General features: G+C 41.0%; 53 protein-coding genes and 2 pseudogenes (1 of these 55 running past the window's edge). 13 read left to right on the top strand and 42 right to left on the bottom strand.

Annotated elements, in window-relative coordinates:
* Positions 1-23 precede the first annotated feature (23 nt).
* Positions 24-149 (top strand): IS3 family transposase, encoded by a 126-nt coding sequence (locus tag L1611_RS17740; protein WP_486659994.1) that lies wholly within the window; start codon positions 24-26, stop codon positions 147-149.
* A gap of 80 nt (positions 150-229) precedes the next feature.
* Here L1611_RS17740 and L1611_RS17745 read toward each other — a convergent pair whose 3' ends face one another.
* From L1611_RS17745 to L1611_RS17845, 21 genes are all read right to left on the bottom strand, one after another.
* Positions 230-3,268 (bottom strand): S8 family serine peptidase, encoded by a 3,039-nt coding sequence (locus L1611_RS17745; RefSeq protein WP_236315054.1) that lies wholly within the window; start codon positions 3,266-3,268, stop codon positions 230-232.
* Positions 3,269-3,637: 369 nt separating this feature from the next.
* Complete coding sequence (locus L1611_RS17750) at positions 3,638-5,212, bottom strand: FAD-dependent oxidoreductase (RefSeq protein WP_236315055.1); 1,575 nt, start codon at positions 5,210-5,212, stop codon at positions 3,638-3,640.
* Positions 5,213-5,638: 426 nt separating this feature from the next.
* A complete protein-coding gene (locus L1611_RS17755) occupies positions 5,639-7,306 on the bottom strand; it encodes an alpha amylase family protein (protein ID WP_236315056.1) in 1,668 nt (555 codons plus the stop codon).
* Positions 7,307-7,409: 103 nt separating this feature from the next.
* On the bottom strand, positions 7,410-8,933 hold the full coding sequence (locus tag L1611_RS17760; RefSeq protein WP_236315057.1) for a DUF4127 family protein: 1,524 nt from the start codon (positions 8,931-8,933) through the stop codon (positions 7,410-7,412).
* A gap of 41 nt (positions 8,934-8,974) precedes the next feature.
* On the bottom strand, positions 8,975-9,871 hold the full coding sequence (locus tag L1611_RS17765; protein ID WP_236315058.1) for a carbohydrate ABC transporter permease: 897 nt from the start codon (positions 9,869-9,871) through the stop codon (positions 8,975-8,977).
* Between the two features lie 13 nt (positions 9,872-9,884).
* Positions 9,885-10,754 (bottom strand): carbohydrate ABC transporter permease, encoded by an 870-nt coding sequence (locus L1611_RS17770; protein WP_236315059.1) that lies wholly within the window; start codon positions 10,752-10,754, stop codon positions 9,885-9,887.
* Positions 10,751-11,656, bottom strand: a complete 906-nt coding sequence (locus L1611_RS17775) for an ROK family protein (protein ID WP_236315060.1) — start codon at positions 11,654-11,656, stop codon at positions 10,751-10,753. Before L1611_RS17775 ends, L1611_RS17770 begins: the two co-directional genes overlap by 4 nt.
* A 12-nt stretch (positions 11,657-11,668) precedes the next feature.
* Complete coding sequence (locus L1611_RS17780; RefSeq protein ID WP_236315061.1) at positions 11,669-12,523, bottom strand: MurR/RpiR family transcriptional regulator; 855 nt, start codon at positions 12,521-12,523, stop codon at positions 11,669-11,671.
* Positions 12,474-13,217 carry an N-acetylmannosamine-6-phosphate 2-epimerase gene (locus L1611_RS17785; RefSeq protein WP_236315062.1) on the bottom strand — a complete coding sequence of 248 codons (744 nt, stop codon included), beginning with the start codon at positions 13,215-13,217 and terminating at the stop codon, positions 12,474-12,476. The genes L1611_RS17780 and L1611_RS17785 overlap by 50 nt, the downstream gene beginning before the upstream one ends.
* Before the next feature lie 93 nt (positions 13,218-13,310).
* Positions 13,311-14,585 (bottom strand): ABC transporter substrate-binding protein, encoded by a 1,275-nt coding sequence (locus tag L1611_RS17790; protein WP_236315063.1) that lies wholly within the window; start codon positions 14,583-14,585, stop codon positions 13,311-13,313.
* A 13-nt stretch (positions 14,586-14,598) separates the two neighbouring features.
* Complete coding sequence (locus L1611_RS17795) at positions 14,599-15,336, bottom strand: alpha/beta hydrolase-fold protein (protein ID WP_236315064.1); 738 nt, start codon at positions 15,334-15,336, stop codon at positions 14,599-14,601.
* A gap of 390 nt (positions 15,337-15,726) precedes the next feature.
* Positions 15,727-16,782, bottom strand: coding sequence for a M14 family metallopeptidase (locus L1611_RS17800; RefSeq protein WP_236315065.1), 1,056 nt, complete (start codon positions 16,780-16,782; stop codon positions 15,727-15,729).
* Positions 16,783-17,288: 506 nt separating this feature from the next.
* Positions 17,289-17,777 carry a DinB family protein gene (locus L1611_RS17805; RefSeq protein WP_236315066.1) on the bottom strand — a complete coding sequence of 163 codons (489 nt, stop codon included), beginning with the start codon at positions 17,775-17,777 and terminating at the stop codon, positions 17,289-17,291.
* 170 nt (positions 17,778-17,947) lie between these two features.
* Complete coding sequence (locus L1611_RS17810; protein ID WP_236315067.1) at positions 17,948-18,682, bottom strand: SDR family NAD(P)-dependent oxidoreductase; 735 nt, start codon at positions 18,680-18,682, stop codon at positions 17,948-17,950.
* A gap of 210 nt (positions 18,683-18,892) precedes the next feature.
* Positions 18,893-19,342, bottom strand: coding sequence for a GNAT family N-acetyltransferase (locus L1611_RS17815; protein ID WP_236315068.1), 450 nt, complete (start codon positions 19,340-19,342; stop codon positions 18,893-18,895).
* A 107-nt stretch (positions 19,343-19,449) separates the two neighbouring features.
* Positions 19,450-19,656, bottom strand: coding sequence for a hypothetical protein (locus L1611_RS17820; protein ID WP_236315069.1), 207 nt, complete (start codon positions 19,654-19,656; stop codon positions 19,450-19,452).
* 175 nt (positions 19,657-19,831) lie between these two features.
* The gene (locus L1611_RS17825; protein ID WP_236315070.1) at positions 19,832-22,759 is read right to left on the bottom strand and encodes an ABC transporter permease; all 2,928 of its coding nucleotides are present in this window, start codon (positions 22,757-22,759) and stop codon (positions 19,832-19,834) included.
* Between the two features lie 256 nt (positions 22,760-23,015).
* Positions 23,016-23,708, bottom strand: a complete 693-nt coding sequence (locus tag L1611_RS17830; protein WP_236315071.1) for an ABC transporter ATP-binding protein — start codon at positions 23,706-23,708, stop codon at positions 23,016-23,018.
* Positions 23,709-23,988: 280 nt separating this feature from the next.
* Positions 23,989-24,453 carry an NUDIX domain-containing protein gene (locus tag L1611_RS17835; RefSeq protein WP_236315072.1) on the bottom strand — a complete coding sequence of 155 codons (465 nt, stop codon included), beginning with the start codon at positions 24,451-24,453 and terminating at the stop codon, positions 23,989-23,991.
* Between the two features lie 71 nt (positions 24,454-24,524).
* Complete coding sequence (locus tag L1611_RS17840; RefSeq protein ID WP_236315073.1) at positions 24,525-24,794, bottom strand: hypothetical protein; 270 nt, start codon at positions 24,792-24,794, stop codon at positions 24,525-24,527.
* Positions 24,795-24,859: 65 nt separating this feature from the next.
* Positions 24,860-25,609, bottom strand: a complete 750-nt coding sequence (locus L1611_RS17845) for a phosphotransferase family protein (RefSeq protein WP_236315074.1) — start codon at positions 25,607-25,609, stop codon at positions 24,860-24,862.
* A 768-nt stretch (positions 25,610-26,377) separates the two neighbouring features.
* Between L1611_RS17845 and L1611_RS17850 the strand changes: the two genes are divergently transcribed.
* Positions 26,378-26,902 (top strand): tetratricopeptide repeat protein, encoded by a 525-nt coding sequence (locus tag L1611_RS17850; RefSeq protein WP_236315075.1) that lies wholly within the window; start codon positions 26,378-26,380, stop codon positions 26,900-26,902.
* Positions 26,903-27,201: 299 nt separating this feature from the next.
* On the opposite strand, the pseudogene L1611_RS17855 reads toward L1611_RS17850, so the two are convergent.
* Positions 27,202-27,704: pseudogene (locus L1611_RS17855) on the bottom strand (hypothetical protein); the annotation flags it as partial.
* Between the two features lie 222 nt (positions 27,705-27,926).
* On the opposite strand from L1611_RS17855, the gene L1611_RS17860 reads away from it, so the two are divergent.
* Positions 27,927-29,522: a metal ABC transporter solute-binding protein, Zn/Mn family gene (locus L1611_RS17860; protein WP_236315076.1), complete on the top strand. Its 1,596-nt coding sequence runs from the start codon at positions 27,927-27,929 to the stop codon at positions 29,520-29,522.
* Between the two features lie 353 nt (positions 29,523-29,875).
* Here the strand turns inward: L1611_RS17860 and L1611_RS17865 are convergent, their stop codons facing one another.
* From L1611_RS17865 to L1611_RS17890, 6 genes are all read right to left on the bottom strand, one after another.
* Positions 29,876-30,052 carry a hypothetical protein gene (locus L1611_RS17865; RefSeq protein WP_236315077.1) on the bottom strand — a complete coding sequence of 59 codons (177 nt, stop codon included), beginning with the start codon at positions 30,050-30,052 and terminating at the stop codon, positions 29,876-29,878.
* A 568-nt stretch (positions 30,053-30,620) separates the two neighbouring features.
* Complete coding sequence (locus tag L1611_RS17870) at positions 30,621-31,217, bottom strand: flavin reductase family protein (protein WP_236315078.1); 597 nt, start codon at positions 31,215-31,217, stop codon at positions 30,621-30,623.
* Between the two features lie 28 nt (positions 31,218-31,245).
* On the bottom strand, positions 31,246-32,499 hold the full coding sequence (locus L1611_RS17875; RefSeq protein WP_236315079.1) for an MFS transporter: 1,254 nt from the start codon (positions 32,497-32,499) through the stop codon (positions 31,246-31,248).
* Between the two features lie 213 nt (positions 32,500-32,712).
* Entirely contained in the window at positions 32,713-34,158 is a 1,446-nt protein-coding gene (locus tag L1611_RS17880; protein ID WP_265738509.1) for a sodium:solute symporter family protein, read from the bottom strand.
* 56 nt (positions 34,159-34,214) lie between these two features.
* On the bottom strand, positions 34,215-34,460 hold the full coding sequence (locus tag L1611_RS17885) for a hypothetical protein (RefSeq protein WP_236315139.1): 246 nt from the start codon (positions 34,458-34,460) through the stop codon (positions 34,215-34,217).
* Positions 34,461-34,739: 279 nt separating this feature from the next.
* On the bottom strand, positions 34,740-35,948 hold the full coding sequence (locus L1611_RS17890; protein ID WP_236315081.1) for a CaiB/BaiF CoA transferase family protein: 1,209 nt from the start codon (positions 35,946-35,948) through the stop codon (positions 34,740-34,742).
* A gap of 226 nt (positions 35,949-36,174) precedes the next feature.
* Here L1611_RS17890 and L1611_RS17895 point away from each other — a divergent pair, with 226 nt between their 5' ends.
* From L1611_RS17895 to L1611_RS17940, 10 genes are all read left to right on the top strand, one after another.
* Positions 36,175-36,846, top strand: coding sequence for a GntR family transcriptional regulator (locus L1611_RS17895; protein WP_236315082.1), 672 nt, complete (start codon positions 36,175-36,177; stop codon positions 36,844-36,846).
* Positions 36,843-37,727 carry a hydroxymethylglutaryl-CoA lyase gene (locus L1611_RS17900; protein ID WP_236315083.1) on the top strand — a complete coding sequence of 295 codons (885 nt, stop codon included), beginning with the start codon at positions 36,843-36,845 and terminating at the stop codon, positions 37,725-37,727. Before L1611_RS17895 ends, L1611_RS17900 begins: the two co-directional genes overlap by 4 nt.
* Positions 37,728-38,079: 352 nt before the next feature.
* Positions 38,080-39,075, top strand: coding sequence for a Bug family tripartite tricarboxylate transporter substrate binding protein (locus L1611_RS17905; protein ID WP_236315084.1), 996 nt, complete (start codon positions 38,080-38,082; stop codon positions 39,073-39,075).
* A 50-nt stretch (positions 39,076-39,125) separates the two neighbouring features.
* Positions 39,126-39,563, top strand: a complete 438-nt coding sequence (locus L1611_RS17910; RefSeq protein ID WP_236315085.1) for a tripartite tricarboxylate transporter TctB family protein — start codon at positions 39,126-39,128, stop codon at positions 39,561-39,563.
* 12 nt (positions 39,564-39,575) lie between these two features.
* The gene (locus L1611_RS17915; RefSeq protein WP_236315086.1) at positions 39,576-41,051 is read left to right on the top strand and encodes a tripartite tricarboxylate transporter permease; all 1,476 of its coding nucleotides are present in this window, start codon (positions 39,576-39,578) and stop codon (positions 41,049-41,051) included.
* Positions 41,052-41,089: 38 nt separating this feature from the next.
* Complete coding sequence (locus L1611_RS17920) at positions 41,090-41,743, top strand: GntR family transcriptional regulator (protein ID WP_236315087.1); 654 nt, start codon at positions 41,090-41,092, stop codon at positions 41,741-41,743.
* A gap of 32 nt (positions 41,744-41,775) precedes the next feature.
* Positions 41,776-43,116, top strand: coding sequence for an MmgE/PrpD family protein (locus L1611_RS17925; protein WP_236315088.1), 1,341 nt, complete (start codon positions 41,776-41,778; stop codon positions 43,114-43,116).
* A 134-nt stretch (positions 43,117-43,250) separates the two neighbouring features.
* Positions 43,251-44,642, top strand: a complete 1,392-nt coding sequence (locus tag L1611_RS17930) for an SLC13 family permease (protein ID WP_236315089.1) — start codon at positions 43,251-43,253, stop codon at positions 44,640-44,642.
* A gap of 262 nt (positions 44,643-44,904) precedes the next feature.
* Positions 44,905-45,144 (top strand): hypothetical protein, encoded by a 240-nt coding sequence (locus L1611_RS17935; RefSeq protein ID WP_236315090.1) that lies wholly within the window; start codon positions 44,905-44,907, stop codon positions 45,142-45,144.
* Positions 45,145-45,248: 104 nt separating this feature from the next.
* Complete coding sequence (locus L1611_RS17940) at positions 45,249-46,349, top strand: GerAB/ArcD/ProY family transporter (RefSeq protein WP_236315091.1); 1,101 nt, start codon at positions 45,249-45,251, stop codon at positions 46,347-46,349.
* On the opposite strand, the pseudogene L1611_RS20980 reads toward L1611_RS17940, so the two are convergent.
* From L1611_RS20980 to L1611_RS18000, 14 genes and pseudogenes are all read right to left on the bottom strand, one after another.
* Positions 46,317-46,460: pseudogene (locus L1611_RS20980) on the bottom strand (hypothetical protein); the annotation flags it as partial. The gene L1611_RS17940 and the pseudogene L1611_RS20980 overlap by 33 nt on opposite strands.
* A 57-nt stretch (positions 46,461-46,517) precedes the next feature.
* Positions 46,518-47,276 (bottom strand): sugar isomerase domain-containing protein, encoded by a 759-nt coding sequence (locus L1611_RS17945; RefSeq protein WP_236315092.1) that lies wholly within the window; start codon positions 47,274-47,276, stop codon positions 46,518-46,520.
* Positions 47,273-48,445, bottom strand: coding sequence for an N-acetylglucosamine-6-phosphate deacetylase (locus L1611_RS17950; RefSeq protein WP_236315093.1), 1,173 nt, complete (start codon positions 48,443-48,445; stop codon positions 47,273-47,275). The genes L1611_RS17945 and L1611_RS17950 overlap by 4 nt, the downstream gene beginning before the upstream one ends.
* Before the next feature lie 2 nt (positions 48,446-48,447).
* On the bottom strand, positions 48,448-49,221 hold the full coding sequence (locus tag L1611_RS17955; RefSeq protein WP_236315094.1) for a glucosamine-6-phosphate deaminase: 774 nt from the start codon (positions 49,219-49,221) through the stop codon (positions 48,448-48,450).
* Between the two features lies 1 nt (position 49,222).
* Positions 49,223-50,527 (bottom strand): neutral/alkaline non-lysosomal ceramidase N-terminal domain-containing protein, encoded by a 1,305-nt coding sequence (locus L1611_RS17960; protein WP_236315095.1) that lies wholly within the window; start codon positions 50,525-50,527, stop codon positions 49,223-49,225.
* A 377-nt stretch (positions 50,528-50,904) separates the two neighbouring features.
* A complete protein-coding gene (locus tag L1611_RS17965; RefSeq protein WP_236315096.1) occupies positions 50,905-51,813 on the bottom strand; it encodes an ROK family protein in 909 nt (302 codons plus the stop codon).
* A gap of 11 nt (positions 51,814-51,824) precedes the next feature.
* Positions 51,825-52,862: an SIS domain-containing protein gene (locus L1611_RS17970; RefSeq protein WP_236315097.1), complete on the bottom strand. Its 1,038-nt coding sequence runs from the start codon at positions 52,860-52,862 to the stop codon at positions 51,825-51,827.
* Between the two features lie 6 nt (positions 52,863-52,868).
* Positions 52,869-53,189, bottom strand: coding sequence for a PfkB family carbohydrate kinase (locus L1611_RS20720; protein ID WP_265738503.1), 321 nt, complete (start codon positions 53,187-53,189; stop codon positions 52,869-52,871).
* Positions 53,084-53,794 carry a 1-phosphofructokinase family hexose kinase gene (locus tag L1611_RS17975; RefSeq protein WP_265738504.1) on the bottom strand — a complete coding sequence of 237 codons (711 nt, stop codon included), beginning with the start codon at positions 53,792-53,794 and terminating at the stop codon, positions 53,084-53,086. The genes L1611_RS20720 and L1611_RS17975 overlap by 106 nt, the downstream gene beginning before the upstream one ends.
* A 16-nt stretch (positions 53,795-53,810) precedes the next feature.
* The gene (locus tag L1611_RS17980; protein WP_236315098.1) at positions 53,811-54,671 is read right to left on the bottom strand and encodes a class II fructose-bisphosphate aldolase; all 861 of its coding nucleotides are present in this window, start codon (positions 54,669-54,671) and stop codon (positions 53,811-53,813) included.
* A 15-nt stretch (positions 54,672-54,686) separates the two neighbouring features.
* On the bottom strand, positions 54,687-55,313 hold the full coding sequence (locus L1611_RS17985; protein WP_236315099.1) for a YesL family protein: 627 nt from the start codon (positions 55,311-55,313) through the stop codon (positions 54,687-54,689).
* Positions 55,314-55,337: 24 nt separating this feature from the next.
* Positions 55,338-56,423, bottom strand: coding sequence for a dihydrodipicolinate synthase family protein (locus tag L1611_RS17990; RefSeq protein WP_236315100.1), 1,086 nt, complete (start codon positions 56,421-56,423; stop codon positions 55,338-55,340).
* Between the two features lies 1 nt (position 56,424).
* On the bottom strand, positions 56,425-57,441 hold the full coding sequence (locus tag L1611_RS17995) for an NAD-dependent epimerase/dehydratase family protein (protein WP_236315101.1): 1,017 nt from the start codon (positions 57,439-57,441) through the stop codon (positions 56,425-56,427).
* 36 nt (positions 57,442-57,477) lie between these two features.
* A protein-coding gene (locus L1611_RS18000; protein ID WP_236315102.1) for a beta-galactosidase trimerization domain-containing protein crosses the window boundary here: on the bottom strand, positions 57,478-57,671 show its 3' end. Its footprint extends 1,912 nt past the window's final position; the window shows 194 of its 2,106 coding nt (coding positions 1,913-2,106); its start codon lies beyond the right edge, outside the window — the gene reads right to left on this strand; the stop codon is at positions 57,478-57,480.

Consider the following 57,671-nt stretch of genomic DNA (forward strand, 5'->3'; position numbering starts at 1 on the left):
AAGAATTCAACACCCAATCAAGGGTGAACCTAACAAATTCTATTGTACTAGAAAAAGTACATTCGTACATGTATTATTACAACTATATACGACCGTTTACTAAATTAAACTGCCACAGTCCCGTTGAATTTAGGGTTGCGGCAGCATAGGTGTTTTTTTCGTGTTCCATTCTACTGGGTCAGTTCAGTGATCCTGTCTGGTTTCTTCATTATCTTTTTATGAAGCTATTTTATTTGCCCTTTTCAGGTTTCCCTGGTTTGCCTGGTTTACCAGGGTTTTGGTTTCCTATGAATTTTAGGACATCATATGGTGATTCTACTGCACCAGCATTATTGATGACTAGTGCTTTTGCCCTTGACTCATTCACTGTTACTTTTACTTCTTCCGTTTTACCAGCTGGAACACTCAAGCTATTGGTTTCAAAGCTTAGAGATGGTTGCTGGGTGTTATATGAAATCCAACCTGCTTCATTTCCATCTGGTAATTCAGAATCTTGACCCCAAGCAACAACCTGGTAATTGAATTCACCATTTTCACCCGCTATTAAACTATTAGGAACTGGTAATCCCATGTATGCATTGTTCCAGGATCCGCCTAGATCCACATAGTATAGTGGCGTGGAGCTTTCTTTAGCTGCATTATAAAGCACAGAGACTTGATCACCTGTTGCGTCTGTCCCACTGAATGTACCCAAATCGATGTTATAAAGAATGTATTCTGAATTTCCATCACCATTATTATCAATATATACATTGAATTCTACCAGATTAGGAGAATCCCATGCTTCCTCTGTAGTGGCGATAAATTCGGTTACTCCGCCTTCTGATCGTACTCCAACCGCTCTCAGGTCTTGATAATCTTCAATTGAAGCTTCTGCACGATCAAGATCCCCGAATTCGAAGAGATCTGTTTGAGAATCAGTGGCCGCTTTGTTTTGAAGTTTTACTAAGTCTTTTGCAGCCTTTGCTTTGACATCACTTACTTTTTCCACAACGGCCTGGTAAGGAATTCTTGTGACTTCCCCATTATTGTCTGTTAAAACAACATATCCATCCAGCTCATGAAGTCCAGCTTCGTCACTTAACCCAGCTGCTTCGATCGCAAAGTCGAGTGTTAGTTTTTTGCTGTGACCAGCCTTTACCTCAATCTTTCCAGGGACTTTTACTGTCAATGGACCAGACATTTCACCATGACGGTTTTGCCAAGATACGGTGTATGCTTTTGCTTCTGTATCTTTATTTGTAACTTTAAGATCTTTTACTTTTTCTTCCGTTACTTTATCACTGACAGCCGTATATCCAAGTGAAATCGCCTGCGGATAGGCCACTGTAGTCGCTTCTGCCGCTTCAGCTACTTGTACTCGTCCAGCACCTTGACGGGAAAGCGGATATACTTCTTCGCTCAAATTTTGGATTGGCGTCGATGTATTCATGATCAACGATTTGATTTCTTCTGTGCTCCAATCCGGGTGGACCTGTCTTAACAATGCCGCTACACCAGCAATATGCGGTGCCGCCATTGACGTTCCACTCATCAATGTCCCTGCATCACCGGTACCGAAGGCTGCAGATCGGATATCGAATCCAGGAGCAGAAATTTCCGGTTTAAAACTCCCATCTCCACGTCCTGGTCCCTTTGAACTGAAGGATGCAATCGTATCAGCAAGCTGAGGCTTCGGAATTTTAATTTCGTCAGAGAGTGTCAAGTTTACAGTTTCCCCATTTTTAAGTGCTCCTTTTAACAGGTTACCGTTTACTTGGCTGATCATAACCCCTGGGATGTCTACCGGGTCTCCACCCATCGTTATTGGATCCCCCGCAGAATTATTAACAACAACTGCTGCAGTAGCCCCTCCATTTAGTACATTTTTTAATTTTTCAGTAAATGCACATGTACCACGATCGAGCAATGCAATTTTATCGGTCGGATCTCCAGCCAATTCATCGCCATTACACGCTCGTCCAACATAAACAACATCATTTGTAACTGGTCCAGCTTCGGATAATGGGGTTGTAATTGCTCCTTCGACCGCTTCGTATTGGCCAGCAATACTTTCAGGAGAATTGACGTTATATCCCCCTACTACGACTCCATCATCTACTGAAGCAGCAACACTTATAGCTTTTTCTGCTACAGCCGGTGAACCTGTGATATATGGACCATTCCCAGAGTTTCCTGCTGAAGCGACGACGATGATTCCAGCATCTACTGCTAGATTCGTAGCAACCGCAGTTGGATCATTGGGATGGCCATAAGAGGAACCAAGTGACATATTCACAACATCTACATGGTCAGAAACATCCCCATCACCATTCGGGTCTGCTGCCATCTCTAATGCCTGTGTCGTAACGCCCGTTGATCCTGATTTTCCAAAGACTTTATAAGCATACAGGAGGGCATCAGGTGCAACACCTTTTCCAATATTACCTTCAACTTCTTGCCCTGCAACTGTTGCACCAACGTGTGAACCATGCCCCTGTTCATCAAGTGGATCCGCATCAGGCATCGGTACACGCTTAGCAGGATCTTCAGAACCCGCGTCATAATCCGTACCTACGAAATCATAACCACCTATGACTTTTGCAGTTGGGAAGCTTCCATCTTCAATTACATTCGGATTGTTGGAGTCATAGGCTTCAGTGGTTCCTTCTCCGCCGAATGCAGCGTGTGTATAATCGATTCCAGTATCAATGACGGCTACCGTAATTCCTTCACCAGTTACGTTGACGCCATCAACCGTTTTCTCCCAAACTTGAGGAGCGCCGATGAAATCAACACTTGTGTCATTGTGTAATTCCACTGGATTTACTGGATAGATCGCTTTTACTTCACTCAGTTCTGCAAGCTCATTTAGTGTGCTCCTCTTTGCTTGGATAAAAAGACCATTGTAGATCTTTTCATAGCTGGTGATGATTTTTCCATTATCTTTTGTAATTTTATCTTTAGCACGCTTTTTGTCATTAACCAGTTTGTTTGCATGATTCTTTTGTGAGTTCTTACTAAGTTTTTGGCCATTTGCTTTCTCATTGATGTATTCCTTTAAAACTGGATCCCCTTTAAACTGAACTATGACCTCAACAACCTCATCCATGTTCGCGCCTCGTGGCATTACTTCTTGAGCAATTTTACCATCTGTGTCTAATGCTTTAACCTCGGTGTAGTGATCCGTCATTGCATCAGCAGGTAATGTTGCGGTCCCCATGAGTAACCCCATGGCTAGTGCAATCATACCAGCCCTATTCATTCCCCTTTTTAGTCTAAAATTCATCCTCATTCTCCCTTCTCTTTCTACAATAAACAATGCTATGTACATATTTATTGCAAATTTCCATACAAAACCTTTTATTCCACATAACTCTAGTAGTCTCCTGTTATATTTACAAAAGTTTTCAAAATATGATAAAAGTTCTGTTATTTCTACAAAATGGGTTGACAGTATCTAAGACTTTGACGGTGCCTGGTACACTTTGAAAAGCGTTGGGGGAGAAGAGATTTAAAACGGTGCCAGGAACCATCTGAGAAGCCTTGCGGCGCAAGGGATTTGAGATGGTGCCTGGCACCGATTAAGAAGTCTTGGTATAATTCTTATCCGGTACCTGGTACAGGGGAATGTGCAGAGGAATTGTACAGAGGGTTTTTAAATTACACCGATTTCCGGCCAGTGGAGTTCGATTCCTTGTTGGTGGAGGTGGGCTTGGAAGTCCTGTAATAGAGCGCTGTTGTGACGGACTGCCCTTGGTTCGACGCCTTTTTCGTGAGCGAAGGCAGCCAGATAACCGGCGGATTCACCGATGTTCCATTCGACAGGATGGACTCGGAAGCAGCCGTTCGTAATATGGGTCGCACCGATGTTTTTACTTCCGGTGATGAGATTCTTCATTCGGATAGGCAGCAGCGTCCCGAGCGGGATTTCGAAAGGGAGGCTAGGTGTATAGAACAGCTGTTTGGTGACAATCGTCGGATGAAGATCGATCCGGTAACAGCCGACACCTACTGAATCTTCAACCTTCTTGATTCCTTTATTACCACGGTACTCAGCATTGATATCTTGTTCCTTGACCGTCACCTCCGCCTTAATTCGGCGTGATTCACGGATATAAGGGTACATCGCGAGACCATCATTGGTTCCTGCAACATCCCTTCTCAAGCGTAATCCAGGATAACCAGTCCCTCCATCATGCCTCGGTGCTTCCACCTGCATCCAATAAAGAAGGGACAAACTTAATTGCTTGGCTCCTTCCAAATGTGTCTGCCGTTCCTCTTCACTGACTTCATAGATCGGACCGAGCCAATAATCGTTTTGCGGCCAGTTGATCAAAGAAAGGTCACCGTCTGCAAAGCCGTCACGGAATAGCGTTTTATCAAGAGCCCTTCGATATTCCCAGAGTGAAAACAACCCTTGCTGTGGGAAAAGTGTGAATAACTTCGATTTTCCAGTCGCTGCATCTGGTCCGAACCAGCTTAATTGTTTATGATCCAAGAAATCCGCCTGATAGTTTTTCCAAAACTCATACTGCTCCGGTTTTTCGATGGTATGGTCTTCACCTTCGAGATAATCGACCGCAAAACAATGGGTGGTGGATTGCATATCAAGTGGTTCTGCCTTACCCTCCAATCCATGGGGCTCCCCGGTCTCTCCCTTTGACTCGGCCCCTGTCACATATTCAATACCCGCCAATGGCAGAAGATCCCCACATTCCGTTGCATCAATGAACAGCGACCCGCTTATCGTGACTTCACCTTCCACTTCTAAACCCCGGATTGTGACAGAACGTACCTTATCCCCACTCGTCTCTACAGCCACTGGTCGATACTCCAAAAGTACCGTGATCCTGCCAGTATGGATAAAGGGTGCCAGCATATCATTCAATACTGCCAGTGAGATTCTGGGGTCATGCGAGATCCGGCTTACGAGGGCGTTGCCTGGATTCAGCCTTGGATTGTTCCTGGCCGCTTCTTTCAACGGATAATTCCGGCGATAATAGTCCCGGACACGGTTGCGGAACGCACGGTAAGTACCTGTGCATCCAAATTGTTCGATCCATTTATGTTCATCAGGCGGGACGAGTTGACTCGTCAGCTGACCACCGATCCGGCCCGTTTCCTCTGTCAGGATCACCTTCTTACCCATTTTGGCAGCAGATAGTGCGGCCATACTCCCGCCAAGTCCGCCCCCAATGACGATGATGTCACCATGCAATTCTTTACTCATATGATCGACTCCTTTAAAAATGGCTGTATGTACGCGGGACTTGATCAAAAGGTGCCAGCAAATCGGTTTCATGAGACCCTGAAAATGCGAAAATCTGAATTTGAGGTACTCATAAGAGTTTCATGAGACCCCGAAAACGCGAAAATCTGAATTTGAGGTAACCATAAAAGCTTCATGAGACCCTGAAAATGCGAAAATCTGAATTTGAGGTACTCATAAAAGCTTCATGAGACCCTGAAAACGCGAAAATCTGAATTTGAGGTACTCATAAAAGCTTCATGAGACCCTGAAAACGCGAAAATCTGAATTCGGGGTACCCATAAAAGCTTCATGAGACCCTGAAAATGCGAAAATCTGAATTTGGGGTACTCATAAGAGCTTGTTTCATGATTCGGGCTGACCACCATGAGCCAGCCCGAAATCTAGTTATTTATTATCTCTGACCATCTTCAACAAACCTGGGATCTGGTGAGGCGGTTTGGACTCTTCTGCAAATTCCTCCTCGATGATGTCCCACCAGCCAAACTGTTCAAAATAGACGAGGTCGAACAGCATGATTCCATGTGTCCTTTCCATAACTGCTCTCAAGCCTCTACGAAACTGTTCTGGATCTCCTTTGTATTGATTCAGATACAAGCTTCCATAGACAAAGGTCGCTTCATTCACGACATCGAAAGCGATATCAGCTGACCCCTCAACGCTATACCAATCAGGATTTCCCGAAGCAATCCCTTCCTCACGTGTAACATCCCTGAAGTAGTTCCCCGTCATAAGGAAGTCGAGTACTTCAGCATACCCTGTTTTTCCGTAGTCAGGGCTCGCCCAATCATAATCCGGCTGGTGGGTCCTGCTTGCCCAGTTCACGCCTTCACTATAGTAGAGCGGATACCAAGCTCCGACATACGTACTGAAAAACAGGGAGGAATCCTTCTCATGGACGAGCTGCTCAGCCTGTTTGAAGAAGTCCTGGATGTTGCCTGCTCTCCACTCGATCCACTTTTGGTAATGCGGTCCTGGAATCCGTTCTTGTCCTTCCTCAGTGAATTCCACTCTGAAAATGTCCTCTGGCCAGTTTTCTACGGTTTCACCGATATAGTCTTCGAACTGCTCACGGCTCAAGTCACTGAAATCAGCGTTGATGTTCGAATAACGGGCCCGGTCAAGGACAATCCCGTCTACATCATAGTTGCTGATAATTTCATCGATGATGCTTAACTCATAATTCCGGACGTCCTCACGGATCGGATTGGTGAACGTTGAAAATGAAGGGTATTCCGATGCAGGGACCAATTCTGTCTTTGATGCGGAGTAATCAAGTTCATCCCCAACCTTAACGTTCTCAAGGATCCATGTTCTCGCTTCCCCGTGACCTGATAGGACAACGCCATCATCCGGCACTTCAACAGCTGGAGCTCTATATGTACGGTCGATTACTTCCGTTACAACTCCATCTGTGATCTGGACTTCGGCTCCCCATTGGTTTGCAGGGGAAACATCATATTTTGCTGGTGTATACATGACCAATTGGTTTGAACCTCTTGTCGTGTTCACTCCGGTAATATCAAAGGTTTCTCCATTTGCGGCCTCTGCGATCCGGGAAGCCATATAGAACGTTGTCTGCCATTGTGGATTTTCAAAGGCTGGACCGTCTTTATAGTCGTTGTTTCCTTCAGAGAAAACATTGACGTTCGCATGAACCTGGATATCAAACTTATGGGCTTCCTTTATCACTTCCGTAAGCAAGTCATACCCCTCAGGGAACTCGTGGTAATTCGTAATCTTGGATGTGCTCATGTGCGGGGCGATCTTACTCAAATAACCAACAAAACCTGTGTAATTCTTTACATCTAGGATGATCGTATCAATGTTTGCTCTGGCGGTTTTCTCTACGATGTTCTTCACTTTTTCCGGGGTATTCAAGTTTTGGATATTGGCTGAAAGGTCATACCATAAAATCCTCGCTTTCTTGTCATCTTCATTTACGAGGTCTTGAAGTGCTTGATGCCTTGATTTGTCATTTCCTGTTGCAGTCGCCGGTATAACAAGGCTCATCACCAGGACAACGGACAGTAGAATACCGAAAAGTTTTTTCATCTAATCCCTCCGAAAATTCAATTGAACAAGCCGCAGTGATAAAAGTGACAGGAATGTTCAGATGTCGAGCAACGTACCACCTCCTTAAAAAACTTGATTAGGTTTAATCCCTCTCCAGACAAATACTCAGGCCGATTTCAAACGTACGATTCCAGGGCAGATCAATGTTTTGGATGTTGAGCTTGTATTCACCCCATTGAGGCATCTCCTCTAAAGCTTTCATAAACTGTCTACGAACTACTTCGAGGAGCTCTTGTTCATCCACCCCCGCTTCATCCACTTGCTCCCTCACAGTTTGACGGACGACAGATTGATAGAGATAGTCGTCTAAAAACCGATGAATCAACACTCCCATATGCCTCTTTTTAAACTCCGATTCCAGTAGAAATCCTTTCCGTTTATGTAGATGAACCATTGCAGAATGGGCAATGACCGTCCCGAGCGAATTTCCTGCTGTATTCCAGCCAGCATAACCGGAAAGCATTCCGAAAAAACCCGATTCCAGCAACCTCGGCATAAGGGCTGGATCCGATCCGTTGGCATAAGCAAGATCAGCGACCGCTACATCTTTCCCTTCTCCAAGGTAGTGTTTGATCCTCAACATCCATTCCCCTAGATTCCGATCGTTTGTGTCGACTTCGGCTAGATCCATTTGCAGAGCAAGATCTCCCTGTTTTTTCCCTGGTACATTGACAGCTAGTAAAATATCCGCTTCAGATGGGGTTTCTACTGTAAACGAACCGAAAGCGTAGACTTGTCCTTTGACAGATTCATAGATCGGCCTGTCTTCATATCTAGCGGGAGTGAGTGCGCCTTTTTGCCCACTGAAAAAAGGTTGATAGATCGGCTTCACTACGTTTTCCAACTCATAGATCATCCTGGCGACCAATGTACTTGCCACCTCGTCTGCACCTGGATAGATGAAAACTTTCTCAAATAAACGCCGTTTGCTGACTTCCTCTGATAACCATTCCTGCTCCTGGATATTCATCCCGTACTCCGCTGTATCATCTTGAGGGAAAACCAGAATATCGAATAACCCCTCTTCCACATCATCCAGCAGAGAACGGTTGATCGAAAAATTCCGATCTCTCGTATTTTGGTAATCTCGTAAAATGACATCCGGTATCTTCAGCCTCAACTCCTCTACCCTCTTCATGGAGATAGGATCCTTCGTTTTCGAATGACAGTGGGTGTGATACGAAAATTGCCAGATTTCTTTTCCGTAACGGTTCCAGTACTCCTTCTCCTCTTCATTCACGTATGAATCGGAAAGTCGCATCGTGGCACTGAACCCCATGATTTTCAGCTCTGGTTTTGCCTCTTTCAGATCTTTTAAAACTTGAATGCGTTCACGGACCTGTTCTACAGTAGCCTCTGAAATTCGTGAAGGGACTAACCCTCCATAACCGAGCATATCAATCGAGACGACAATCCCGTCGACTTTATCTGCTGTTTCCTTCAACCAGTCTTGGAGGCTGTCAAGACTGCCGGGTTCTTTCAAAAAACCGAGTTCGTTACGTTCCGGTACGAGAACCTCCCATCCACCGATCGCGGCGAGTTGTCTTGGCAGGTCTCTCGTAACAGGTCTTCCGTCGACTGGAAGCAATGCTATTTTTCGTTTCATCGCTACTCCTATCCTTTCTCTCAAAAAAGTTGACAGCACCCTTATCCTTTTACGGCCCCACTAGTTGCCCCTTTGATGAAGTAGCGCTGGAGGATGAGGAAGAAAATGATGATCGGCAATACCGAAATGACAGATCCTGCAGCAATCAGCCTCCAGTCTGCGGAAAACAGCCCGGTGAGCGCATTCAGTCCTAATGGCAGGGTGTACATTTTCTGATCATCGAGAATGATCAACGGCCACAGGAAATCCCCCCATGCCATCACGAACGTAAAAATGGCAAGCGTGACCACTGAAGGTTTTACAAGTGGTAGCAGGATCCTCCACCAGATTTGGAAGCTGTTCGCTCCATCCATCCGTGCCGATTCGTCGAGCTCATATGGGATTGTGATGAAGGCCTGGCGCATCAAAAATATTCCGAATGCGGTCGTCGCGTGTGGCAGGATCAACCCTGCATAGGTGTTCTTCAACCCAAGATCGAGGGACAGGATATAGATCGGGATCATCAACAGCTGGAATGGAATCATCATCGTACTGATGATGAGAATAAAAATGATGTTTTTCCCTTTGAAATTCATCCTTGCAAGCGGGTAAGCTGCAAAGGAACAGAACAGGACATTGAGCAGGACCGTAAAAAAGCCGACGATCGTACTGTTCATCAAATAGGTCCAGAAAGGAAAAGCATCCATGACTCTAGAAAAGTTGCCTAGCGTCGGGCTTTCCGGAATGAACTTTGGTGGATAACTGAAAATATTTTCATGCCCTGATTTCAATGCCGTCGAAAGGAGCCATAAAAATGGACCGAGCATTCCGAGTGCCACGATGATCAAAAGCAAATAGACCAAGATTTTCTTGAGCAGGACTTTTGTTTTAATGTTCATCATTGGACGTGTTTGAACAGTGATCGGTCGATGTTTCTTTCCGGTAACAGGCGTTTCCACTTTTTCTCCCCCCTTATGCTACGTTTTCTTTTTTGCCCATCAGTTTCAAATTGACGATCGAAAAGATGAGCGTAATGAGAAAGAGTACAACTCCGGCAGCACTGGCATACCCCATGTTCAGTTTTTCAAATGCCTCTTGATAGATATAGAACACGAGCGTTTTCGAACTGTTCAACGGGCCGCCGCCAGTCATGATATAGATCTCTTCAAACACTTTCATGGCTGCAATCGACGACATCACCGTCACAATGATAATGGATGGCATCAGCATCGGAATCGTGATACGGATCGTCTGTTGCCACTTGTTCGCCCCATCGATCTCTGCCGCTTCGTATAAATTTGAGGGAATGGATTGAAGGCCAGCCAGGTAGATGACCATGTAATACCCCAATCCCTTCCAGACCGTCACCGCCATGACCGCGAAAAGTGCCGTCTTTTCAGAGGTGAGCCAGTGGACAGAACCGTTGATCAGCCCGACGACTTCCAGCAAGTAGTTGAGGACGCCTTTTTCCGCATAGACCCACTCCCATGTGATCCCAACGACAACCCAGGAGGTGACAACCGGTATGTAATAGGCTGACCGGAAAAAACCGATACCTTTCAGCTTTTGGTTGACCAGGATTGCAAGGAAGATCGGTAAAATGATAAGAGCGGGGACGACTCCAACAAGATAAATCAGTGTCTGAATGAGCGTCTTCCAAAACATACCGTCTTCAAAAAGCCGTTGATAGTTTTCCGTACCGGTGAAGGCCGGGTCGGTGATCATATTATAGTCTGTAAAACTTAACCATATTGCTTGCAGCAACGGATAAAAAATGAAAGCCCCCAGAATTACACAACCAGGCAGCAAAAACAAATAGGGTGTCAAAACGTTCTGTTTCACACCTCTCCCCCCTTACTCATTGCATCGAATAACAGCTTGACTGCTCCGATCATGCCAGCTTTGTTTCCGAGAGCCGCTGGGAGAACATCCAGGTTGACATCCTTTCCTGTCAGTTTTTCTATTAACACATCCCACCATTGATCCTTCGATTCGATTACCCCGCCACCAATGATGACTGCTTCGGGATCGATGCTTACGGAAAGGTTATAGACGACAAGTGCCAGATCATCAAGATACCTCTCAACGATCGGCTGGATTTTTCGGTCGCCAGCCTGGAACGCCTCAAAGAGATCTGCGCCATTTGTGTAGGTTCTTCCAGACTGTCCATTAGCGGTTTTCACTAAAGCTGTACCGGATAAATATTGTTCGATGCATCCTCTATTTCCACAGTTACACGCACGTCCCTCAGGATAAAGGATGACGTGTCCCCATTCACCGCCGTTCCAAAGATTACCCCGGAAGATTTTCCGACGGATCATATTCGCACCGCCTACACCCGTGCCAAGCGTCAGGAAGGTTACTGAGTCATAGATCTCCCCTCTATTCCACCATTCACCTGCCAGTGCTGCATTCGCATCATTATCAATAAAGGCAGGAAGTGCGTATGTATTGGTGATGAACTCACGCAGGTTGATGCCTTGCCAGCCAGGAAGATTGGCCGTACTATAAATGACCTTGCCACGATCTACGTCGACTCTGCCTGCGGTGCCGATCCCGATTCCCATGATTTCCGTTTCGTTTTCAAGCAGTTGATCGATCGTTGTTGTCAAGGTTGCCAGGATACCGTTTCGGCCTTCGGATCTATTGGTTTGTATGGTGACCTGATGATGAATCTTTCTTTTTTCGTCAACAATAGCCCCTTTGATTGTGGTACCGCCTATATCGATTCCGATCGCTTTCATCGTTTCACCATCTTAATAGATCTTATTGACAACCGATTGTGCCGTCTTTTCTTTCATTTCCAATGCCACATCCTTATGCTTGAGGGCAAGCCCTGTACATAAAAGGTCGATGACGAACAGCTGGGAGATCTTTGCAGCAAGGGAACTCCCTTCAAGAGGCGATTCTTTCCCCCCGTTAATGAGCACAGCATCAGCAATTCTGGTGATTGGTGATCTTGCATGGTAAGTGACCGCGATCGTTTTCGCACCATTTTCTTTCGCGATTTTCAACGAATCGATCGTGTCTTTCGTACTGCCCGAAACTGTAATTCCGATGACGAGATCATTTCCAGAAAGGGTAGCAGCCGTCATCGACTGGATGTGCGGATCAATCACCGCGTCTACTCTCCTGCCTATTCTGAGGAAACGGTTCTTGGCATCCAGGGCGGTCAATCCAGAAGTCCCGACACCGAAAAAGTGTACGGAAGATGCATGATCGATCATGTCAATCGCTTTATTGATCGCCTCCTCACTATTCATGGACACTGTTTCGTGAATCGCATTGATCGTGTAGGAAGAAATCATTGTAAATAAATCATTTTGAACAGGTGACCCCGGTTCTTCCCCTGCCTTGTTCGCCAAATCCTTGGCGATCGCCAGCTTGAACTCCTGATAGCCTTTCAGACCGATTTTCCGGCAAAAACGGAGTACGGTCGTTTCCCCGACTTCTGCTGCATCTGCAAGATCGGTCACAGAATAATAGATCACCTGATCAAGCTGCTGCACGACGATATCTGCAACTTTCTGCTCTGATTTGGTAAGGGAAGGAAAGTAACTGTTAATCAACCCTTTTATATTTCCTGTCTGATTCACCTGTTTCACTGTCATCCGCATTGCCTTCTTTCTTTATAAAATCAGTGTATCTTCTCGTGATTTCTTGAGGTCTGGTGATGGCAGAACCGACGACGACACAATGTGCCCCAAGTCGAAGAGCTTGCCGTGCATCCTCTGGCGAATGGTATTTTCCTTCTGCGAACACTGGAATCGCAAATCGTTTCGCCAATCGTTCCACCAGTTGGAAATCCGGTCCTTTCAAGGGCGGAGAATAGGTTGTATAGCCTGACAACGTGGTCGATATGCAGTCCGCTCCAACAGCCGCTGCCCTCACACCTTCTTCATACGTTGAAACATCAGCCATCACCAGTTTTTTATGACTGTGGATCAACTTGATCAATTGTTCAATTTCTTGTCCCCTTGGGCGTTCTCTCATTGTGGAATCGATCGCAATGATGTCAACATCCACTCTTATCAATTCCTCAACTTCATCGCAAGTAGGGGTGATGTATATTTCACTGTCTGGATACGATTTTTTCACTAAACCGATGATGGGAAGGTTGATCAATTTTTTAATTTCAAGGATATCTTCAGTGCCATTAGCCCTGATCCCTACAGCACCTCCGATTTGCGCGGCTTTTGCCATCTTCGCCATCATTTCTGATCCATGGAGCGGCTCATCCTCAAGCGCCTGGCAGGAGACGATCAACCCTCCTTTTAACTGTTGAAATACCGTTAATGGTTCCATCTCTCTACATATCACCACTCTTTAAATCTTTTTGTCAGACATTGAATTGTTGAAAAATGAGAAAGGGGAAAGAGATCCCCTTCGCATTCTTCCTTATTGAGAGAGGATCTCGTTCCACTCAGCTTCAGCCTGTTTTACTGCTTCTTCTGGAGTCATTTTTCCGAGCATGGCAGCATGTAAAGCTTCATTGATTGATGTTTTCAGCTCTTCATAATTTTCCATAGGTGGCACTAATACTTCACTTTCCTTCAATTGCTCTGCAGACACGATTCTAGCTTCATCGATCGGGGTAGGATCCTCAGGAAGCTCGTTGAAATATGGATCCTCTAACGCACTTTCGATTGACGGGAGGATTGGGACGATCTTATCGAATTCAACCTGGTTTTCAGCATTGGTCATGAAAAGAGAGAACTTGACTGCTTCCTCTTGATGTTCACTTTGTATTGGTACGACGAGATTCATTGCCGCTGTATTCTTTTTGCCTGATGCTCCAGTGATCTGTGGGCCGGATTTAGTCGCTTTCAATATTTCAGGCGCATTCTCTTCAACTTTGTTCAGAAATTGAGGTCCAGAGGCTAATATTGCAAGCTGGCCAGCCTGATACATATCAATCGCCTTTCCGTGACCTTCTGTCAGAACTTCTCGAGGAATCAAGTCGTTTTGATATAGGTCGACGAAGAATTCGAACGCCTTGATTCCTTGTGGCGTATTGAAAGCCGCTTTTGTCATATCCTCATTCGTCAGGTCCACATCCATCATGACAAGGGTTTCAAGTAAGTGGCTGGCATCAAGTGGTGGGAAGAAAGCATACTTTCCTGTTTCTTCTTTAATGGTTTTAGCTGTATCTTTCAACTCTTCAAAGGTTTTAGGAGGTGAATCAGGATCAAGTCCCGCCTCTTTAAAAATGTCTGTGTTATACATCGTCACTTGTGAAGAGAGATACCAGGGAATGCCGAACGTTTTATCATTGAATGTGTTCGATTTCCATACCCCTTCGAAATACTTATTTTGTGTCTCTTCATCTACCATCTCGTCCATATTCACCAAGGCGTCCAATTCTGCTAGTTTAGAAGCGAATTGTGGGTTGAGGTTCGCGACATCAGGTGCGGTCTTGGAAGCGACTGCCGCTAATATTTTTTTCTCCATATCTGCCCACGGGACATCAACCCATTTTACTTTGATATCCGGATTTTCTTTTTCGAAGTCTGAGATGACTCCGTTGATGTAATCATCGAACGTAGGCGAAAGCTGCATAGTCCAGAACTCTAGTTCAACCTGTTCATCATTCGTCGTTTCAGCACTTTTACAACCTGATAAAAAAAGAGCTGTAACCATCAAAATGGACAAAAACAATGAAAACTTTTTCATAAAATCCCCCTCTTTACAATTCGTTTTGGGCGAAGTAGGTCAACGCCCTTTTCAGATCTTCTTTCCAAAAACGCCAAAGATGGCCTTCGTTTTCTTCAAAGTATGTAAGGCTGGTTTTTGCATAGCGGAAAGCATTGACCAGCTTTCGATTGTTCGTGGTGATGTCAAGTATCTTTCCACTGATTTGGGATTGAAAGCCATCTTCATGTTTTCCGTACACTTGATAAACGTACCAATTTTCTCTAGGAGTCTCTTCTACTTCCCCTATCATTGGTGTATCGATCGCGGTGGATTGGAGCAAAAGGTGCGTCCAGACGGATGGATGTTGAAGTGCAATCGCCAAACTGACAGTAGCGCCGAGGGAATCACCGAGCAGACCCATTTTCTTTATGTGTTTTCCTTGTTGGATAAAATGGTTTCGGATGAATGGAAGTAATTCTTGGTGGAAAAATTGGAGATATTGTTTGTGGTATTCACCTTCTGGATGGTAAAACTGATAACGTTCATGTGAGGTTCCTGGTGGAATAAGGATCATGGTAATGTTGCTGAACTGATTTTGATTTTGGTTGAGCAGATCCGTAAACTGTTCTTTCAGGTGCCCTAACTGTAAGTAATCCTCCCCGTCTTGCACGAACAACAGACTGCAATCATCCCCTTCCGTATTGAAGAGGTCCGAGGACAGAAAAGTCACTTTTTGTTCCCTATCCAGCACACTGCTGGGAAGTACAACTTCCTCTAAAGCAACCTCCATACAACCCCTCCCAAATTTTGTTACCAATATAATACCATGAATTTTCAGAAATATGAATAATTTCTCTAAAATTAAGTAAAAAGGCGGATATAATCTCCAAAACGGATGCGTTGTTTCTGGTGCCTGGTACACTTTGAAAAGCGTTGGGGGAGAAGAGATTTAAAACGGTGCCAGGCACCATCTGAGTAGCCTTGGGCGCAAGGGATTGGAGATGGTGCCTGGCACCGAGAATATTACGACAACTTTCGCGTTTGGTCAATCAAACATTTGTTTAAGGTGGTGAAAAGGTTATTGTGATGGGATTTGTAATTTCAATTAAACGCTTGTTTAAAGCACATAAAAAGGGACTAATCCCCCAACTTGTAGCTTCGGAGTTAGTCCTTTATAAAATTATTTACTTGTGGAGAATTTCGCTTCGTACAGTTGATAGCTTTCTTCCGCCGCATACAAAGGGACTGCTTTGTTTTCTTCCCAGCTTGGATCGAACTCTGAGATCGGCAGATGACGTGGACCTGGATAGTTTCCGATTTCCATAGTAAGACCCGGCCGATGATACTTGCTGATGAACCAGTCTGTCATTCCACCACCCGATGGGGGATCTTCAGCATACATCATCTGATACCCGGTAATATGACTGACTTTATTTGCAATCCTGTGATCACGGTCATATTGCGCACCTGTTTGTTTATAGTTCCAATAAATCACTTTTCCTGCACTGTGGTAAGGGACTGCGATTTCAGGCATGATCGATTTTGTGAAATTAACGATCGCCCTTACTTCAGACGAGGAATGTGGCGCTGCTCCTTTATGAAATGCCCAGCTTGGTTCGCTTCGAGCATCCTGAATATTCTTCCAATCCGCATCGTAATTTCGATTCAAGTCTACACCCTTTGCATTCGCTTTCCACCTTGTAAAATCGGTGCTGCCTTCATTCATCCGGATCAGGTCGTCATGTGCGCTTTCCGGGAAGGCATCCAGTCCACTCTGCTGGAGGGTGACGCCATCCGGGTTGACCATCGGTACAAACCACATTGTTGTTTTACCAAGTACTTCTTTTACATTGTATCCATCGATTATTCCATTTTCTTCGAAAGCCTGTGCATATTGGTCAATCATGTACATGTTAAGGTTCGTCGTTAACCATTCTCGCGCATGATGGGAGCCGTTTATAAATACTGAAGGCCCGCCAGGTCTAATCTTCCCAAGAGATACTGCATAGATATCACGGCCGTATTCACTCTTCCCAATCACTTTATACCTGATTAAATCGGGGTATTTCTCAGCTAGTGTCTTGATGTCCTGAACCATTTCAGGATACGTATAGGTTTGATGTGGATCCACCACATTTTCATGGGCACTTGTAGATGTCGGATATAGCAATACGCCACCTAGTAAAATAATTGAAAGAAACGTAAAGGTATGTTTTAAGCTATACTTCAAATTCATTATGCAAACCCTCCTATAATTATGTAAATATAGTAAATTTAGATAATATGGATGTAACCCATCCCTTCCTGAATCTAGCAATCTTACAAATAATCCCTTGCACCCTATTGTTTTTGTCGTTTAACCTACCGTACCTTCAACAGAAAAGTTACTATATCCTGCAAACTTTTCAGTGGCAAATGAATTTCAAACTATTAGACTACCTAGTAAGTAGTCCAACTTAGGCAGGTGCCTGGTACATTTTGAGAAGTGTTGGGGCACAAGGACTATAAAACGGTGCCAGGCACTTTTCTGAATCCCTTTGGGGAGAAGGGATTCAGAAAAGTGCCTGGCACAGAATGTCTACCAATCAAGCGTTTGTTTAAATAAGCTTTTTTCTAAAAGATTGTTGTATCATAAAATATAAATGGCGTACCCATAGATCATAAGGGTACGCCAAAGTTTTTAATTTTTTCTCGAGGGGTTTATTCCATTAAAGCCCCCGATTATTAAGGATATCATTATATCTAATCTCTTGCCCCCAGCACATCTGTATTTAGAGATTCGTACCCCATTTGTCTGGCCATCGCCATGATTTGTCCTTTATGATGATACTCGTGAGTGACTGTATGCATTAATAGTTTTCGAGGAGTCATAGAAATAGCTTCACTTGACTCTCTCCAAGGAATAGGTTGTACAATTGGCTCATCCCATTTTAGAGCGTATGACTCAAGAACTTCATTTACATAAGTATCTGCATTTCCAAAAAGTACCCTGATTTCCTCCATTCCTATTGCGGGCAGATTCTCTCTAGGTGTAATTGGCTTTTTTGTTTGTAATAAAACAAATGATCCTAACCAAGCATGATAACAATTCGCAACATGGACGAGTGTATCACGCACATTCTGCCAACCGAACACCATTTCACGTGTAAAATCATTTGGATCTATTTTACTGCAAAAATCAAGAAGCACCTCTCGATTCTCTTTGACCCATTCGTATTCTTTATGATTCATAAGATCACCTTTCTAATTGTATGGATAAACATATACCATAAATACTTTTCTTGAACTAAGCTATCTTTTACTTCAGTAACAAAGTGAATTTTTCATTCTTAAAGAAAGGCCCCTTATTTTTGAATAAACAATTAGCTTATAATAGCTGGTACAGTTGAACAAAAAAAGAACTATCTTATATATCCTCCATTATTTAAATCAAATGTTGCCCCTGTGTAATGCTTAGATTTATCTGATAATAAGAAGATAACTGTATCAGCAACATCTTTAGGCATTACAGGTGTATCGATGAGTTGGTGATTTAAATACTCTTCTTTTCTCCAATCAGGTATTGTACCCATCATCGCAGTATTAACCATCGTAGGCGCAACAGCATTAACGCGGATGTAAGGTGAGAAATTCATTGCATTACTCTTAGTTAAACCAAGAATGGCAGCTTTTGATATCCCATAAATTGCATCTGAACTGCCTTCTATACCTGACATTGAAGACATATTCACGACCACTCCCTTACGTTGGTTTTGGAGTAATTTCCTCCCGAACATTTGTGAGAAATAAACACATCCCTTAACGTTTATATCAAGGACTTTATCAATTTCGTCTACTTTATAATCAAGTATATTCTTTGCCAAATAAATCCCTGCATTATTTACTAAACTATCAACATCAGAATGTTCTGCTTCAACATATTTAAAAAAATTGGCAACCTCTTCATACTTACTTACATCTAACTGATATGTATGCAGAACATACTGGTCATCTATTGACCTTTTTAACTCATGTAAGGAGGATTCATTAATATCACATGCAATTACTGAAGCTCCTTCAAGTAAACATTGTTTAACAATTTCTTTTCCAATTCCAGAAGCCGCACCCGTTATTATTACTTTTCTATTTTTAAGCACTAATAAAATCCTCTCACTTTTTTTCCTGTCTCATTTTATTGGGTCACTCTAATCGAATAGAGGTTTTTTCTTTTTTATAATCTTTAATAAACATTGACCATCATATTAATATGTATAGAATCCCAAAAATCACATAAATAGTCCAAAGAGAATCCCTTTTAAAACAATAAAAAGCATTTTAAAAAATGACTATATTTCACAACATAGAATTTATTCAGATATCCATTCATATAGAATATCAGGTAAATTCTCTTCATTTTCATGTCCTCTGCCAATGATTTTAAATCCATGCTTTTCATAAAATCGTTGTGCGTTCTTATTTATTTCAAATGTGTATAGTGATAATCTCCCACTTGATTGTACTTTTGCTTTATTTAGTAATGTTTTACCAATACCGATCCCTTGATAATCTATGTGAATATATAATTGGTTTATTTCACTTTCATTATAGGCAATCATTCCAACTACCCTTTCATTAATTAACGATAACTCTATCTGATACTGTTTAGCTAAAATATGATTTAAAAAATGGACGTGATCTTCAAAACTGTGAATTTCCTTCTGACCAATGGCTAGTTCCTTACTTACCCTCCACATTGACACCGTTTGTTCTGCGTACTTAGGATTATACTGAGTAATTATGACTTTGTGCTTGTTCACTACAAAATCCTCCTCAAGTCTTTCATCAATTGCTAAATATAACTCTTAAATTCAATAAAAAAGAGCACTTTCCTTCTTAAGGAAAAGTCCCCTTATCTGGAATTACATTATTTATTTGCTTCATCCATGTTCCTTCTGTGATTTAGATCTATAACAATTTCACCAACCCCCATCGCAATAAATCCATTTAGTAATCCAAACATAGGAGTAGTCAAATCTCCAACGCTATTTGAAAAAGGTATTAAAATAAATTGATAAATACTAAATAAAACAAAAGCCATTCCTAACAAAAATAAAGCGCGACCAACAAACATTCTTTTCTCCTTCCTGGAAATATTGTTATTCAGAATCTCTTTATACGGTTATTCAATTAAAGTGCCCAATAGATACTATTAAATATAAAGAGGCGTAACCCTTCTTAGAATCAACGCACCTTTTTCTGGAATAAGCGGATCTCTATAAAAAGCTAAGTTCTGGTAATTAGTTCAACTATTTAATGTCTACTACTATATCGCCCGGCAATCCGTCTATGGTTACCAGCATGATTAGGTTGTCAGATTTCTTCGGTACTTCATAAGTAAGACGAACACTTATTTTTCCTTTTCCAACCACTTGATTTCCTTTCCAATTCTCTTTTTCCACTACCTCCCAATCGATCGTATTGTATTTCTTTCCTTTAGAATCAATCAACTGATAAGTGTATGGCTTCAGTAACCAATTCGTCTCGGTAAAGCTTGTAAAAGTAAATGGGATAGACAGTTTTGTTTTTCCATCATTTAGTCCAGACTTTACTGTCCCAACATCAACCGTAAAATCTTTTACATCTATAACATCATTTTTCATAACAAATTGGTCATCAGAATTCATTCTTTTGAAAGCTGATTCGTAATAAGAAGAAAAATCATTATCTTTGTTATCTTTATCTCTCGGCTTTTCTTTTGAGGAAGAAGTTTTATATACATCAATAGCCTTTCCCTCAGTACCTTGTACTGCAGTGTTTGGATTTGCACTGTTTTTTATTTCTGGAATCACTGATCCAAGTAACAAAATAATTCCTACAAATAAACAAGCCCCTCCAAAAGCAAATACATATTTAAATTGTTTTTCAGATTTCTTAGAATTGGAGTATCCACCGCTTAATCCCTGATATGGCTGTATCTTAACGGCTTTAATCGATGGGATGATCGCACCGAGTAACCCTGCACTGATTGGAATGAGAATCGTTACGATTAAAACGATTAATTCATTAATCGGATTCTGCCCATATACCTTGATGATGGCCAATAATGCTATGCCAAAACCAATTACTCCGGCAATCAGTCCATTTACACCACCTTCAAACAAAATGGTGCTTCTTACAGTAGCATCCCTCCAGCCCAATGCTTTAAGTACTGCATATTCAGGTTGTCTTTCCGCAACATTTTGCCAGATGATTTCAAGTGTAGTTAAAATGGCAATCGCCATTGCTATGCCCATTGCTAGATAATGCATCGTTCCAATTTCCAACGCGACATATTGCCCCAACCACGTCGCATACATTACACCTTTCAAGCGAAAAGTAACAAAGATGAAAAAGATGAGCATCGCAGATGGGAGCGCAATAGAAAATATAGACAGAAGGCTCCTTTTCCATTTTGTCATCATATAGTTCATGCTAATCGCAATAGCTGTTTGGGATTTAAAATATCTTTTCCCATTAGAAATTTCTCCAGCTTTCATACTTTCATAAGGTTTGATTTTACGTACTAGAATAGCTGGAACAAGCGTACCAAACCAATAAATGAGTAGACCGAAAACGCCAATCAATATTATACGACCTGTGGATGTTTCAATGTCATTTAAAAGATAAATATAGCCCAGTATCAACCAACTGATAACCGATACGATACTTCCTAATATGGTTGACTCGGCAAATAATAACTTGGACAATTGGTTGGGTCTCCATCCTAGAGACAATAAAACAGCGTACTCTTTCTTGCGAACATACATCATGATCAAATTAGATGAAAAAACATAAACAATCGCTACAAGAATAACGGTTATAATAAAGGATGAGGCTCCAACCTTCGTTTCTTTAAAGATGGAAATGGAAGATCCGAGTTTGATCCAGGGCTGTTCAACCCACCCGAGATTCGTTTTACCTTCAATTCCTGGCACATGGGTCAAAGCTGGCTGTGGTGAGGACCCCAAGGTAATGTCCGCTAAAAGCCCTGTTTCCTTTTCAATTTCGTCAGCCACTTCTTTTAAGATTTTTTCGCTTTCTTTGTTTAATTCATTTACACCATTTACTTTGATACGAATTGAAGCAATTGGTTGATCTCCAAGTACTTTTTCGGCTGCCTCAAGTGTTGTTAACATGGTAGGTGGCTTTGTTAAAAATCCATAAGGGTTATTGATAGGCTTCATCGTTTTGGGCGGGTTTACAGGTGTCTCATCTCCATCCATTACCAGCTTTGCTTTAGCTGGAAAATACGTTTCCATTGGAAGCTCTGTCAATGGATCTTTTGATAGGTTTAACTCTGCTGGATCGAAGACCCCAATTGGTTCTGTTTTTAATCTTAACCAATCGTTAAATCCTTCACCAAAGGGTTTAACTTGACGATAAGCCTGATTTACTTTTAAGAAAGAATCTTCTGGAAGCGTATAGGGTGTAATTTCATAAGAGAAAGGCCATCTATCTTGAAAAGGGCTTTTTATGGGGCGATATTCAACAGGAGACGGTTTCAAAGCCACTAAATTAAATCGATTTTCATTGGAGTCATGAGATTCCATTATATTGGTAATAATCTTTTCCAGAGCTTGATCGGTAGTAAAAGACCTCTTTTCAATAACTATTCCGTTTTGTTTTTGTAAATATGCTTCTCCGCCATTCTTCTTAATACTTTCCATTGTTTTGCCTTGTTCATTTAATTCAAATGGAAAATCCAACCTTTCAATCTCATACGTAATCTCACTGTCCACATACTCCTTATTACTTATCAACACCGGAATGGAAGTTTCTTTTATCGTATCTAGAACAGTATATTCATGCGGAATATCTTCTTTAGTAAAATAATGGCTATTTCCATTTGTAATAACTGCATTATCAAGACCAACGAGTCTTGCTTCAGCTTCTGGATCAATGCCAGCTAATAATAAATAACTACCGTAGTTGAGATTACCATCGAATTCTCCGACACCATATTCTTTCCCTAACCCTGCTGGTTTCCACTTACCCTCTGTGAAGTAAAAAGTTCCTTCATCTTTATCTAGAAAAGCACCATTGTTATTTTTTTCGGAAACTTTTAATCGGTAAACCCCAGGTTCCTTAAGATCAACATGGTCCAATTGAACATCATTCAATGTGAATCCAATCATTGCGATTGGTGCAGCTATTTCAACGGAATCCATTTTCTTGATCGTTTCATACTGTTCCATCGAAATTCCGCCTGCTAGTCCGCTTAAATAGTTTGGTTCCAACAAATTTAATTCCTCAGTTACGCTGCGGCTTCCTTGTGGTCTGACTACGATATCATAAGAAGATTTCCACCTTTTTTGAAGTTCATCAACAATTGTCCCATTATTAGCTTGTGTAATTCCTACCAAATAACTGAGTCCGATACTTAAGATTAAAATACCAACGAGAACAAGGATGAATTTCTCTTTGTTTCTCCACCATGAGTTCCATATAAATCTAAGCATAGTGTTCACACCTACGCTCCGAAATAATTTGTCCATCCTTCATTTCAATTTGGATATCCGTTCGTTCTGCAAGTACAGGATCATGCGTAACAATAATGACTCCACACCCATTTTCTTGATTTAATCTTTGAAGTAATTGAAAGATTGTTTCTCCAGTTTCCGTATCCAGATTGCCTGTAGGTTCGTCAGCGAGAAGCCAACTCGGCTCGTGAACAAGTGCTCTAGCAATTGCTACACGTTGTTGCTGTCCTCCCGATAGTTGGGAAGGAAGAGCGTTACATTTGTCTTTTAATCCCATCTGTTCTAGAAGAGATTCAGCTTTTTCTTTTTTGTTGTATGGAACTTTTCTTGCCATAAGAGGAGACATCACATTTTCTAAAGCCGTTAGTGTTGGGAGGAGATGAAATTGTTGAAAAATAAAACCGATGTGCTCGAAACGAAAATCAGCTAGTTCTTTGCTTTTTAATTGACTTATTTTTTGATTACCATACGTGATTTCTCCTTTACTCGGCACATCCAAGGTACCCAATAAACTGAGTAAAGTAGACTTACCAGATCCAGATGGTCCAATTATGGAGACAAAATCGCCAGAATTCAGTGATAAGTTTATGTTTGTCAGAGCATTTGTTTCAATACCGTCCCCAGTGAATATCCTACTCACATCTTTGCAAACTATATTTTCCATCCTAACCCCCCTAATATCCGAAACAAAAAAACAAATTAGTAAAAATATTCCACTTCTCTATGTAAGACGATGTCAAAATTAATTCGTTTTATAAATAGGATTCATTTTCTAAAAATTAAGCTTAAAAAAAGACGTGCATTCAGAAATGCACGTCTTTTTTTGTGAAGTGAGTTATTCAATTAAACTGCCCAATTTTTGCAGTAAGTGAAAGGGTGATCACCTTATGCAGTAATCGCCACCGTTTCTTGAATACTCTTAAAAATAATAACAACCCTTAAATTCATCCAAGACTATGCTCTTCAAGTAATTCAATATTCCTCTTATTATTAGAGTATTCCCGTATAAGTGGTCCGATTTTAGCGTAAAGTTCAACTTTTTCTAGGTCTGATAAGGGAAGCCACATTACGCCGGTTTGGTTAGGATCTGGTTTCTCAGGGAGTTTTGCAATCCCATCTTTAATAGTGCATTCAAACATCATCACTAATGTATGAATAGGTCCGAATTTATTTGAATTAAGATGTGGTGCATACTCATAGACAAAAGCTAAGGGACCGACTTCGATATTAATACACGCTTCTTCTTTTGCTTCTCTTTTTAATGCTTCAATTATGGATTCATCTGGTTCAGCTCCACCAGCAGGCAAATCATAAACTAATCCTCGCATTGGATCATTGTATTCGGTTAATAAAATCTCTTGATCCTCTAAAATGATGGCACCTACTCGTACTCTCATATGATAGGACATTGCATTCAATTCCCTTCATTACTTTTCTTTGTTCTACATTTCCCCCTTTTTTTAAGTAACTCGATTGTTACTTATGGGCTTCCAACGTGTTGAATGTATATTCGTCCAAATTCAATGATAATTAAGTAAGGTACTCCAAAAATCACAATGAGGCTAAGAGATATTTTTTTATAAACTCCACTTTTACTTAAAAGTGCAATAACAAAGGATATTAATAATCCACTTATTGTTACTAATCTAAGTATTAGAACATTAGGGATACCATTAACCCAATAATTAACAAAAAATCCAATAACGAAACATAAGATGATCATTGTAATTAGTCCAAAATGCTTTTTCATCTAACATCCCCCTTAGTAGAATTAGACTCTTCCCTTATTGCTTCCGATTACGGAATAATCGATAGTTATAAAGAACAGTAATGATTGACTATTTCCATAAGACGTTCAGATTTTTCTGATGATACATTTTCAGACAATCTTGCCCCTGCTATGATTGGTGCCCATTGGAAAACTTCATCTTTTGACAAACCACTTTTTTCACAATAAAGTCGCAAGTACATATCGGCTAGTTCTGTTGAAAACTGAGAATACAACAGATACGTACGATAAATGTCGGCACGTTTATCCCCTGCACTGGAATCAACCCAATCTATAATTGTTACATTGTTATCTGACATAATCAAGTTAAACAAATGATAATCCCCATGACAGAGCCTTTTCTCAAATGTCATCGTCTCCAATTTTTGTATTAACGCAGACTTATGTCTTTTATCCAAATTATGGACTGATTTAATTTGACGTCTTAATTTTTCAGTCATGGGTTCAAGAGAATCAGTGACAATCATATGGATTTTTTGTTGTATATCGATGGAAATATCCATGTAATATTCTGCTTGTTCCATGTTTTCGGATATGATTTCACCTAATGTTCTTCCCTTAATATATTCCATTATTATAGCTTGTTTCCCATCTATTTTGGTGACATCCAATACTTTAGGAACATCAAGTCCACACAAAGAAGCATATGTTTGTTTATTTGCTTCGTATGAAGATTCGGTATTCGGCAAATAATTATTAAACACTTTAAAAATCTTGTTTTCGTAAAGATAGATTTTTGCTGTATTTCCTATTGCTATCGGTGTGCCTAAATTCATTGGTACTTTCTCCTTAAATTTTTTCTGTACAACAGAATTTATTCAATTATTCCACCTATGTTAAAAAGTTTTTCTACTTCCTTTTCAACAATGCTGCCCAATTCTTAAGTATGTATGGATCAAGACCAGTTGTGAAAGATGCCGTCTTCGAACTTAGGTTTCAAGACATTTCTCAAAGCTTGTTGGACAATGCGGTCTTCGACCGTGGGTATACCTAGAGGTCGTTCCCCTTCCGTTCAGCCATTGTTTGACCAATCGCTTACTTCTGTACTATGAGAACGTCTGACTTCTCTACCCACATGAGTCATTTCGGATTACCCTTATAACGCATGCAGGAGTATTGACGGGATGGTTTCGGGAAACATGGTTCCATCATTCCCATCCTCCGTTGTAAAGTTGAAGTCTAATCTGTTAAACTTCCTGTATTTTCACGTAGTAATGCGCTTATAACAGAACTTGTCGCACGCCCCCTTTAACGGAATAAACAACGCAATTCAATACTGTGAGGATAAAAAGCAAAGTATTTATTACATTAAATAAACGGTTAACTTCCGATAAATTAGTGTGATTTCAAAGTTCTTCAGTAGCAAAATAAATCTAAAGATTCAGAATATACATTGCCCATTTACTCTATATAAACTAAAATACAAAGGACTTGGTTAATCGCTCAGATTCTAAGGAGGTTCATATTTATGATTTTATTTTTATAGTGTTTCTTCTCTCATAATTGATACTATTGGTAAAATAAGATAAGTGAGGGAAAGAAAAATGAATACAAATAATAATTCACGTGAACTTCTAGAAAAAGCTATTGCATTACGTGAAGACGGGCGTGCAAAACAAGATATGACAATTTTAAAAGAAGCACGTAATCTTCTTCTAAATATGTCTGAAAATGATCCTGAAAACGCAGAAATAAATTATCAAATTGGGATTGCCTATGATAATTCCGGATTAAGTAACAAAGCAATTCCTTATTATGTTAAAGCAATTGAGCAGGGTCTATCCGGTTCAGATCTACAAAGATGTTTACTGGGCCTTGGTAGCACTTACCGGCTTTTGGGACACTATAAAGAAGCTGTTGAAACTCTCCACCGTGGTGTGACAGAATTTCCTGAACATCGAGGTTTACAAGTCTTTTATTCTATGGCTCTGTATAATACAGGGGAATATAAAAAGGCGATGGAAATCGTTTTAATGAATTTAATGGAAACAACAAATGATGAAACACTTCAATACTTTAAGCGTGGTATTTCTTACTATGCCCAGCACCTTGATGAAACTTGGAATTAATAAAGTAGAAATTTAAATGACAAGTAAAATCCATATGATTCGCAGTGGAGCCCTATAACAGCTCCACTGCGTTATTTAATTATGACTGTTTTAATAACCCCTGCTAATTTTTCAAAGTAACAATATTATATAGACTTGCTCCGTTAGTCCAATAGACATTATTCAATTTAAATGGCCCGTTTGTGGATTAATTTTAGGAACCTCTTATTCCAGATAACTACCCGTTTGCTGAATAAGAAAATTATGTATATTCTAATTTTAACATAAATTGTAAGGTTTCTTGGGGAAAAATGGAATCTGCATTTTCTTAGATTTGCTACTGTGAATTCGTTAAGATTTTGGCAAGCTGAAATAAGCATTTGTTCTATCCGATTTTCAAATGCCATTTTCTTTCCTAATTCCAGCCATCTAAACCAATATAGGTAATGATCAAGATACTTTGTACAACCCCCTGGAACCGTTCCATCCAACTTTTTAACGGTTATGGAAGTTGTTAACGTGTTGAACGTGATATAGCACGTCCTGTACCAGCTTTCCGAGCAATACCATTACCATTTTCTTAGCTACAGCATCAGCTATTTTTTGATTGGAAATTCCTTGCTTACTATCCTTTTCGCCCCGCTTTTTTGTCTTAATGGACACAAGCCAATCCATTGCTAAAACGAGCTTCACGGATATTATTCAGTAGTTTGGTTATTTAATCTGGTTTATCTGGAAACAAATCTTGTTTCATAGCATTAATTAATACCAACTGCTCTGCTTTACTTAAATCACTGATTTCTTCATATACATATTTCCACACTCTATTTTCGCCTCCTGAAACCTGATTATAGCAAGCTACTTATAGGATATATCTTTTATTTCGAAACTTAAAATTTGTGGGACGTGCCCTCAATATCACTAAGCCATTTTATTGAACTGGCTAGATTTTCAGGGTTTTTCACAAATCGTAACCATTACAATTTACAAACCGTAATCATTACGATAAAATGTTTACCGAAACCAAATAAAAGGGGGAGTGAAATTGTTTAAAAAATTTGTAGGCGTACTTAGTTTATTTACTGTCATTTTTACGTTAGCTGCGTGTGGAGGAGAAGCAACAAACAGTAGTGAAAGTAAAAAAGAATCACAAGGATCTAATGAAGAGTTAAAGATTTTTACAACGGTTTATCCTCTTCAGTTTTTTGCTGAACAAATCGCAGGGGATCAAGCTTCTGTGGAATCTATTCTGCCACCGGGATCAGATTCGCATACTTATGAACCAACCACAAAAAAAATGCTGGAAATCGCTGAATCCGATGCCTTTATTTATAATGGAGCAGGTTTAGAATCCTATGCAAACAAAATCTCCGAATCTATTCAATCTGAAGATGTCAAGATACTAGAAGCATCAAAAGGAATTAACCTGGAAGAGCATGCACATAACCATGAAGGAGATGAAGGCAGCCACGAGGACGAACATGCTGGACATAATCATGGGGATCAAGATCCGCACGTTTGGCTGGACCCTATTCGTTCTATTCAGTTGGCGGAGCATATAAAAGATTTATTAGTTGAATTAAAACCTGAGCAAGAAGAAGTATTTAACCGAAACTTTGAAGAGTTGAAAGGAAAGCTTGAAAACCTAGACCAAGAGTTCCATACAGAGCTTGAAAGTTTACCAGAGAATAAAATTATTGTATCTCATGCAGCTTATGGCTATTGGGAGAAATCCTATGGAATCGAGCAAATCGCAGTGTCTGGCTTGAGCCCTTCTAACGAGCCTTCACAAAAAGAGGTACAAAAGATTATTAAGACTGCTGACAAGTACGGTTTAAATTATGTGTTTTTTGAACAAAATGTAACTCCTAAAGTGGCGGACTTAGTTAGAAAAGAAATCGATGCAGAGGCTTTACGCATACACAATTTATCCGTATTAACAGAAGAAGATATAAAGAATGATGAGGACTACTTTACACTCATGCAGCACAACTTAGAGGAACTAAAAAAAGCTTTATCTGAACCCTCATCAAAGGGATCTTCTGAGACAAAAGAGCAGGGTGAACACGATCACGACCATAGTCATGCACATGATGAAGAAACAGAAAAAATTTATGAAGGGTATTTTGAAGACAGTCAAGTGAAGGATCGATCTCTTTCCGATTGGGAAGGAGACTGGCAGTCTGTATACCCATATCTTCAAGATGGTACGCTTAACGAGGTATTTGCGTATAAAGCAGAACACGAAGGTGACATGACAGCTGAAGAATATAAGGATTATTATAATGAAGGGTACAAAACAGATGTCGGGCGTATTATGATACAAGAGGATACTGTAACGTTCTTCAAAAATGGAGAAGAATATTCTGGGGAGTATATCTACGATGGGTACGAAATCCTAACATATGATGCGGGAAATAGAGGGGTAAGATACGTATTTAAACTAGAAGAAGAAGCTGAAGGACTTCCTCGATATATTCAGTTTAGTGATCATAGTATCTATCCAACTGATTCTGATCACTATCACCTGTATTGGGGTGACGACCGTGAAGCTTTATTGGATGAAGTTACCAACTGGCCTACTTACTACCCATCAGAAATGGATGGCCATGACATTGCTCATGAAATGATGAAGCATTAAATTCGGAGTTGCAAAGATTATTACTTTAACAAGTATGATTTAAAAGGCGTACTTATCGAATTTGAGTACGCCTGTTTATTATTATATATAAATCACTTCAGCGAGTAGTTCTTAATGGGATTTAATGTAACGCGTTATCTCTTAGGGTGTAAATTATAGGAATTTTAGATTATTGGTTAATTGACACCGATATGAGTCATGTTCATGGCGCAGGTGACCGTCGTGAACATAATCAATATGATCATCGAATGAGAAAAGTAAAGAACTACCTTCTGAAACTGCCGCATTTTTCAACGGAAGAATACGGCTTTACACCGTCAAAAGTAAACAACTTTATTTTAAATTAACATTTTTTACCATATGTTTTCTTTTTTCTTTATTTCTCTTTTCTCTAAATTCCAATATAAGTATGTAAAACTTAAAACTATTGGAGAACCTATTAATAATTCAGCCATTAAAGATAAATTAAATCGATCTATACAATACCCAACTAGAACTCCGGTAACTGCTCTAAAATTCCATACTTCCATAAGAACTTCCTCGGGTACTTTAATTTCATTTTATTTCTCTCCCTATATACCAATAATAATTTTTTAGATTATACCATAATCTTTACACTTTTCTTCTATCCTAAATTTGTTGATGGCTGGCTGCTATTTGATAAAGGAGGATAAGAAAACATTTATTCAAGAGCTTTTTTATTGCTGAATTGATTATCTTAATTCATTTTGTTTTACCTAGTTTAGTAATATTTTTTTGGTGAGTGAGTGCCTGGTACAGAATGGGTGCGACAAATTACGCGAAAGGCCAATCAAATGTTTGTTTAAAGGGCTGAAATAGTAGATGTGAAGGGATTTTCGATTTCAATCAAATGATTAATTGAAAGTGTACCTGGCACCGTTTGAAAACCCTTGAGCTGTATGGGTTGGATTTTGGTGCCTGGCACGGTAGGGCTACGACATGTTTTGCGTTTGCTCAATCAAATGTTTGATTAAGGCGGTATAATAATTGGGGAATAAGCGTTTTTATTTTTAAACAAATGTTTGGTTGAACAATAAAAGCCTTCTTGAACAACGGTTGTTCAAGAAGGCTTTTTTATCATCTTGGGAGTTTGAAGAATTCGGTGTTTTCACTGTAGTTTCCGGCTAGTCTGCCGAGTGGTTGGAGTTTTTCCAGGTTGACTTTGTAGTCTTCTAAATAGTATTCGTCCTTGATGTGATAGTGGATCATTTCACCAAGGATGAGGTGGTCTGATCCAAGTGGTATGATTTTATGGAGCTTGCATTCCATTTGGATCGGGGCTTCCGCTACTCGTTTCGGTTTGACGACTGCACTGTCTACCGGTGTAAGCCCAGCCTCCTCGAATTCGTCTGCCTCTCTTGGCAGGTTCTCTGAGCTTTTCTGCATTTGATTCCCTAATGAGGCAGGGACCACATTGATGACATACTCTTGCTGAGAGCGGATATTCACTAACGTATCTTTTTCCGTACCCGCTCGTTCACCGACACCCGGTCCGATTGAAATGGCCAGAATCGGCGGCTGCCTTGATGCAACGGTAAAGAAGCTGAACGGAGCTAAATTCAATTTCCCTTCCTCTGAAATAGTCGAAACCCATGCGATCGGCCTCGGTACAACTGACCCTGACAGTAATTTATAAACCTCTTTCGTCCTTAGTTGCGATGGATCAAATTCCATTTCGTATATTCCCTCCTCTATCCATCTATCATGATCCTCTTAGTCTACTTTTCCGGACTTGATAGGACAATATAGAAAGCAACACTATAACCATACCCATGATTGCCGTAATCGAAAGCCATCCTGCTGTGTAATGTCCGTTCTGGTCGACCATCAAACCAAAGATCGGCGGGACAAAAATAACACCCATCGAGCCTAGCGTTATGCTATACCCACTCGATAAACCAGTTTGTTCTTTCGGCACCAATTCAGACGCGATATTCATCCAAATCCCGTTGAATCCCGAAACACAAAACCCGAACAAAATGATGACCAGAACCAATGCTAAGAACGGCGTACCTTCTGGAAGAAAGGCAACAATTGTACTTGCTATAGCTGCTAAAATGGCGATGATCATGAGGATAATCAATCTTCTCCCATTGAATAACTTGTCACTGATGATGCCCCAGCCGATCCTCCCTAACGAACCGCTCACTTCAGAAATGACAAGCAGGATGCCGGATAAAAACAGGCTGATTCCCATTTTTTCATAGGCGAATAAGACGATGTACGTATTCAAGCACATTTGGGATCCATTCAACCCCATAGCACTCAAACTGACCAGCAGTAATGGTTTGTTTTTCGCCATTTCAGCCAGTGCTCTAATAAAGAAAGAAATCCCTTCTTTTTTCCGTGGCTTCAGGCTTCCCATCGGATCCCTATAAAAAGCGAACGCGACAAAACCGGTGATGATCAAACCGACACACGCGGTCAACAGAACGGGTCTCCAGCCAAAGGTAGCTGAAAGGGGCAGCAGCAAAAAACCAGCGAGCGCTGATCCGAAGGTGATGCCCATCTGTTTGATCCCCATCGCGGTCCCTCTCTGGGTCTGGGAAAACCAGTAAATGATCCCTCTATTTGAAGTAGGATGCATCGCTCCATAGCCGAGTCCGCCGATCAATACCAAAAGCAGCACAAAAATGAAGTTCGTAAGCATCGTCATTATGAGAAAACTGACACCTAAACAAAGCGAAAGCATCAAAAGCAGCCTTCTCGAGCCGATGAAGTCTGCCATGAAACCCACTGGAATGGATGCAATCGCTTGGCCGATAAAAAGTGCTGAGGGCAACAAACCGATTTCTGCTTTTGAAAGCGATAAGTCCTCTCCAATCAATATCCCTAATGGACCAAGGCTTCTCCCAACGAAGGCAACCATCAACTGAGCAATGAGGAGCCACAGCAACATCCGCCATGGCTCTACAAAAAAACCTCGCTGTTCTGTTTTAAGCTCAACCGTGTTCACATCGAATCATCTCTTTTTTCTAATCTATTAACGTGAATAAAATACTAGTTAATCAACCTTTTCAAATTAAGATCAAAAAATTGACGAATTAGAAACAAGAAGTTCAAGGCACGACAGTTTCGAGGACCGGAGCGTACATTTATACGTGAGGACCGGAGAAACCGAGTAACACAGAAATTCGCCGTTTATTATTTGGTGATTTTTTGATTACAACTAAGCCTCTATTTTTAAAGAAGTCATCTCATCCGCCCGTCCCTCCTGCTTAGCGGAAACAGGTACGAGGACTGATCCGCCGACTGCAACAACAAAGTTCACTAACAGTCCGATGACTCCACCATGGATTCCGTATACTGTGCTGTGTCCAGTGAGCGTCATCACTCCTGCAATGACGGCGCCTAACAGCATTCCCAAGAATACAGGCCTTGCAGATAGCTTCTTCCAATACAGCCCTAAAATGAACGCTGGGAAAACTTGTACGAGTAATTCAAATTTTAACACGAAAATCTGATAAAGTGTTCCTGGAGGATTCCAAGCAATCCAGATCAACAGAATGACTGCAATCACTCCGACGATTTTCCCGACCAGGACTTTGCGATACTCAGAGGCCTTCGGATTGATGAAGTTACCGTATATATCGTTCGAAATCATTGACGAAAAACTTAGCAATACAGAGTCGGCTGTAGAAACAATCGCCGCCACGATCCCACCGAAAAACAGGATCATCACCCAGTAATAGAATGAATTGATCGAAGCGATTTCGTTCGCCATCATCCCGACCAATTGTTCGGAATTTGCTTCATTCAAACCAGGAAACATCGAAATTCCGATGATCCCGATGACGAAGACCAATCCAGTTGTTACCGGAGGCATCCAAGCCATACGTGCAAAGGATTTTTTCAAGGTCTTTTCACTTTCAGCTGAATAGATCCGTTGGACAGCATGCGGATAAATCGCCGCGCCACAACCTACAAGCAGCAAGATGCTGAACCAGTTGATCGAGGTTTCCATCGCTGGTACCCCGACCTTAGCCGGTTCTGAATCCATGATGAAGGTCGTGACGTTCGTAAGGTTCCCGCCGACTAAATAAAGGGCCCCTCCAAGGAAAACAAGGATTCCGACCATCAATACGAGACCTTGCATGACGTCTGTAAACGCGACGGCCTTCATTCCGCCCATCCACTCATAAGCCAACATGACAAGAATGAACGCGATAACAGCGACCTGATAAGGGATGGTTCCGCCAGTCATTCCTGCGACAGCTTGTCCGATGGCAACGAGCTGTTCCAGCAAATAGTTTCCAAGACCCCATAACATGAGGAACACGCCTAGTAATGTCACGGCTTTTGAGTTGAAACGATACTTGAGCCAGTCCGTCGGGGTGATGAATTTGTTGCGTTTTGAAATGACGTATAACCTCGGTGCAAACAATAGGTAGACACCGATGATGATCGTCATGAATGAGACGGATTGGATCCAGGAGAATCCGCTTCGATATGCTGTCGGTGCATATCCTACAATCGTATTCCCGCTATATTGTGTTGCATACAAGGTGAAGAATAAGGCGATGAAGCCCAGGTTTTTACCAGCGAGAAAGTACCCTGACATCGAGTGGTGAATTTTTTTATCCCCCCGCCCTGACAAATAACCGATCAGGAGCATGACTAATGCGTAAAAGACAAGGATGATGACGCCGTCTATACCTGAGAATGCCAGATTCACTTTTCATCCACCTTCCTTTTCTCTTCTTCTTCAAAGTCCTCGACGATGTTCCATTCATGTGTACACAACCAGCTCAGATACCCGCACAGGACCAATGAAAAGACCCCCGAGAGGAATGCCCAAAATGGAAAGCCTAGAATAATCGGCTCGACTGCTTTATCAGGATAGTACCAGGGTACGATGACTAGAATGATCAGGACCAGCCCGATCCAAATCCATTTTTTCTTGATCGGTTCTTTCATCTTTTCCACGTGTTACGACCTCCCTAAATGATAGAATTTTGTGAAATACGGCACCTACTTCATCAGACCTTGTAAAAGTTGTGATTTCTAATATGACCTAATTTTGAAGGACGTTTCGAATTCAAGGTCGTCGGTTACCATCTGCCCCTCTTAATCGACAGTGAAGCGGCAGCCAGGATTTTGCTTTGTTTTGCTGAAGAGCGTCTTAATTTCTTCTTCTGGTAAAACGACGTTCCCATATTTTCTCGTACAAGGTTTTCCCCATTCATTCCCTCCTTTTTAGATGATGTTGGCTGCCTTCAATTCTTTGAAATCTTTTTCGGTGAATCCTAAGAGTTTGCTATAGACTTCCTCGTTGTGTTTTCCTTGTTTTTCAGGGCCAGGGTGATTGACTTTACCGGGTGTCCGGCTTAATTTCGGTACGATCCCCGGCATCGGAAATTCACCAAGCTGGGGGTGATCGACTTTCAAGATCATTTCACGTTCTTGATAGTGCGGGTCTTCAACAATTTCTTTTGCGGTATAAATCATTCCCGACGGCACGCCCTTTTCTTCGAGCTTTTGAAGTGAATCTTTAGCTGGCAGGGATTTCGTCCATTCCTCGATTAACAGGTCAAGCTCCTTCATGTTCCGGCCCCTCGCGTGATGGGTCGAAAATCGTTCATCGTCCGCAAGTTCTGGTCGGTCCATCGCTTCACAAAGCCTTCTGAACACACCGTCTGCGTTCGCCCCGATCACGATATACGTCTCATCTTTTGTAAAATAGATGTTTGATGGCGCTACGCCGGGAAGGATATTCCCCATCCGCTCCCGAACATAACCCGCAAGCAGGTAATCCGGAATCAAGCTCTCCATGACGGAAAAGACGGATTCATATAGGGCTGTGTCGACGACTTGCCCTTTTCCTGATTGCTCCCTTTCATGAAGAGCGACGAGACAGCCGATCGTCGCAAATAATGCGGCAAGCGTATCACCTATCGAGATGCCGATCCTTGTCGGGGCGCGATCCGGAAAACCGGTGATGTTACGCAATCCGCCCATCGCTTCGCCTACACTACCGAAGCCTGCCCGATGCTTATAAGGTCCTGTTTGACCAAATCCAGACGTCCGCATCATGATCAGTTTTGGATTGATTTCAGAAAGGGTTTCATAGGACAAGTTCCATTTTTCCATCGTTCCTGGACGGAAGTTTTCGATAATGATATCTGAGTCCTTCACCATTTCTTTTAAAAGTTGTTGTCCTTTTTCCTCCCGCAGGTTCAAGGTGATCGATTTTTTGTTTCTGGACTGGATCGGCCACCAAAGCCCGACTCCATCTTTCTCATTGCCCCAATTTCTCATCGGGTCTTCTTTGTCCGGGGGTTCGATTTTGATGACTTCTGCACCGAAATCTGCGAACAGTCTGCCGGAAAATGGTCCTGCTAAAAGGGTACCTAGTTCCAGGACCCTTACCCCCTCAAGAGGCAAACGTTCAATGTTTTCGCTCATATTTGAAGCCTCCTTACATAGCGGTTATCTAAAGATTCTGAATGTTGCATACAATACTAGCAACTTGTATACAAAAAATCAATGTTATTTTGTAAACGCTTTATATTCGGGTGTTTTTTACTAAATAAATGGTATTTATTAGGTTTTTAACAGTGGTTTTCGCTTTGTTTTTTGAATTTATTGAAAATTACATTTCGTTTGTATACAATAAAAGCGAGGTGTTGTTATGGATGTATACAACTATATAAAAGACGCTATCGTACTAGGAAAATACGGGCCAGGGATGAGGTTGACAGAAGAGCATCTCGCCAAAGAGCTGAAGATGAGCCGTACACCGATCCGTGAAGCGATCAAAAAATTACAAGCAGACGGGTTGATCGTCCCACTGAAGCGCGGCGTGAGTGTCCGTAGTTTTACAAAAGAGGATATCCGTCAAATCTATGACCTCAGGACCTTGCTTGAAGGATACGCTGCGTCACAGGCAGCCACCCACCGGACGAATGAAGACCTTGAAAAAATGGCGGAAGCGAACAAATCATACGAGCAAGCTATCAATGAATGTGTACAATCAGATATCCATAGCGTCAAAAAAGTCGTCGAAGTGAACCAACAGTTTCATGAGGCAGTCGTTATGGCGTCGGGAAACCAGCATATCCACTTCCATATTTCAAAGGTCGTTGTCGTACCCTTGATCTTCCGGTCGTTCTATTGGTATGACCGTGGTATGTTGGAACGGTCTCTTGAAGTTCATCGGATCATTTTAAAAGCAATTGAGAATCAAGAATCGGAACGGGCACGTATCGCGATGCATGAACATATTTACGAAGGCCGTGACCATGTTTTGACCCATTTGGAAGACATAAGGAACCACCATTTGATTAAGGAGGATGTCCATTGATCGAGATCTGTGAAGTCGGCCCCAGAGATGGTATCCAGAATGAAGCGAAGTTTGTCCCTACAGAAACGAAGGTGGCGTTGATCGAAAAGCTGATTGACTCAGGCATTCGGTATATCGAGGCAGTCTCGTTCGTCAATCCGAAAGTCGTCCCGCAAATGGCTGATGCAGAAGCGTTGTTGACGAAGTTGCCAGTTCGGGATGATATCAAATATGCCGGTCTTATTTTAAGCCGGTCTGGTTTGGAGAGGGCTCTGAAGACGGATATAGGTCATTTGCATGTCGCCACGACGACAAGTGACTCATTTAACCTGAAAAACGTAAAGAGGACTGTGGCTGATGCAACCGAGGAATTGACCAAGGTTGCTGCAGATGGCGTATCGGATGACAGAAAAGTAATCGGTGTACTAGGTACAGCTTTTGGCTGCCCTTTTGAAGGTGAAGTACCTGTCGAGCGTGTATTGAAGGTTGCAGAAAGTTTTTTGAAGGCTGGAAGCAGGGGGATTACCCTTGCCGATACGACAGGGATGGCCAACCCGAACCAGGTATCGGAGGTGGTCGGTTCTTTCAGGAAGGCGTTCGGTGAAGATCTGGATCTCAGTTTACATTTCCATAATACACGCGGGCTCGGACTTGCCAATGTCCTTGCAGGTTATCAAGCAGGTGTGAAGCGATTCGATTCCTCGATCGCTGGACTTGGCGGATGCCCATTCGCACCAAAAGCTGTCGGCAATGTATGTACAGAAGATATGGTCAATATGTTCCATGGCATGGGAGATGCGACCGGCACAGATCTGGAGCAACTCGTCGAAACCGCCAAATGGATGGAACAGAACATGGGCCGCTCACTCGACGGCATGCTCATGAAAGCAGGAATAGCGTAAGTTTAAACCATTTGATGAGAATGTTAATTTAATAGACAAATGAAGCAATAATAGGAAATTGCCAGGCTCCGAAAGTTAGTTTCGGTGCCTGGCACTTTTTACGAACGTAGAAATACCAAGGGGTTTGAAAGTGTACCTGGCACAGATCGTAAAATCGTATACGATCAAGTTAATTGTATACGATCTTATGTCTTTTTATTAAACTATTAAAACCTTGCAAAAGGCGTTTATACGCTAAAAATCCTTTATAAACACATTCCACTTTTAATTTTTAGATAAATTTTAATATTGCAAAATAAAAACAAATCGTATACAATCTTAGTAAATTAATAAGCGAAGGAGAGAATGCTACATGAAAATTTGTAAGCGCTTTAGCGTCTTGATCATTTTTACCTTTCTGATTATTTTTTCTGCAGCTTGTTCATCAACTAGTTCCTCCCAAGGGGAAGCTGATTATCCAACCAAGGAAATCAAGTTGATCGTCCATACGAGTGCGGGCGGTCCTACAGACACGATGGCTCGTAAATTAGCTGAACAAGCGGAACCTATCTTAGGGCAAAAAATCGTCATCGAAAATAAACCGGGTGGAAGTGGTGCGACCCAAATGGCAGCCCTGAAAGCAGGTGATAGTGATGGCTATACTTTAGCAACGATAACTCCATCCCATGTCGGGGGTTGGAATAGCAACTTAAAAGGACAATACAGTCCCGATGACTTTGCATTCGTTTCTCGTGTTCAATTGGATCCTTATATCATTGCAGTAAATGCAGAGAGTGAATTTGAGACATTGGAAGACTTGGTGACATATATGAAAGACCATCCTGGTGAATTGAAAGTCGGTGGTTATGGATCTGTCGGTTCAGGACATAACATCGCCTGGAACATCTTCGCAGATGCCGCAGGAGTAGATGCTGTCTGGACAAATTATGAAAGTACGACAGATGCTGTAACCGCTTTACTAGGAAACCATGTAGATATTGCTAATTCCAATCCGGAAATTGTGAAGCAATATGTTGATTCAGGCAAATTGAGAGTATTGGGAGTACTTAGTGATAAGAGACTTGAATCAATGCCTGATGTCCCTACTTATGAGGAAGGTGGCGTCGACGTTTCAACAAAAGATTGGGCACAATTTAGAGGTATTTATACGAATGCAGATGTTCCTGAAGATGTTTTAGATAAGTTGAGTTCCGCTTTTTCAAAAGCAATGGAAACTCAAGAATTCAAACAGTATATGCAAGATGCCATGATGGAGCCAGGAGATATGGACCATGATGAGTTCACCGAATTCATCAATCAGCAAATGAAAGTCAACGATGAATGGTTGACTAAACTAGGAATCAACTAATCTTTATAGGGGCATTCCCACCGCCCCTCTGCTCAATGAGGAGGACTAATATGAAAATACAAAAGGCTGAAATTGCTTTAGGGATATTTTCAATAATTGCCTCGGTATGGTTTATCTTAAGTTCCCGAAAATTTCCGGAATCTTTAAACCAGGCTGACGTTGGACCTGCAGCTTTCCCAACTATTATTTCTATTATCATCATTATTTTTTCAGTCACGCTGATTATTAGTTCTTTTTTTAACAAAGATAGTGAGGATAAGGTAGAAATTTTAAGAATTAAAAATGTTATTCTTTCAATTTTACTATTATTACTTTTTGCACTCGGAATTCCTTTTCTTGGATTCTACGTAGCAGCAGCTCTCTTCTTTCCAATCATGCTTTTTTTAGCAAGCGTGACCAACTGGAAATCGATTGTTGCCACTACATTGCTTTTTGAACTTTTAGCTTTTGGTGTGTTTGATCAATTGCTTGGAGTACCTTTACCGTAAGGAGGATATCACATGTTTGAAAATTTATTATCCGGATTTGATCAAGTCTTTCAAATTTATCATCTAATCGGCCTCCTTGCTGGTATTCTAATCGGTTATTTCATTGGTGCTATGCCTGGTTTGACACCAAGCATCGGGATCGCTTTGATCATACCGTTCACCTTTACGATGGAACCAGTCATGGCTATGATTCTGATTGTTTCATTATACATGGCTGCGGAATATGGTGGCGGAATTACAGCCATATTGTTAAATGCACCTGGAACACCAGCAGCGGCTGCTACAGCCTTTGATGGTTTTGAGCTGACCAAAAGAGGTGAAGCCGGGAAAGCATTGACAATCTCTATAGTGGCCTCAGCGATAGGAGCTTTGATCAGCTCCATCTTATTGATTTTCACTGCTGTGCCAATGGCAAGTTTCGCATTGGAATTCGGTCCGACCGAATATTTTGCTCTCGCTATCTTCGGTCTTAGTCTAGTCAGTTCATTAAGCCAAGAGTCCTTATTGAAAGGTATGCTCAGCATGTTGTTAGGATTGCTGATCATTACAATCGGTCTTGACCCTGTAATGGGAACACCACGCTTTGTTTTTTCCAATGGATTGTTTGAAGGGGTACCTTTCTTACCTGCCTTGATCGGTTTATTCGCTCTTTCTGAAGTCTTTTATATGCTTGAAAATGTAAAAGAAAAGCCGCCAAAAGAAGAAAAATTGAAAGGTATCGGAGCACCATTGAGCCTTTTTAAAAAGATGTGGCTGACACTTCTAAGGGCACCTATTTTGGGTTATGTAATCGGTGTAATTCCAGGGGCAGGTACTACCATCGCTTCTCTTGTAAGTTATAATGAAGCGAAAAGAGTATCAAAGCAAAAAGAAACATTTGGCAAGGGAAACCCTGAAGGAATTGCAGCATCTGAAGGTGCCAACAACGCGGCAGTTTCCGGAGCCTTCGCACCATTATTAGCCCTCGGTATACCCGGGTCTGCAAGTGCAGCAATCATCATTGGAGCCTTAACGATACAAGGTGTCCAACCAGGACCATTGTTGTTTACAGAAAATCCCGAAATCCCCTATTCCATCTTTGCTGCATTATTGGTCGGCGTTCCGATTATGGCGATTGTAGGGCTTAGTGGCGTTCGTCTATGGGCAAAAGTCGTGTTGATCCCTAGAAGCATACTTGCTGTTTTTGTTTCAGGTATATGTGTGCTAGGTGCTTATTCCTATAGTAATTCAATGTTTCCTGTTTGGGTTATGATCATTTTCGGTATATTTGGTTATTTGTTGAGAAAAACCAATGTTCCTACAACCCCGATGGTTTTAGCACTTGTATTAGGTGCAATGATGGAAACAAACTTCCGAAGAGCGATCACTGTCAGTGGCGGAGATTATACATTCTTCTTCCACCGTCCGATAACTCTTGTTTTGTTGATTCTATCAATAGGGACTCTCCTATTACCGATTATCCAACGATTTAGGAAATCGAGAGCATAATAATGATTAGACATGATTGACGATGAGGTGGTTTTGCAATGAAAACTGAGAAAGACATTAAGACAGATAAAGTCTTCCGTTACGTATTCGACAGTATAAAAAATGGAGAATTCACGACAGGCCAGATGTTGACAGAAAGCGGGATCGTAAAAAAGCTCGGAGTAAGTCGGACTCCAGTACGGGAAGCATTGAGACGACTGGAAAAGTACGGGTTGGTAGAATCTGAACCACATAAAGGCGTCAAGGTAATCTCCATTACAAAAGAAAGAATTACAGATTTATATCAGGTGCGGGAAGTATTGGAAGGCTTAGGTGCCAAATTGATCGCGATGAATCGAAATCATGAACAGGTCGGAAAGCTTCATGCCATTTTATCCCAAGCAAAGAAGGCTGTAGAAGACGATGATATTGAAACTTTATCAAGCATTAACAGTTCGTTTCATCTCGAAATTGCCAAGGCGTCACACAATACTTATTTAGTCAATATTTTCGAAACTTTGCAATCGCATATCCAATTGGTTATGTTGACCTCATTGTCAAATAAAGATCGTCCAAAGGAAAATTTGAAAGAACATAAAATGATCGTGGAAGCGATAGAGAGCTGGGATCCTGAATTGGCCGAAGCCATTATTAAAGGTCATGTCAGAAGGGCGTATCGTGCCGCGTTGAAAAAATTAAATCTTGATGAATAAATAGATATACATTTGGATAGGAGAGATTCAATATGACAACAAAAGAATTAGTACAAAATGTTTTAGCGACCCAATACAATAATATTCCTGATGAGGTGCTAACTCACGCGAAGAAAAGTATCCAAAACTGGATGGGCGTTGCAATCGGCGCAGCTTACCATCCTTCCGTCGATATGGTATTGGGATTGAAAAAAGATTTACAATCTGGAGAACAGGTTTCTGTACTAGGCCGCCCAGAAAAGGTCGATTTGTTGCTTGGTTCTTTAACCAACGGCATGACCTCGCATATTTTTGACTTTGACGATACCCATCTGGATACGATCCATCACCCAAGCGGTCCAGTAGCACCTGTGGTATTTGCACTAGGAGAACATTATGACATCGATCCGAAAGAACTTTTACGAGCATTCGTATTAGGGTGTGAAGTAGAATTAAGAATCAGTAATGCCGTATATCCTAGTCATTATGATTTAGGTTGGCATATAACAAGCTCCGTAGGCGTTTTTGGGGCAGCAGTTGCGGCTGGAGTCTTACTAGATTTTGATGAAGAGCAAATGCTGCATGCACTTGGACTTGCCGGTACACAGTCAAGCGGCCTACGTGAAATGTTCGGAACAATGACTAAGCCATTCCATCCTGGTAAAGCTGCACAAAATGGTCTATTGGCCGCTCTGTTGGCAAAGAAAGGATTCACTAGCTCTAAGCAAGTTTTGGAAGCTAAAAGAGGATTTGCATCTGTCTTAGCTCCTGAACACAACCTTGAGCGAGTCAATGAAAATTGGGGAGCGCAATGGGAGCTGCTTAAAAATGCCTTTAAACCTTATGCCTGCGGGATTGTGTTACACCCATCCATCGATGCATGTATAAAATTAAGAGAACATGCCCAACCAGAAGAAGTGAAAGAAATTCAAGTTACAGTAAATCCTTACGTTCTCGAATTGACAGGGAAAGTTAAGCCGAAAACGGGTTTAGAGGGTAAATTCAGTATTTATCACACAGCAACAGTTAGCTTTTTAGAAGGGGATGCGGGAGAAGACCAGTATCAGGATGATGTGGTTCTACGTCCTGATGTGGTAGAATTCCGCTCAAAGATCAAACCTACGGTAGATCCAAATATGGAAGAAGATAAAGTTAAAGCTAAGATTGTGTTGAATAATGGAAAAGAGTTTTCGGTCACGATCGACCATGCTACTGGAAGTATTGAAAATCCTATGACCCAAGAGCATCTAGACTCGAAGTTTGAGAAGCTCACAAACTCGATCATCGGTAACGAAAATACTTCTAAAGTCATTCAAAATATGAAGAATTTCGAAACCCTCCCTTCCATCAAAAAAGTTATTGAATTATGTACAGGCAACAACGTATTGGTGTAAAAAATCTTCTTACAATAGAACAAGCCAAGCCCTTATGAACTCCTATTCATAGGGGCTTTCTAAGTAAACCGGTACAACCCATTGTTAGAAAGGTTCAGGTAACCTATATGATAAATTCAAGTCTAAGAGATTGCTTGAAATGGCTGTTTGTCATCCTTGGCTTCGTATTTGTAATCTTGTCATCTCAAATCCCTATCCAGGATGATCTTGGGAATGAAGGATGGATTACACTTTCAATAGTATTCTTGTCCATTGTGTTGTGGTACACAGAAGTTATTGATGCAGCTGTTACAAGTTTACTCGTTATCGTGCTATTTCCTTTATTCCATGTCATTTCATTTGAAGAAGCGGCAATGGGGTTAGGAAATGAAGTGATCTGGTTATTACTCGCTATGCTTATCATGGCTACTGCAGTTAAACGGACTAACTTAGATAAACGATTGGCTTTTTTCATGCTTTCCCTTTCAAAAGGAAAAGTGATCTTCATACTTTTTCATTATATTTTAATGGGCTTTCTATTAACATTTATTATCCCTAATGCAATCGGTAGATTAGCTGTTTTACTGCCTATTGCGATCAGTTTAGTTAAAGCTTTTGAAAATCAATTGGACAAAAACTTTTCAAAGTCATTAATTTTGATAGTTACATTCGTGCCTTATATCAGCACGACGAGCATTCTGACCGGTGCAGGCGGATCCATATACTCGGCCAGTTTATTTGAATCTATGCTCGATTATGAATGGAGTTACCTCCACTGGTTAATTATTATGGCTCCAATCAACATGTTTACACTTCTTATTTTTTGGGCCTTATTACTCTGGCTTTTTCCCATCAAAACAATAAAGCTTGAGGATATGAATGAGTATATTAATCAAGAGATTAAAAAGTTAGGGCCTATGTCCAAACAAGAAATGAAACTAATAGGATTATATAGTTTGCTGATCATGCTTTGGATTACAAAGGAACTACACCAAATTCCATTAGCTATGTCTGCTGTTATGGTATCAGTATTGTTATTTGTGCCAGGAATGAATATTATTTTTTGGAAAGAAGCGAGAAAGGATGTCAATTGGGGAGTGCCTTTATTATTTGCTGCAGGCCTGACAATTGCATTTTCATTGAAAGCCAGCGGTGTCATTCAATGGTCAAGCGAAATATTGGAGAGTAATCTACTTCATCTAGCACCTGTTACCCTTCCTTTAATGATGATGATTTTGTTTGTACTGATCCGGATCGTGTTCACGAATTTCACAGCTGCTGCAGCTTCATTAATGCCTGTTGCCCTTACAGTAGCCATCGGAAGTCCCTTTAATCCAGTCTGGCTGGGAATGATTTGTGTAGTAGCAAGTAGTACATCTTACCTCTTCCCTTCCCAATCCGCTGGGAATATGACAACCTACTCATTAGGCTATTACAGTGGTCGCGATATGCTTATACTAGGACTTACACTGACCCTCGTCATTATGGCAATGACACTTTTAGCAGCCTTCACTTACTGGCCATATTTAGGAATTCCAAAGATATAATAGGTGCCTGGTACTTTTTACGAACGTAGATATACCAAGGGTTTTGAAAGTGTACCTGGGACCGATCGGGAAGCCTTGTACTGCAACGGTTTCAGTTCGGTGCCTGGTACAGTGAAGTAGGCACAGATCTAGAGCAACTCGTCGAAACCGCCAAATGGATGGAACAGAACATTGGCCGCTCCCTCGACGGCATGCTCATGAAAGCAGGAATAGCGTAATAAAACCATTGATCAAGCGTATTTGTTTTATAGGAGTAAAGATGATGATAAATAAAGTGCCAGACTCCGAAGCGATTCGGTGCCTGGCACTTTTTGTGAATGCAGATGTATCAAGGGGTTTGAAAGTGTACCTGGCACCGATTCAAAGCCCTTGTCCCGCTTGGGTTTCTTTTTGGTGCCTGGCACCGATGATGAACACAGATAAAAATGATGCTGAAAATTCTCTATTTTTATTGTGCTCACCTTCCCTTTATGGCCAAGAAAAATGGATTAAAACAGTCTAGGTTTGTTTAATTCTTTCGCCCTATTGTTGAAATGGTGTTTCATTCAATAATGACTTGTTAATAATAGAGAAGGAAATGGTACCTTCCAAAGGAGGGGAAAAAAGATGTTAGAAAACGGAAAAATTTCGGTTCGACAATTTATGGTACTTGTAATTTTATTTACTGTCGGTACCTCTGTCTTACTTGCACCATCATTACTTGTTACTGAAGCGAAACAAGATGCTTGGATAGCTGGTATCCTTGGAGTGGGTGTAGGTTTATTATCGGTATGGTTATACAATGCTTTAGGGAACCTCTTTCCTAATAAGACCTTGGTTGAATATAGTGAAGTAATTCTTGGAAAATGGATAGGGAAAGCGATAGCTCTTTTATTTTTTAGTTTTACTTTTACCCTTGCTGCTCTCGTCTTGAGGAATTTAGGGGATTTCTTGACAACTAAAATTATGCCGGAAACACCGATCGGATCCCTTCATATTATTTTTTTATTTCTTGTTATTATGGGAGCTCGTTTGGGACTTGAAGTCTTAGCACGTTCTGCAGAAATTTTATTCCCATGGTTTATCATCCTTTTTCTTTTGCTTGTTTTTTTTCTTTTTCCCGAAATCAAGTTTGAAAATTTTCAGCCTATCTTGGAGGTAGGAGTAAAACCCTTACTGCGGTCAGCGATTCCGTTTATTGAGTTTCCTTTTTTAGAACTTGTTATTTTTTTAATGATTTTCCCCTATGTTAATCGGACAAAAGATGCTGGCAAAGCTTTTTTAACGGGAACTTCGGTTGGAGGAATCATGTTAATCATATTAACGGTATTGGCTATTTTGGTAATAGGTGTAGATCTAATCTCGCTGGAGCTGTATCCAACCTATGAACTAGCCAAAAAAATAAATATTGGCGACTTTTTACAACGAATCGAAGCCATTGTAGCTGTACTGTGGTTTATTTCAATCTATTTTAAGCTGACGATTTGTTTTTATACATCCGTTTTAGCCCTTGCTCAAACATTCAAACTAAAAGATTATCGACCACTCACTTTGCCATTAGGAATGATCCTGATTGTCTATTCTCTTATAGTGAGTCCAAATATAGTCTATAACATTACATTTACCCCAAAAGTAATGATACCTTATGGTTTAATAGTTGGCCTTTTTCTGCCTTTATTGTTGTTGGGAGTAGCTTCATTTCGAAAAAAACGTCAATCTAAAACTTAAAGTGTACAGTTGATCGACGATAAGGGAAACCGTGTTTTTACTGATATTCAATCCTTTTGAAATTTCTAATCTTGAACACATCTTATTTTTTCTTAAATATTCGAGGACTTTTTTCTGGTTTCTCTCTTAATATTGCTGTTCCTTTGATTGACATCTCAATAACTCTACTTACAACTTTTTGATCTTCCCTTTGAACTGATCAATGAATCGGGCGTTCCATTCATCTCCACCAGTTGCATTTCCACTCATCCAGATAGGCGGCTTTATCCCTTCTTCAACCAGCATATTTATTGCTTCCGTAGCCATTGCATTCAAAAGAAATGAGTTTGCGAATGTAGAAACAGCTGCAACTTTTTGTTCTAACCCCTCTATATCGATGATGGCATCTCCCACACCGACCTTACTGTCCAATACGACATCGACTAAGTCATGTAGGTTTTTCTTAGAAGGATGGCGGGCAGGATGATCACCCGGTGTATTGATGGCGTGCTCCACAGATGTCACTCCAATCGTTTTCACTCCTAACTTCTCAGCCTCCAGAGCGGCATCAATGACAGCGGAATTGATTCCATAGGCATTGATGATAATTAATAAATCATCTTTTTTTAAGTTATAATCATTGATTACAATCTTTCCATATCCCGGTGTCCTTTCTATTGACATGGATCGTAACGCACCGCTGCTCAATAGTGTACCTTCGTCCAATATTGCACTGATGTGCATCAACCCTCCTGCCCGGAAAAACAATTCTTGTGACCCTAGATTCGAATGCCCACCCGGGCCATAGGCAAATACTAATTTGTCTTTTTTTATTTGAGAAGCGATCAATTCTGCAGCTTTATGAATATTGGCCAACTCTTCGTCATGTAACCGATTCAGATGCTCCGTGACTTTAGATAGATATTGTCCTGTTAATGTAGATGTCATTTTTCCACTCCTGATTGGTTTTTTATTGAAACACACTTTCCCCTCTTATAAGTTTCAAGTAATTCAATTCCAGAACTTTTAGTATAGTTAAATAAAATAAAATCAGCGTATGAATCGACTTCGAGTTTATAACCAGATAATCTGAGCCATTCAGCAGGATTTACCGTTGCCATGTCAATCACATCAGCAAGTTCACATAGGCCCTGTTTCAGAAGATGGTTGATCCCCCATATCTGAGATTGGGCTGACCCTGCCAGGAGGTCTGGATTACTGGCCATATGAAGTTTCCCTTTTTTAGTCAAAACAACTTTTCCACCGATGTGCATGTTGTACTCTCCAGGCTCCATTCCCCCTAGCGAAACACTGTCACTTACTACGATTGCGCGTTTCCCTTTCATTCTTATAATCGTTTTCAGAACAGCATCGGGCAAATGAAACCCATCCGCGATAAAAGTCGCCGCTAATCCATCATTCGCAAGCTGTTCCCAAATATAATTGGGATGGCGGGGTAGCATCAAATGAGCACCATTTCCAAGATGGGTTGATAATTTAGCACCAGCTGAAATAGCAGCCCTGATTTGTGCTGGCGTTGCTGAAGTATGACCTATCGAGACGATGATTCCGTTCTCGGTACATGTTTTGATGAAGACCTCGGAATCATCCCACTCTGGTGAAATAGTCAAAAGTTTCAACCTGCCGCCTGAAGCTTTTTGCCATTTACTTACTAGTGACCAATCCGGAGGACTGACAAACTTAGCATCATGTGCTCCTCTTGGCCCATCTTCTGGTGAAATGAAGGGGCCTTCCAAATGAACTCCTGCAATGGAATCATCCATGTATGGGAAACGTGTACACACCTGTTTTATCGTTTCCATCGCTTCTTCAATTTTCTCAGGACTGTTTGTGATGATTGTTGGAAAGTAGGAGGTGACCCCTTCTTTCCATAACTCCCTGGTTATTTTCAAAATATCAGATTCTTTGAGCGGGAGAGTGTTGAAATCTACTCCTTTATAACCGTTGATTTGTAAATCAATCAGTCCAGGGGCGATATATGGTAAAGTTTCATTGTTGGATCTTTGGATTGTGGTCAATTTAGTAAACTTTCCGTCCCGACAGTCAATTTCCAGTCGTTCACCTGTACTATAATGGATGGCTTTTAATTTACTCATTCCTAGTGATTTCCTCCGCAGGACTCCTTATCTAAATATAATGTACAGTTAGGATGATTTCTCAATATAGTAGCTGGCCAATTTGTCGTAATAGGTCCATCCAATACATGTCGGACTGCACTAGCTTTCGTTTTACCTGGAACGACACAATACAAGAATTCTCCTGAAAGTAAGGCCGGTATGGTAAGTGTGATCGCTTTTTCGGGAACCTCTTCAATACTACTAAAACAACCGTCATTTACTTGTTGCTGCCTGCAAGCTTCGTCCAGGGTGACTGTCTTGACCGTCTCTTCATCTTCAAAATTTGCCACCGGGGGATCATTAAAAGCGAGATGACCATTTTCCCCGATTCCCAAACAAACGATATCAATCGGCTTTTCATTAAATAGAGATGCGTATCGTCTACATTCATGTTCACTTTCACTATTTCCATTTATCAAATGGACTTCTTTTGGTTTTACCAGATCAAATAACTTCGATAACAAGAAATTTCTGAAGGTTTGGGGAGCATTTTCCGCTAATCCGATATATTCGTCCATGTGGAATGCTACGATCCTTGCCCAATCAATGCCCTTATCTTGTACCAGGTACTGCAACACCTCATTTTGGGAAGGTGCAGCTGCAAATACCATTCTTATTTCATCTTTGTCTTGTAAAAGTTCTTTGATTTTTCGAGCAATTTGTTGCCCTGCATAATCACCAAGCGATTTTCTATCATTAAACGTTTTTACTGCCAAATGATCGACTTTATCGACTTGCACCGGAGAAACTGACATTCTAACAATCTCCTTTCATTATCAGTTCACGAATACCCTGTTGGATATTTTCTTCAATTGATATCGAAAAGTGGGAAGGCACACCAAAAAAGTAAATCCATTCTTTTGACTCGTAACCTCCCTCAATGATTTGTTGTGATGTTGGAATATAACCGATCATTCCATTACTGTATGGTAATGGGAGTACCTTATTTGGAAACTCTTTTTTTATGAATCGGCTATATTCGACTACCATTTCTGCATTCATTGCCAGAAAGGATAGATCATCACCGAACTCTACCAGCATTAATTCAAGAGTAGCCTCGGAACTTAACCTGTTTCGGTTTTCTAATAGGAAGGTTTTCCACACGACATGTTCATCCTTGGTCAAGGACTCTTCCAAACTCTGTAATTCATTTATGGACGGGACTTTCTCATATTTTAATGGGACTGATCTCTTTTGTATTTGCATATATTCGACATTTAATGGTTCCAACTTTTTTTCACTTATAGCCTTTATGACTTGGTCAGCTAATTGCTGTCCTAATCGCTGAACATCAGTCTGGTTTCCTCTATAAAATTCATTCTTTTCTTTATCAATCATCGCAGGTCTTATATCACCACAACAGCCTTGAAAGTAACCTGCTACCACTTTCTCACCGAGTACTCTCTCTATTTCTTCCGTAGCGACTCCCGGAAATTCTGAAGATATATAGTTGTCCCCAGTAATTGTAGGGTGGCAGGTGTAGTGGACCATTACCCCTTTAACGTTGCCATTGGAATTTTCCGCTACTAATATTGTTACATCAGAATCGAGTGGTCCATCTTCATTCGGTGCCATTCTAACCTTGGTTCCTGATAGTAAACGACGATTGATCCCAATATTGCAAGTAGTGAAGCCCCTTGATAAGGTTACAGGTTCGAGGTTTTGAACCGCTGATTTAATAGCCACTAGAACCTGAGTATTCAAGTTTTCAAGATAACAAGGATCCGGAACTCCTAAAAAACGTGTGAAAGTATTGCTGGTCTGTGGACCAGAATGATTATGGGTAGCATGAAAAATGATTATAAAATCTGAAGTCAATTCCTTTTTGATTTGTTGTTCAATTTGTTTACAATGTTCATCCTCCCACCAAATCAAATCAGCAGTTATCATGATGGTAATATCCTTTTTGGAACGAGCCCTTTCTTTTTCAAAATAAAACGCTCTTAAATACAATGGTTTCTTTATTCCAGAATAGGGCCCTTTTCGATGGGCAAAGCCCGCCAATTCAATAGGGACCGAAGGAGTTATATCGATTTTTGACGTTCCCAGATTTAGTGTCACGCCAATCTACCTTTCTTTTTTTAATGGATCTGTTAAAGTTCATTGTACACCGGTAAGACATGCTAAAAAACGGGAATCGACCACCACACATAAAGGCTGAAACCATGTGTATATGTAAGACCTGCATAAGCAACAAAACACTGCACCACTATAGCCTGAGACATGACGGGAAATCCCTGAAAGCCACCCAGGCATCTTTCCTCCCGCTACAAAAAAATCTTTGAACCTTTGACTTTTCCAAAAGACTAAAAACCGATCACAATCTCAAGAAGAACGCAATTAATACAATCCAATGAAGTGAATGCATAATGCTCCTCCTAATGATCATTAATTGGTCCTAGTCTATTACTATTTAATTTAAAAAAGATGTTTGAAAGTCAATCATTTTCTGAATAGTCCGCATTCAATTGGTTTTCATGTATAACTTTTAACCCAGCTCCAATCATCCCGTTGTCAGCCAATGTACTTGCAAACATCTTTTCTGAGCTGAGGTTTTGTTCAGGAATTGCCATGTTTGATAATTTTTCTTTCAAAATTTCGAGGAGGAATGGATTGTTTGTAATGACACTTCCCCCGAATACAATCTTATGTGGATCGATTAAGCAAATGATCGTGTAAACACCTTTGGCCATTTTTATCATTATAGGTTCCATCATGCCTACTACCGTTTCATTTCCCCTTTTATATTCTGAGATTATTTCTTTAGTAGTCAGTTTTCGGCTCAACTTTTGACTGTAAATCGAACTAATAGAAGGACCGCTGACCTGAGCCTCCAAGCGCTGGTTATCACTTTCTTGAAAAATCAAGCCGATTTCTCCAGCAAAACCCCTCCCCTTGAAAGGTCTCCCTTCATGTATAATACTGCTTGAAACACCTGTACTCCATGTGAAATAAACGAATGTATCATTCATGTTTTTTCCTTCAATCACCCATTCTCCGTAAGCAGCCATGGCAACATCGTTACCCATTATCATTTTGCAAGGAAAGATTGTTTGAAGTCTTTCGATCAAAGGGAAATTCCTCCATGGGAGGTTATTTTGAAAGATTGCAATCCCTTTTTGTGCATCGATTTTTCCCGGAACACCCACTCCTATCCCGACTATACGATCATTTTCATACCCTGACTCCTTTATGACGTCTTTAATACAATCGACCACTTGAAGGAACATAGCCTCACTATCATATGCAATACTAGGGTACACTTTCTTGAATGAACAATTCCCATTTTCATCTACCAGGGAGGCTGCGATTTTTGTTCCTCCGATATCCAAACCAATCGCATACATAAGATCCGCTCCTAGTTCGGTAAAGTTATTTTCACAACCTGATTCAAATTACGCGGCTTATCAGGATCCAGGTTTAAAGCTACAGCCCGATAGAAGGCCAACATTTGGAGATATGGCATAACAGAGATCGCTGAAATATGCTCCATTCCATCTGATCGTAAAATGATATTTTCGTCACTTTCATCTACTGGCGTATTTCCGATCGTCAGCGTATATCCCCCGAATGATTGAATATCCCTGATGATCCCTGTATCAAGCTCTTTGGTTTTTTCGGAGGAAAGGACGATGGCAATTGTCTTCTCATCCACAATTGATATTGGACCGTGACGGAATTCGAGGCTTGAATATGCTTCACATTCGGTTTGTGTCATTTCCTTCATCTTCAGACATGCTTCTTCAGCAAGTCCATATGATACACCTGTTCCTAAATAAATGAATCTAGTGAATGAAAGGTTGTTCCCGATCTCTTTCACTTTGTTTGAACCCTTGCATGCTTCCTTCAGTAAGGTCGGAAGATTATCTAATTCCCTTTGTACTTCCGCTTCACTACATATCTGCCCAGCGTATAATTGGATTGCATAAAGCATATTCGTGAATGTCTGTGTCATGACGATACTTTTTTCATTGATATGATCAAGGACTATACTTTCTTGAGCAATACTGATCATTTCTGTATTTTTATTACACGTAATCGCTAGTATTGATACATTGATGTAACGATCAAGCACTTTTAATGCTTTAATAATTTCTGAAGTCGTGCCCGATCGAGAAAAGGCAATGATTTTATAGTTTATTTTGTCTGACATTATTTGTTGAGGATGAATGAATAATTCAGACGCTGGTACTGCTTGGGACGGGATACCCGTAGTTTCCTGATAAAACCGGGCTGCTGAAATGGCAAGATAATACGAAGTGCCGCATCCTGTGAATATCGCATGTTCAATTGATGAGTCTTTATCAGGCTTTTGTAAGGAAAAGACCCTTTCCCTGGTTTTCTCCATACTTTCGCCCTGGCTCATTATTTCACTATAGGTGTAAGAGGAATTCAATCTCGTTCACTCCTTTTTTAAAATGATTCCTTGCTTGTACTGATCAATCTTTTCAATATCGACCTTACCTGCTTGCTTCTCCATTGCATTTGAAACAGCAGCTGCGGTAGCATTGATCAGGCATTCTTCATAGGTTAGGTGATTATAGAAACCGACTGCCAAAGCCCCCACTAATGTATCTCCACATCCAACTGTATTGACAGCCTTTACAACAGGAGGGTTTATCGTCCATGTTGTGCATCGATCCGAACGATCATTCCTTCTGCTCCGTATGATATGAGCGATGCCGTAATACCTGAATGATGCCAACTCTCTATGATTTTCCATACTTCCTCTTTGGTCAATTTTTTTTGGCCATATATTTCTTGAACCTCATCAATATTAGGTTTTACCATAAAAGGCTTGGCAGCCAGCGCAAATTCAAGAGCTTTTCCACTCGTATCCACAATGGCCTTAGCGCCATGATGCTGTACTAAATCAATCAATTCTCCATATGCATATTGGGGAACGCCTGCCGGTAGGCTGCCGGAAAAGATGACAAACTTGCTTTTTTTCGATAGTTCCTCTAAGTGTCGTTTGAAAATCCCAAGCTCTTTTTCCGAGACTTCAGGACCTTGTTCAAGTATTTCAGTTTGATGTGAGTGTTGGTCGATTATATTAAGGCAAAGACGGGATTCCCCAGAAACAGGTTGAAAATCATGAGGTATCGAATAGGAATCCAGAAGGTGGCAAATCGTCCTTCCGTTATTCCCACCAATCATACCGGTTACCATGACTGGGGCTTTTAATGTTTTAATGACTTTTGCGACATTGATCCCTTTTCCTCCCGGCTCTTTGTACATGGAATCTACACGATGTATTTGGTTTGATTGAAATGCTGGAATGTAATAAGTGATGTCAATCGCCGGATTAAGTGTAACTGTTGTAATCATATGAATTATGACCCTCTTAAACGACCGATTGCGGTGAACTCTGAAGCGTAGAAATTTTACTTTTAACAATTCTTTTTACTGACTCTCTTGCAGATACGAAATATTTTCTTGGATCTTCCTCACCTGAATGGTAAGAGAGATAATTTCTTAATTCATGTACAAATGATTTTTTGAGTTCAGTTGAGAAATTCACTTTACTTACACCGAGTTGAACCGCTTTTTGTAAATGTTCTTTCGAAAGACCAGAAGCTCCGTGCATCACCAACGGTAATCTTACAAGATCTGATATTGCTTTTAATCTTGAAAAATCCAACTTTGGCTCCGATTTATAAATACCATGTGCTGTGCCGAATGCTGGAGCCAAAAAATCTATACCTGTCCTGATGACGAATTCCTCCGCAATATCTGGATCTGTGAATTGTACATCTGCCATATCAACATCAAGTCCATCTTCCACTCCACCTATCGTCCCAAGTTCCGCTTCCACTGGAACACCTACATCGTGGCATACCTCTACAACTTTCTTGGTAAGCGTTATATTTTCTTCATAACCAAGACTAGACCCATCAACCATGATCGAAGTGTACCCGTTCCTAAGACACTGATTGACACACCGGAAGCTATCTCCGTGGTCCAGATGAAGACTTACAGGGATCCGGACTTGTTCTGCAGCTTCTTTTACCATACTGGCCGCAAAACCGATCCCTAAATAGTTGATTGTACCTGGGGTCGTTTGGATGATTACTGGTGAGTCCAACTCTTCTGCCGCGGAAACGATTGCTTTTATCATTTCTAAATTGTGACCCGCAAAAGCCCCTATTGCATAATGATGATCATAGGCATCCTTTAAAATTTCTTTACTGCTTACCAGTGGCATATCCGCACCTCCTGCTTAATATTCGATTGTTCGGATTGAAAGTTTCCTGAAAGTCCTATGAGCATTAATCGTAACAATCAAACTTATCAAACTTCCTGCCATGAACAAGATAAGACCAGGAAAAACGAGAAAGAAGAATGCTAAGAGCAAAACACTCCCGATCATGATTATCGTGTCTAAAGGATAGGAAAGAAAAATCAAAATCGATTGTTTGAAGTACTGAAGAAAAGGCAGTTCCATATGTACATAAAGGGCGAGAAGAAACAGGGCGATGACAAAACAAAATAGACAAACCATGATGATCAGACAAAATGAGTAAAAAGCCAATCCTCCTTCAAAGGATTGAATGAACAAAAGATCCAGGTACAGTGCTGTAGTGGTCAAAAATAGGATGAGACCGATCAGATTCGCCTTCCAGAATTCTTTTTTGAAGGTAGATATGAATGCTTTAAAGAAATTGATTTGCTCCGTTTTCTGCACCCACATCCTGGTTACAGCAAACATTGCTACTGTGGCAGGGAAGAACCCGAATATGATCAGGCCGCCTAAACTGAAAGCCAACCAGAGAAGGTTCAACAGAATCATTTTCATACACCATTCACAAATGTTATAAAATTTATTTATCCCCAATTTTATTTCCAACATCTACCCCTCCGTTTGAAGGATTCAATAGACCGCGTTACCCTTTATCCATGAGGACAAATTTTCCTTTACAAAATCATCATCATTGAGATGAGGATAACTTTCATGAACCCGGTCAATTTCTTCCATCTGACCATGTGAAAGTGACTCGTTTGGATTCATACACCATGTCCCTTGCAGCAATCCTTGCTTTTTAAGAATTTCATGTATCCCTGATAAGCAGCCAGCAAAATGGTTGGCAGGATCAAAAATCGCACTGTTTACATCTGTCAATTCTACGTTGCGTTTGAGGAGCTCATCATAAGAAATTGAAGCATCTTCGCTCCTTTTACGCTTTTTGATATCATCGAGCAATTCTACAGCTTTTTTGGTCCATACCGCCCATTGTCCGAGCAATCCTCCTACAATTTCCTTCTCTACGACCTTATTGTCTATCTTGAATCTATAAGTGGTAAGCAAATCAACGATAATATTATCATCATTTCCAGTGTAAAGAGCGATTTCTTCCCTCCTGCTCGAACTACAGACAGCCCTGACAACATCAAGGGTTTGATAGCGGTTGAAAGGTGCGATTTTGATACCCATTACTCCAGGGATTTCTGCTGCAGATTTCCAAAATTGAAAGCTCAATCTCCTCCCACCAACAGAAGGCTGGAGGTAAAAACCAAAAACAGGGATCACTTGAACGATTGCTTCTAAATGTTCAAGAAGGTCATTTTCACTCCAGTCATCCAGACTTCCCAGGCTTACAAGACCTAAATCATATCCAAGTGATACAGCGAGGGCGGCTTCTTCCAAAGCTTGAGGAGTCGTGCCGCATATACCGGCAATTTTGATAAAAGGCTTCGTTAAGTTCGCTTTGTAAACCTCATCCGCTGCCAATTCAAGGACCTTTTTATACAGACCGTGTGTATTTTCATGAATTTCAAATTGGGTAGTATGAACGCCTACAGCTATTCCCCCGGCTCCGGAAGCGATATAGTATCGGGTGAGCCCCCTTTGGCGATTTTCATCCAGTTGACGGTTCTCATCCAACGCAAGTGGATGTGCCGGGACCACCGCCCCTTCATGCAAAGCCTTATGGATCATTGGTTCCAGTTCATTAGGCATTCTAAAACGCTCCTTCTCGTTCCTGGAAATTAGTTGGTTTATCAATGGTCACGCCCCCGACTTCTACCCAATTCGATACCCACTCCACCATTTGGCTTAATGTGACTTTTGGGTACCCAAGAAGTTTGTGGGCTTTAGAGGCGTTACTTAATAGAGCATTATTGTTTTCTTCGTTGATAAAGATCGGTTCTTTTCCGAACCTTCTTCCAAACTGCTCAGCAAGCCACCTTACTGAAATTGTTTCTGGTCCTGTCACATTCAAGACTACAGGCGGTAAATCAACCAAATTCAAACTTCGGGTAGCCATTTCATTAGCATCTCCCTGCCAGATCACGTTTACATGCCCGGTGGTGAGATCGATCGGTTTATCTTCAAAAACATTCCGGGCAACCTCTAACAGCACCCCGTACCTTAAATCGATTGCATAATTTAAACGAAAATGGAGCATTTTGATGTCATATAAACGGGCAAAATATTCAAAAATACGCTCTCTTCCTAAGCAAGATTGTGCATATTCACCAATTGGTGCAGGTTTGGTCGATTCGTCAACTCCACTTTTGGATACTTCCGTAAATGGGTATACATTTCCAGATGAAAATGTAACAATCCTGGAGTTTCTGAATTTCTCCGCTACCATTCCTGGGAGAAAAGTATTCATTGCCCAGGCGAATGATTCATTTCCATTCGTTCCGAATTTATATCCCGCCATAAAAATGATATTTTTCGTTTCCGGTAGAGTCAGTAACTGTTCTTTGTCTAATAGATCCATAGATATGGTTTCGACTCCGGATGATTCTAAGTCTGTACGTACATTTTTGGAAGAAAAACGGGAAACGCCAATGACTCTCTTATCTAATCCACCTGCATCAATTGCTCTTTTAGCCATTTTTGCAAGGGTGGGACCCATTTTCCCTCCCACTCCAAGTATCATGATATCTCCATCAATGTGTTCCAAATCATTTATCAAGCGCTTGGAAGGATTAGTCAATTTTTCTTCTAATTCTTGGATCGTCTGCATATTAAACACCTGCTCTCTCTATAATCATTCTATTTTTCAACTCCTGAAATTCAGTATGACCACTTCATATTCTCGAAGGTACGGTAGATTCAAATAGACCCGCTCCTCATTTTGGTGGAATGTAAGTTGTTCGTTCATTCTCAATGCTTTTACCGACTCGATTTTTTCGATAAGCTCCAATTCGATCTGGATATCAGAAATAGGGACGACTTCTGTTATCGGTCTAGTCA

Origin of the sequence: Pseudalkalibacillus salsuginis, assembly GCF_021646685.1 — a bacterium.
GTDB lineage: Bacteria > Bacillota > Bacilli > Bacillales > Fictibacillaceae > Pseudalkalibacillus > Pseudalkalibacillus salsuginis.

Coding starts and splice junctions, on each gene's coding strand:
- L1611_RS17955 (WP_236315094.1), bottom strand. CDS start 49,221: ATGTCAGTTTCTCCGGTGCAAGTCGATAAAGTCGATCATTTGGCAGTA.
- L1611_RS17840 (WP_236315073.1), bottom strand. CDS start 24,794: ATGAAAAAGCATTTTGGACTAATTACAATGATCATCTTATGTTTCGTT.
- L1611_RS17820 (WP_236315069.1), bottom strand. CDS start 19,656: ATGTTTGTTGGTCGCGCTTTATTTTTGTTAGGAATGGCTTTTGTTTTA.
- L1611_RS20720 (WP_265738503.1), bottom strand. CDS start 53,189: ATGGAAAATCATAGAGAGTTGGCATCATTCAGGTATTACGGCATCGCT.
- L1611_RS17830 (WP_236315071.1), bottom strand. CDS start 23,708: ATGGAAAATATAGTTTGCAAAGATGTGAGTAGGATATTCACTGGGGAC.
- L1611_RS17995 (WP_236315101.1), bottom strand. CDS start 57,441: ATGCAGACGATCCAAGAATTAGAAGAAAAATTGACTAATCCTTCCAAG.
- L1611_RS17990 (WP_236315100.1), bottom strand. CDS start 56,423: ATGCCTAATGAACTGGAACCAATGATCCATAAGGCTTTGCATGAAGGG.
- L1611_RS17965 (WP_236315096.1), bottom strand. CDS start 51,813: ATGTATGCGATTGGTTTGGATATCGGAGGAACAAAAATCGCAGCCTCC.
- L1611_RS17755 (WP_236315056.1), bottom strand. CDS start 7,306: ATGAAAAAACTTTTCGGTATTCTACTGTCCGTTGTCCTGGTGATGAGC.
- L1611_RS17780 (WP_236315061.1), bottom strand. CDS start 12,523: ATGACAGTGAAACAGGTGAATCAGACAGGAAATATAAAAGGGTTGATT.
- L1611_RS17795 (WP_236315064.1), bottom strand. CDS start 15,336: ATGGAGGTTGCTTTAGAGGAAGTTGTACTTCCCAGCAGTGTGCTGGAT.
- L1611_RS17880 (WP_265738509.1), bottom strand. CDS start 34,158: ATGCTCCTGATCGGTTATTTGTCAGGGCGGGGGGATAAAAAAATTCAC.
- L1611_RS17950 (WP_236315093.1), bottom strand. CDS start 48,445: ATGAGTAAATTAAAAGCCATCCATTATAGTACAGGTGAACGACTGGAA.
- L1611_RS17895 (WP_236315082.1), top strand. CDS start 36,175: ATGGATGTATACAACTATATAAAAGACGCTATCGTACTAGGAAAATAC.
- L1611_RS17785 (WP_236315062.1), bottom strand. CDS start 13,217: ATGGAACCATTAACGGTATTTCAACAGTTAAAAGGAGGGTTGATCGTC.
- L1611_RS17745 (WP_236315054.1), bottom strand. CDS start 3,268: ATGAATTTTAGACTAAAAAGGGGAATGAATAGGGCTGGTATGATTGCA.
- L1611_RS17845 (WP_236315074.1), bottom strand. CDS start 25,609: ATGAATTTAGGCACACCGATAGCAATAGGAAATACAGCAAAAATCTAT.
- L1611_RS17925 (WP_236315088.1), top strand. CDS start 41,776: ATGACAACAAAAGAATTAGTACAAAATGTTTTAGCGACCCAATACAAT.
- L1611_RS17805 (WP_236315066.1), bottom strand. CDS start 17,777: ATGAATCATAAAGAATACGAATGGGTCAAAGAGAATCGAGAGGTGCTT.
- L1611_RS17850 (WP_236315075.1), top strand. CDS start 26,378: ATGAATACAAATAATAATTCACGTGAACTTCTAGAAAAAGCTATTGCA.
- L1611_RS17835 (WP_236315072.1), bottom strand. CDS start 24,453: ATGTCCTATCATATGAGAGTACGAGTAGGTGCCATCATTTTAGAGGAT.
- L1611_RS17750 (WP_236315055.1), bottom strand. CDS start 5,212: ATGAGTAAAGAATTGCATGGTGACATCATCGTCATTGGGGGCGGACTT.
- L1611_RS17935 (WP_236315090.1), top strand. CDS start 44,905: ATGATAAATAAAGTGCCAGACTCCGAAGCGATTCGGTGCCTGGCACTT.
- L1611_RS17915 (WP_236315086.1), top strand. CDS start 39,576: ATGTTTGAAAATTTATTATCCGGATTTGATCAAGTCTTTCAAATTTAT.
- L1611_RS17905 (WP_236315084.1), top strand. CDS start 38,080: ATGAAAATTTGTAAGCGCTTTAGCGTCTTGATCATTTTTACCTTTCTG.
- L1611_RS17790 (WP_236315063.1), bottom strand. CDS start 14,585: ATGAAAAAGTTTTCATTGTTTTTGTCCATTTTGATGGTTACAGCTCTT.
- L1611_RS17865 (WP_236315077.1), bottom strand. CDS start 30,052: ATGGAAGTATGGAATTTTAGAGCAGTTACCGGAGTTCTAGTTGGGTAT.
- L1611_RS17920 (WP_236315087.1), top strand. CDS start 41,090: ATGAAAACTGAGAAAGACATTAAGACAGATAAAGTCTTCCGTTACGTA.
- L1611_RS17870 (WP_236315078.1), bottom strand. CDS start 31,217: ATGGAATTTGATCCATCGCAACTAAGGACGAAAGAGGTTTATAAATTA.
- L1611_RS17910 (WP_236315085.1), top strand. CDS start 39,126: ATGAAAATACAAAAGGCTGAAATTGCTTTAGGGATATTTTCAATAATT.
- L1611_RS17760 (WP_236315057.1), bottom strand. CDS start 8,933: ATGAAACGAAAAATAGCATTGCTTCCAGTCGACGGAAGACCTGTTACG.
- L1611_RS17885 (WP_236315139.1), bottom strand. CDS start 34,460: ATGAAAGAACCGATCAAGAAAAAATGGATTTGGATCGGGCTGGTCCTG.
- L1611_RS17890 (WP_236315081.1), bottom strand. CDS start 35,948: ATGAGCGAAAACATTGAACGTTTGCCTCTTGAGGGGGTAAGGGTCCTG.
- L1611_RS17945 (WP_236315092.1), bottom strand. CDS start 47,276: ATGACATCTACATTAACAGGACAATATCTATCTAAAGTCACGGAGCAT.
- L1611_RS17975 (WP_265738504.1), bottom strand. CDS start 53,794: ATGATTACAACAGTTACACTTAATCCGGCGATTGACATCACTTATTAC.
- L1611_RS17940 (WP_236315091.1), top strand. CDS start 45,249: ATGTTAGAAAACGGAAAAATTTCGGTTCGACAATTTATGGTACTTGTA.
- L1611_RS17825 (WP_236315070.1), bottom strand. CDS start 22,759: ATGGAACAGTATGAAACGATCAAGAAAATGGATTCCGTTGAAATAGCT.
- L1611_RS17980 (WP_236315098.1), bottom strand. CDS start 54,671: ATGCCACTGGTAAGCAGTAAAGAAATTTTAAAGGATGCCTATGATCAT.
- L1611_RS17800 (WP_236315065.1), bottom strand. CDS start 16,782: ATGAATTTGAAGTATAGCTTAAAACATACCTTTACGTTTCTTTCAATT.
- L1611_RS17775 (WP_236315060.1), bottom strand. CDS start 11,656: ATGAAAGCGATCGGAATCGATATAGGCGGTACCACAATCAAAGGGGCT.